This window comes from Paenibacillus koleovorans NBRC 103111, from assembly GCF_004000845.1.
GTDB lineage: Bacteria > Bacillota > Bacilli > Paenibacillales > NBRC-103111 > Paenibacillus_AA > Paenibacillus_AA koleovorans.
This window is the reverse complement of record NZ_BIMA01000006.1, coordinates 1-57,671: the sequence shown is the minus strand read 5'-3', so window position 1 is coordinate 57,671 and position 57,671 is coordinate 1. Positions and strand designations below refer to the sequence as shown.

Sequence of the window (57,671 nt, the reverse complement as noted above, 5' to 3'; positions counted from 1 at the left end):
CTCAAAGCGCGAATCGACCGTACCGGAACCGCCAGTGCCGCCTGAGCCTGAACCAGCCCCTGAGCCGCCGCTACCGGAAGAGGCCGGCTCGTTCACCACGAGCTCCAGCTTGTCCACGGCCACACCGACCGGAATGCTGACGGACAGCTCCACATTCTTGCTGCTGCGAGGCAAGATGGACAAATTGTTCATGCCCGCAGACGAGGCCGGATAGACGAGCCCTTCGCTCGTCCGCACATTGAAGGAATACCCCGGTACACGAACGAGCCCATTGCCCCTGTTCTCCAGATGCAAGTAAACCGTGGCATTGTAGTTGACGTCGTTTTTGCTCATCGAAACTCGTCCTACCGACAACGCCAGCGGAATATCGCCGACCTCCACTACTTTGGTTCCGCCGGCAGGAACGGTCACATCATCGGTTGTGCTGGCCGGCAGCAAATAAAACGCGACCGGCAACTGGATCTTCGCCGTCGGCTCCGTCTCCGTCACGACCAGCTCCCAGCCGTCCTGCGGCACGGACAACGGGATCGTCCCCGTCAGCTTAACAACTTTTTTTGCCCGGGGATTCACGGTGAGTTCCTTCCCCCCCGACCCGTCGAGCGGATACATTAGCCCTTCCGGCGTCCGGATGGAGTATGTATATCCCGGCAGCGTAGCGCTTTTGCTTCCGATATTTTCGAGGGAATACGTAAGGCTGACGTAATGCTCCTCATCCCCCGAATTGACCGTCATCTGTGACACAGATGTCTTCAACTGCGTCCCGCCTACGGCGACGATCCGGCGCTCATCCACCTGGGTCAGCAAGCTGTAGTCCCAAGGAACGGTTATTTGACCGAGCTTGCGCTCGAAATTCGCCACGGAGAAATCCCAGCGAATAAAGTTGAAGACTAGATCCTGCAGCGTGACCGTCGGCCCCACTTTGGCATAAAAACTGATTTCCTCTTCCCCGCCGGCCGGCACCCGATTTTTGTCCTTGTCCTTCGGAAGCAGGTTGATGCTGAATTGTGTGCCCGCCGTCGTCTGGAGCCGCACCCAATAGTCGATCAACGACAGGTCGGAGCTCTCGCCGTTATGCAGCTTGACCTTGAACGTCACGATTTTCCCGTCGTCACCTGGCAATAGACTCGCCTGCACCAGCTCGAAATAGCTGTTCGCGCTAATGTAGACGGCACCGATAGAAGCGGCTTGCGCGATTTTCTCCTGCACGACGACTGCTTCCCCGCTATCCGCGAATACCGGTACGACGGTTCCCATCCCAAGCGACCAGACAATCGCTGCGGTACAAATTCGTTTTAAGAACAGTCGCTTCATTCCGAATGTTCTCTCCCCTCGTAGTTAGTTCCGACAACAGCCGGGCCGCCTGCCCCCGCGGCATAAACAAACAGGAGCTGGGACAGGCTGGAAATGATCCCATTGTACCGCTCGCATGTTACAGCGGCGTTACATTTTGGCGTACGGCCGGTCAATACATAATCACGCCAGGCCTCGCTCCCATCGGAAACGGCATATTCGGATTGTCCTTCAACTGCTGCAGCGCCGAATTGCCCGCCGTCTGCCATTCCTTAAGCGATTCCCGCACCCCTTTCGTACCGTCCATCGCCTGTTTGAAATATTGCTGGCCAATTCCTTGCACTTGCCCGACGTTCGGATTTTTGCGGTACAGCTCATTCAGCTCGTTAGCAGGCCCCGGCTTCAGCGAGTAGAAAGCTTGCACATTATAGCTCAGCCCGTCTCGCGGTTGAATATATTTTTTGCGGGACACCATCTGGCTCACGCTGCGAGACTTCAGCTTCGCCCAATCTTCGCCGTTCACGAACTTCAGAAACGCCCAAGCGTCCTTCTGGTTTTGCGCCTTCGCGTTGATGCCCATCAGGCCGCTCATATAAAAGTTGCCGCCGACGCCCTTCGCTTCCTCATGCTGAGGCACCGTCACGATATCCCAGTCGATCGGAGTGTATCCCGGATAATTGGCCGCATTTTTGTTCGCAGCAATCATATCGTTGATCTGGTAGCTTTGCGCCAGCACCATCGCCAGCTTGCCGGATTTGAACAAGTCATTCTGGAACGGATTGAATTCGCCTCCACTGGAAGGCATCATCTTCATGTTCATCATTTGGTTCGGATCCATGCCGCCCGGCATAATCTTATCCTTCACGAGCCCTTGCATCGTCTTCCACACTTTTTCCCACTGGTCGGAATCGACCGTCATCTTGTCTCCGGCATCGTTGAACATCCGGACACCCAGCGTATTCGTATAGTAGTTGCCCAACTCGTAGAACAGGCTGTCATTGAACGGATACGGATTGAACGCGAAGCCGTACTTCCGATTCTCCCCTTCGCCCTTCGTCACCCGGCGCGCCAGCTCGAAGATTTCGGTCCAGGTCATATTGTCCTTCGGAAAAGAGACGCCTGCTTCGTTGAACAAAGCCTTGTTGTACATCAGCACGCTGGACGTGAACAGAGGCGAGAGGGCATACAGCTTGCCGTCCCCGGCATCCTTCAGCCCGTCGATAACTGCCGGAACGAAATCGGAGGTGTTGTACTTTTCTTTGGTGATCAGCGGATCAAGCTGCAGCAGCATGTTTTTGGATACAAGCTCCGGCAACTGCTCCAGGTTTTGCAGCATGACAATATCCGGCGGGTTCGGCCCTTCCATCAGCTCCTGCATTTTCACCAAAGGATCCGGCTGCGCCTCTCCTTCTTTTCGCGGCATGCTGTACATGCTGTAATCGATGATCGGGACGAGCTCGATTTTAATATTGGAATGCGTAATTTCGAACGTATCGGAAAATTGCTGGCGGAAATATTCATCGTCCGGGCCGGAATAGGTCGCGATGCGGAGCGTACGCTCGGTCTTATCGTCAGCGCCGGAATCTTTCGTGCATGCTGCCGCCAGTGGCACGGTAAGCGCAAGCGTCAAGACGATGCCGGTCATTTTACGGATCCAAATTTTCTTTCTCATTGCTGCAGCCTTACTGCTCATCGTTTAACACCTCCAAAGATTTGGGAGCCTTGATCATAATTTTCTCGCCGTCGAACTCCATCGAAGCTTTATCGCTGATCTGCAGCGCCTGCAAGTAAGCCTTCGGAATTTGCAGCCGTCCCACTCGGTCCAGCACCACATATTCCTCATGGACCTCCTGGATCGATCGGCGCCGGTCGGTGGAACCGTCGGAGCTGTCAGAAGCATCGAGGATGAGATTCGGGTTTCGTTTAATAAATTCGGTGCTCGTCATGCCATCGCGTATGGCGACGACCCGGTCCACCTTGCTGGCCAGCGACAAGTCGTGCGTGACAATGACGATTGTAATGCCAATCTCCCGATTCAGCCGACGGAAAATGTCCATGATCCGGTCCGAGGTCTGGGAATCGACCGAACCTGTCGGTTCATCCGCGAGGAGCAGCGAAGGCCGATTGGCCAGCGAGATCGCGATAGCGACCCGCTGCTGCTCCCCGCCGGACAGCTGGAACAGCTTGTTGTGCATCCGGTCGGCGAGTCCGACCCAGTCGAGCAGTTGCTTCGCATAGGGACGATCGACTTTGCCGCCCAGCATCATCGGCATCTCTACATTCTCGAGCGCGGTCAGATAGGGCAACAGGTTGCGGGCATTGTTTTGCCAGATGAAGCCGACTGTCCGCCGTTTATATTCGACTAGCTGATCATCGGTCATCTTAAGCAAATCCCATTCCCCGACCTTCACTTGGCCGGCCGACGGGCGATCAAGACCGCCCAGAATGTTGAGCAGCGTCGATTTGCCGCTGCCGCTGTTGCCGATGATCGCCATCATCTCCTGTGGCTCTACATGGATGTTCAAGCCTTGCAGGGCGACGACCTCGAGATCGTCGGTTTTGTAAATTTTGACCAATCCGTCGCAATGGATCATCGTCTCGTTTATCGCTCCTCTCCCAGCTTGACGGCTTGATGGACGCGAAGCCTGCGAATGTGCAGGAACAGCAGCGCGGCGCCGGTCAGCATCATAAACGCCACGACGAGATACAGTTGGTTCGCGTCCTTCGCTTCAAACACGACCCGGAAAGGCGGCACTTGCGTCTTGGCCGACTCGGCGGTCTGCAGGAACGGCAGGAACAGCACGCTCGTCAGCTTGCCGATCAGCACGCCTAATGCGATGGAGAGCCCTGCTGTGAAGCCTTGCTCCAGCAGCAGCATGCCGGTCAATTGGCGGCGCGACAGCCCCATCGCCCGCAGCATCCCGAACTGCACGACTCGGCTAGACAAATTGAAAAACCAATACAATACATAACCAATGAGCGAGATAAAGACGGACACGAGGAAGCCGAGGCTCAATATACCGAATACCCCGCCGCGCGCCGGGTGTTTGGCTTGCGTGATCAGCTCGTTGCGCACATCCTTGTAATCGGCCAGCTGTATATTTTGCGCTTGCAGCGATTCGATGACCGGCGTCAGCTTGGCGCCCGGCTTCATCTTGAGCCATACATCGTAAGGCACGATGGGTGCCTGGTCGTAAATATAGTCCAAATTCGCGATGAAAAACGGCGTCTCATCCGGATATTGGCTCGGCCAGTAAGGCAATGTGCCGACAATGACAAACTCGACCGACTGCTGCTGGATCGCGATGTTGATCAAATCTCCCGGTTTGAGCTGATTTTTCTCCGCGAAGCCGGACGGCACGATGACCGCTTGCTCATAGGAGCCCAGCAGGTTCAAGTACTCCCTCGGCTCGGCAGGGAACAAGTCCCGGCGGAACCAACCCACATCGGCGAAGTCGACATTGTCGATACCCATCACCAGGCCCTGCCCTTGGGTACGGCCGGAGACGATGACGCTGCCCTTGGTCTGCAGCACGCGAGCGGCGTGGTCGACCCCTTCGAGCGTGCGGAACACTTCGAACGGCGGCTCAATGTAGCGGATCGTCGAGTTGCCGGGATTTTGACCGGACGGGCCGCCCGGGTTGCCTGTACCAGGCCCCCCCTGGCCTGAGCCTCCTTGACCGGAGCCCTGGCCTCCTTGGCCGCCTTGACCCTGTCCTTGACCGCCCTGACCTTGCCCTTGACCGCCTGGCGTGCCTTGGCCGCTAGTCCCGTCCTCTTCGGCAAATCCTTCCCATACCGTCTGAATAACAACGTCGGTTCCGTATTGATATAGAGTCCGCTCCGTCGAATTGAGATCGATCGTACGCGCAGCGGAGGAATTATAGACCCCTAAGCCGAGCGTAAGAATCAACAGTACCATAAGCGGATAATACGATTTGGCCGAACGCGACAGCTGGGTAAGCGTCAAGAAAATCGACACCGGCATGAACCGCCGTCCGAGCCAGTTGAACAAACGAAGCAGCCAAGGAAACAGCCGCAGGCAAAACAGCCCGATAGCGAAAATCGACAGCGCCGGCACGAAAAACAGCAACGGATGCACCTGAAGCTGATCGTTCGTCATCCCGGTTTTCGCCGAGAGCAATTGATAATTTTGGAATGAATAATAGCCGTATCCGGACAGGGCGATCAGCACGATGTCCAAGTACCACCGCTGCCAGACCGGCGGGCGGTCCGTGCGGGCGAGCGACTGCTTGTAGCCGACGATCGACGAGCGCGCCGACCGGACCGCCGGAATGACGCTGGCGGCTATCGCCAGCACGACGGCGCCGACGCCGTAGAACAGCGATTCGGGCGACACGTCGACCGGCACCGACTTGCGGTCCACGAACGTGAGGAACCCGTTCGACGACCCGATGCTTTTGGCCATGAACCAGCCGAGCAGCGGGCCTAACACCAGCGCCGCGGCGCCTAGCAGCACCCCTTCCAGCAGGAACACGCCGATGATCTGGCGGGTGCTGCCGCCTCGGCTGCGCAGGACGGCGATGTCGCTGCGCTGCCGCTCCAGCGCCTGACGCGCGTTCATGACGATGTAGTAGAACACCATCGCCAGCATCGGAGCAGCAAGCGTGAACAGCAGCATTTGCATCTGCAAGCTTTGCCGTTTGAAATCGGCCAGCATATCCGAGAACGAGATGTCCACTCTCGTATCCTTCAGCTTCTGATAGAGCGTAATGTCCATCCGCTCCAGCGTCCGTCCGAGCGGCGCCAATTGACTCGTTTTGATCTCCGTCAAATCGAACGCATAATACCAGTTGGCCAGGTTGAGCGGTATTTTCCGCTGCTCCAGCAGCTCCTTCTGCATAACCGTCTCGCTGACAAGGAACATGCCGGCCAACCCTTCGAAGCCTTGGAACCAGTAAGGGTCGTCTTCCGCCTTCGGCAGGAAGCTGCCGACGATGCGCACCTTAAGCGGGGCGATCCCTTGACCGCCGCTGATCGGGTACATGAATTCGTCGCCGACCCGAACGTCGTTCTTGGACAGCGCATCCTCCAGCACGACCGCTTCGATCGTACCGGCCGCGCTCTGCTCCGCGAACATCCGTCCGCCATTCAACTCGATCTTCTCCGCCAGGCCCGACAACGAGGCGATGGACATCTGCCTTCGTTTGCTCGGGTCCACCTTGGTCGGATCGACCGGCGTCAGCTGCGCATTGCGGATGGACAGCGCACGAGCGTACACGCTGTGCGGGAAGCCTACATTAAGCGGCACTTCTTCCCGGATATACGTATCCACATCGGCGAATGCCGTGAGATCCGCCCGTTCCGAGCCGACGGCCTGATAGCGGATCAGCGTCGAGCCGGGGGGCATGCCGTCGCTTTTCTCGAGCAGCGACTTCGCCACCACCCGCTTCAGCGAGCCGTCCGCGTACATCGGGATGCTCGTCGTGAACGCCACCGCGACGATAAGGCCGAACAGCGTGCTGATCGTCAGCCAGCGGGTGTTCCACATTTTTCGATACAGAAACCGCAGCATCGGCATAGCTTATTTGCCCACCACTTTCTGCCCGGGCGTCAGCCCCTTCACAATCTCGACATCGGTGGACGTCTGTTGCCCGATCTCTACATCGACCTCCCGCTTCTCGCCCTTCTCGTCCACCAGTTGTACATAATTGCGTCCGGCGTACGTGCGTAACGCGGCGAGCGGGATCGTGACGGCGTTCGGCTTGCGCTGGATCACGACGGCGACGCTGAGCGGCGTACCGCGCTGCAACCCGGCCGGGAAAGCATCCAGCTCGACAAGCAAGTAGTTGTCGATCGTATCCGGCGGCGGGGGCTGCTGCCCGCCTGCGCCGCCGCCAGGGCGGCCGCCATTGTCAGCCGCCTTCGGGTTCGGCAGCTGCTTCACTTTGCCTTTCTGCTGGCCGGCTCCGTTGATATCGACAACCGTCTCCATGCCGACGGCCACCTTCTTCAAATCGTCCGCCGTAATGCTGGCCGCAACCGTCAGTTGGGTCAAGTCGGAAACGATCGCGACTTGCTCGTAGGCCGTGACCGTATCGCCTTTCTTGAGGTACACGGCCACGGCCGTGCCTGCGAACGGCGCCGTCAGCTTCGCCTTGGCGATCGACTGCTCCAGCTTCACGAGCTCCTCGCGCTTCAGCTCGAAGTCGATGCGCGCTTGCTCCATCTGCTCCGGCGTCTTGTCGGTGCTCTGCCGCAGCAGCTCGATCATCCGCAGCTCGTCGCTGCGCGACTGCAGTCGCTTCTGCCGCAGCTGGCTCTCCAGATCGGACACGTCGAGCTCCGCGATCAGTTGGCCCGCGGCTACGGGCTCGCCCGACTTGACGTATACTTCCTTGACCCGCTTGCCGGTCTCCGAGAAGAAGAGCGATTCCTCCTTCGTCGCCATCAGCTTGCCGCTGCCGCGTACACGGGTCTCAAGCGTCTCGGTCTTGACCGTGTACTCCGGCTTCTTGGACAGCTTGGGCGGGCTGATCGAAGGCAGCGCCTCCTCCTCGTCCTCCTTGGGAAGCAAGGAGCAGCCGGTCGCCGCCAGCAGGCTGAGGCAGACGAGCGTGATCGCGCCGGTTTTTAACAAACCTCGCATGGTGCGGTTACGGGAGGACGAACGTTCCGTCCGCCATTTGATAGACATGATCGGCTACCTCCAGAATAGTGGGATCGTGGGTGGTCATGCAGATGGTCACTTGCTCGGTGGCGACGATATCCTGGAAGACGGCCATCACTTGGGCGCCCATCTGCGAATCAAGCTCCGCCGTCGGTTCATCCGCCAGCAGCAGGGTGGGCCGGTGCGCGATCGCCTTGGCGATCGCCACGCGCTGCTGCTCGCCGCCGGACAGCTCGAACGGCCGATGGTGCATCCGCTTGCCAAGACCGACGAGCTCGAGGCAATGCTGGACGCGCGGCTTCCACTCGGCCCGAGGCACACCTGCCATCCGAAGCGCAAGCTCGACGTTTTCCCAAGCGGACAACAGCGGCATCAGCGCATACGATTGAAAAATAAAGCCGATCTGTCTGCGCCTCACCTCCGTCCGACGGTCGTCGTTCCACTCATGGAACGGACAGTCGCGGAACCAAATCTCGCCCCGATCCGGCTGATCCAGGCCGCCCATCAAATTCATGAGCGTCGTTTTGCCCGATCCGGAGCGCCCCCGCAGCATAATAAGCTGCCGGGGCCGCAGCTCCATATCGAGGCCCTTGAGCACATGAATCGTACGCCCTCCCGTCTGGAATGATCGTTCGACCCGGCTAACGGTCAGGATCGGCTTTTCCTGCTCCATCGAACGGCACACCTCCCCTAATAGTAAATTTTTCAAATCATAGACGAGTTGGACTGTTAAAATGTTACATAGTGTAGGAAACTTTTTTGTTTTTTTTAACTCCAAAGGGATAATGCCAGTCTACTAAATGAACTTTAATAGAACCTAAAGGATTGTTAAAGAAATTCATAAGAAAAAAAGCAGCCTCGCAGGACTGCTTCTCCACACATACCAGCTTACCGCTTCTCCGCCTTCCAAGAGTAGAACCGAGAGCCGACGATAAACGCCACCACCGCCCAGCCCGCCAACACCCCGGCGTTCAACCAGAACTGCGAGGTCAGCACCGTCCGGTCATACACCATCGCATCGCGGATCCCGTCCGCGAAGAAGGTCAACGGCAGCGCCGCCGAAACCGGCTTGATCCACTCCGGCAGCGACCCGGTGTCGAAGAAAATGCCGCTCATGAACATCATCAGAAAGCTGAGCAGGTTTGCAATGCCGAAGTACGCATCCATCGATTTGCTGAACGCGGCAATGACGAAACCGATAGCCGCGAAAGCAAGCGTCCCGACTACAAAAATAAGCACAAAATTAAGTAAATCCAGATGCAGGTTCGCCCCATAGAACAGGACGCCGATCAAAGCGAGCAGCACGACCTGGATCGCGGATAGAAACAACCGAACGAGCACCCCGCCTAGACCGAACAGCCCCATGCTAACCGGCGTCATCATCAGACGCTTGAGCAACCCGTTGCGACGCATCTCGATCATGCTCACCATCCCGAACAGGCCAGCCTGCGATATGGCTAACGCGATCATGCCCGTCAGAAGGAAGTCCGTATACTCCAGCCGGTCGTCGCCTTCGGAGATCGATTCGATGCCCAGCTTCAGCTGCGGCGTGATGTTCGCTTGCGCGTAATTCATCTGATGCAGCACTTCGTTCAGAATCCCGTTCAAAGCCTGAACCGTAGTGTTTGCTTGCTTTTCCTTATTCACAAGCAGCGTAATTTGCTTCGCATCCGCCGAGTCCGGCAGTACGATCGCTGCGTCGATGTCCTTTTCCTTCACCCAGTCTTCCGCTTGCTCCCTCGACACCGGGGAATCGGATTTCCACTCCAGTAAATCGATCTGCTTCATAGCGGTCTGCAATTGCGTCGAGACGGCCGTTTCTTTATCCGCCACCACGGCGATTTTCGCCTTGAACGAGCCGTCATCGCCCATGCCGCCGAAGAAGGTAAGAAACACGACCAGCAGCAGCACCGGATAAAAGATCGACCAAAACCAAACCTGCTTTTCCCGGAACGTCATCTTGAATTGCGCCGAAAATAGTTTCGCAAGCTGTTTCATCAGTCTCTCCACTCCTTCCCGGTGAACGCGATGAAGACGTCCTCCAAGCTCATGTCCTTGATCGTCACTTGCTCCACCTCAAGCTGCTGCTCCGTCGTGAACCGGAACAAGCGGTACAAAGTTTCTTCCGGTCGCACCGACCACAGCTGGACTCGCGCGCCTTCCACCGCACTCCGCGAGACGGATGGCTCGTCATCGATATGGTTCGCAGCTCGTTTCGCCGCCTCCGGCCCGCCTGCAAATACCAGCTCAATTTCGCGCTCCTGCGTCAGCTGCTGGATGAGCCGCTTGGACGTATCCAATGCCACGACTCTCCCCTGGTCTACGATACAAACCCGGTCACTCAGCTTCTCGGCTTCTTCCATGTAATGCGTCGTCAGAATTGTCGTTTTCCCCAGCTCCTTCAGCTTCAGCACGACGTCCCAAATATTGCGCCGGGCTTGAGGATCGAGTCCGGTCGTCGGCTCGTCCAGGAACAGGATGTCGGGATCGTTCACCATCGCAAGACCGATCGCGAGACGCTGCTTCTGCCCGCCTGACAATGCTTTCACTTTTTTGTTGCGATGGTCGGTCAGATTGATGAGCTCCATAATTTCGTCGAGCGAACGTGTTTTGTTGTAAAAGCTGGCGAACACATCCAAATTCTCGTACACCGTGAGCAAGTCGAACAAAGCGCTAGACTGCGGCTGCACTCCGATGAACTGCTTGATTTTGTCGCCATGCTGCTTCCAATTCAGCCCCTTCAGCGCAATCGTCCCCGTGTCCGGCTCCTGCAGCCCTTCGATCATCTCCAGCGTCGTCGTCTTGCCCGCTCCGTTCGGACCGATAATCGTGAATACTTCGCCCTGCATCACCTCGAAGCTGATCCGGTCGACCGCCACGATTGAGCCGAACGTCTTCCTCAGGTCTTTGACTTCCAAAATGGACATCCCGCTTGCCTCCTTCAACTCACCTCTGCTTCCATCATAATCGTTTGGCCAGGACGGCATAACAGCCTCCAGCACGTACTCGCCTCAGTCTGCAGACCGATTTCCACAGCACGAATTCCGTGAATCCCTAGTCAATTACTATGCTTTATAGTACAATAAACTGAATAGCTTGTTGAGCACCGAAAGGAATGGATTCGAATGAACCGAAAAGCAGTTTGGATATTCGGCGTTGTCGTTGCCGTAGCGATTGGCGCTTCTGCCATAAGCGATCATCTGGAGAGCCGCGCGCAGGCGAAGGAAGCATATCAGCCGATACCGCTGATGAAATTCGACGGATCGACGATTACGTATAATAAAAATATCGCCGTCTGCCACTGATTCTGTGGAGACTTAAAGGAAACAGGCCGGTTTAGCGATTCCCCTCGCCGGACATACTGCATATCATACTACATCGATAGGCGATGGGAGATATGCTGCGTATGGAAGACGAAAATCGCTTTATGACCGGCCTGATAAACGGCATTTTGCTTGCGTTGCCTCTATGGGGAATCCTATTATCCGTTGTGACATTGTTACTGCATTGAGTAAACCTTCATCCGAGTGCTTCCGTCTGAATAATACAATCGGCCTGCCTGGTCGGCGGCAAGAAACTTGTTTACTTGCTCGAGCTTGCCTCGCGGCTTGCTGCTTTTTCCATCAATAGTCCGTCCGTCTTCTGCGCGAGCTGGTATAGGGCTACGGGCAGCTCCCCGTCCTCTTTCAGCAATAACGACGAGAAACCGCTCAAAAACGGAGATTCGTTCATCAGTAAAGCAAAATCCAAGTTCGCAAACGCGGGGGACTCTACTGCATAATTCATCTCCTCTATGAATACGTTCAAATCCGAATGCTGCGTTTGCTTCGTGGCAGCGGCCATAGATTTGCTCGGCAGGACAAACCATTCCGCCCATTTCGAAGTATACGCATGCTCCGTCATCGTCGCGAACCGCAAGAAGTCCCAGGCTTCTCGGGCATGCTTCGATTGGGCGGAAATGCCGATGCCGACAACGGAGAGCGGATTGGCGCGCCGGCCATCCGCCGTGCCTGGCAGCGGCGCGACGCCCAAGCGATCGCCCAATTGCTTCTTGAAAAACGTATAGCCGTCAGAAGTGGAGATCTTCATTCCGACGCTCCCCAAGTTGAATAATGATCCTGTGGCGATGTCATTCGAGACGCCGGATATTTGATCCAGCTTTAAGGCGCGGAAATAGCGGTTGAACCACTGCAGCGTCTGGACGGAGCCGGGACTGTTCAATGCTCCCTCCGCCTTCGCCCCATCCTTCGACAACAGGCTTTCCCCACGCCCTGCCAGCAGGATCTCCAGGTAGAAAGGGTTATAAGCCATCACAGCCCCGTACTTGCCTGGGTTCGCTTCGGACAGCTTCAAGGCAACGGACAAGTACTCGTCCCATGTCCATTTTCCTTGTGGATATGGAAGGTTGGCCTTATCGAACAGGGATTTATTATAAAGGACCCCTAGCGGCAAAACCACATTCGGAATCGCCCCCCATTTCCCTCCGGATTCCGTCAGCTTCAGAATCGGCTGGTGGAAATCCGACTTGTCCACCCCGTCCGCTTTGGCGAGCGGATTCAAATCCAGCAAAATTGAATCTTTCAGCCAGGATGGGATCAGCGCAGAATTGACGGGAAATACGATGTCCGGGGAGTTCTCCGCCTTCAGCTTACGCGCCATATTCTCGATAGGAAAAGTAGCCGGGAAACTTTCGATTGCAATCGTTCTATTCGGATGCAATTCCGTATATTTTGCCCCGACATCCTTGAAATATTGGGAATAATCGGCCCACATAGGCGCATCCGGATTCGCACCCGGCATATAGAGGCGAAGCTCTATCGGCTGTTCTCCCTCATCGCTTGCGGTGCAGCCAGTCACCAGGACCACCAAAACCATTATGATCGATAAACCCATCCATAGCCCTCTATGTCTGTTCCGCTTCATTTCGCGACCGCCTTTCTCTCTTAGACTCAGCTCTTATTATAGCGATCTTCGTCTTCCTACTTTTAACAATTCGTGCTATATAGTAAAATAATAAAATATCATGACGCACTACTTTCCAAGGATAGGGGTGGGATGCACGAAAGCTTTGAACAGCGACCACATTCAGCGAATGAACACCGTAATGAATTTCATCGCCGATAATTTGGGAGAGATTTTGACGATCCCGGTCTTGGCAGAACAGGGTCATTATGCCCCCTATCATTTTCAGCGCGTGTTCAAGGCGTATGCGGGCGTGACCGTAAATGACTTCATTACCCGAATGCGCATTCAACACGCCAGAAAAATGCTTTTGTTCCAATCCGGGCTCGATATTACCTCAGTCGCGATCGTCTGCGGCTTCAATTCATCGGCCAACTTCTCCCGCAAGTTTAAAAGCTTGGTCGGGCTCAAGCCCACCGAGTATAGGAACAAATACCGGGTCACGTCATCCCTTCCCAAAAAGTTCTCCCCAGAGGTTTATGCTGAGGCAAGCCGTCTTCAAATCCGGATCAAGGAGACGCCTCCCATGCGAGTCGCCTATGTGAGGCATATGCACGGCTTCTTGAAGAGCGGCATGCATCCCGGCATCCAGCAGGCTTATTCCAAGCTGTACCGCTACTTGCTCAAGAACAATGCCCTGAACGAGCGCGAGCGATTAATCGGCATTTCGCTGGACGACCCTTATGTGATCCCGATTCAGAGCTGCCGCTTTGACGCTTGCTTCCCGTGTGACGAGAGGCTGTTTCCCGGGGAAGACGTATGCATTCGGACGATTCCCGGGGGATTGTGCGCCGTTGCCGAGCTGGACGGGCCTCGCGAGCTTGTCTGGGATCTCATGCACTATATGCATGTCGACTGGCTGCCGAAGAGCCGGTATGAACTGGATTATCGACCGTTTATGGAAATGTTCGGCCAATGCGCCGCCCAACCCGGGACACATGTTTACATGCCGGTCCAATTGAAAGCTTGAACCAAAAAGGAGCCTTCCTCCCCGCTGCCGTGCGGAAAGGAAGGCTCCTCTGTTAATTACTTGCCGAACGAAGACGGGTCTTGCCGCCAAGCTTGCAGCAGCGCCATGTCTTCCTGCTTGATCTTGCCTAGCTGAAGCGCCACTTCCGACAGCGCCGTGTAGTTGGACAGCGAGTCGAACTCGAAGCCGGCTTCCTTGAAGTTGGCGACGGCGGAGTCGAACTGGTAGTTGAAAATTGCGATTACGCCGAGCACCTCCGCACCTGCGTCGCGAACGGCTTTGGCGGCCTTGATCGAGCTGCCGCCGGTCGAAATCAAGTCCTCGATCATCACGACCTTCTGGCCCGGCTTCAGGACGCCTTCGATGACGTTCTCCTTGCCATGACCCTTCGCCTTGTCGCGAACGTAGATCATCGGCAGGTTCAGCTTCTGGGAGACGTATGCCCCGTGGGGAATGCCGCCCGTTGCGATGCCGGCTACAACTTCCGCCTCGGGATACAGGTCTCGTACTTTCTCAGAGAAGCCTAGGGAGATCAGGTCACGAATATGCGGGTACGAGATGGTCAGCCGGTTGTCGCAATAAATCGGCGACTTGATGCCGGACGTCCACGTGAACGGATCGTTCGGCCTTAGGGCGACGGCGCCAATCTCCAGCAGCGCCTCGGCAATTTGGTCGGCCAAGTAACGGATTGTCATTTCGGTTCAGGCTCCTTCCTGGGATTAGTTACACGGTGAACGAGGCTACGATCTGCTCTAGCGCTTCGCGCGGATCTGGGGCGGCGGTGATCGGTCGGCCGATCACCATGTAGTCGGTGCCTTGCGCGAGCGCTTCGCTCGGCGTCATGACGCGCGACTGGTCGCCGACCGCGGCGCCGGCGGGGCGGATGCCCGGCGTCACGGTGACGAACGACGAGCCGCAGCGCGCCTTGATGCCGCGCACCTCGAGCGGCGACGCGACGACGCCGTCCAGCCCCGCCTCGCGGGCGAGCCCCGCGTAGCGCAGCACCGCATCCTCGATCGGCCCGGCGATGCCGATCTCGTCATTGAGCACGGCTTGGCTCGTGCTCGTAAGCTGCGTCACGCCGATGAGAATCGGCATAGACGCACCGGAGGCCGCCGCCTCCATGCCTTCGCGGGCGGCTTGCATCATCGCGAGCCCGCCGCCGGCGTGCACGTTGAACATGTCGACGCCGAGCCGCGTGATGCTCGCGGAGCCGCCCTTCACCGTGTTCGGGATGTCGTGCAGCTTCAGATCGAGGAACACTTTGTAGCCCCTCTCCTTGAGCCGCAGCACGAACTGGGGGCCGGCGGCATAGAACAGCTCCATGCCGACCTTCATGTAGCAAGGGATGCCTTCCAGCTGCTGCAGAAGCCTCTCCGCACTCTCCGCGTTCGGGTAATCGAGCGCTACCATGATTCGCTGAACTTCCTTCATCGTCTGTCCGCTCCCTTCGAGCTCACGTTTGGAATGCTGTATTCAAAGCAATGCGCCACTCGGATCACTGGATCCGGGTGACGCACCGCATAAATTATTTGACTGTTGCCACCGGCATAGCCCGCGACGAGAAGTTGATCGTATTCAGCACGTGCAGCAAGGCGCGCACCGTATCGAGCGACGTCATACAGACGACGCCGTTCTCGACCGCCTCACGGCGGATGCGGAACCCGTCGCGCTCCGGCTTCTTGCCCTTCGTCAGCGTGTTCACCACGAAGTGAGCTTCGCCGTTGCGGATCAGGTCGAGAATGTTAGGCGATCCTTCGCTCAGCTTGTTGACGGTCGTCACGCGGATGCCTGCGTTTTGCAGCGCAATGGCCGTCCCGCCCGTAGCGACGATCTTGTAGCCCAGCTCGTAAAAGCCGCGCAGAATTTCGATCGCTTCTTCCTTGTCTTTATCCGCTACGGTCGCGATGATCGCGCCGGTCGGCGGGATTTTCATACCGGAGCCGATAAAGCCTTTATACAGCGCCTTGGCAAAGTTGCGGTCGCGGCCCATCACTTCGCCGGTCGACTTCATCTCAGGCCCGAGCGTCGTGTCGACGCGGCGCAGCTTGGCGAAGGAGAACACCGGCACTTTCACGGACACATGATCGTCTTCCGGCCACAAGCCGTTTTCGTAGCCCATATCCGCCAGCTTCTCGCCCAAGATAGCGCGAGTCGCGACGTTCGCCATCGGCACGTTCGTTACTTTGCTTAGGAAAGGTACCGTCCGCGAGGAACGCGGATTGACTTCGATCACATACACTTGCTCTTTGTAGATGACGAACTGGATATTCACCAGACCGATTACATTCAGGGCCTTGGAAATCTTGATCGTGATGTCGACAATATGCTGCTTGATCTCATCGGAGATCGTCTGCGGCGGATACACCGAGATCGAGTCGCCGGAGTGAACGCCTGCACGCTCGATATGCTCCATGATGCCCGGGATGAGGACGGTGTCGCCGTCGCAGATCGCGTCGACTTCCACTTCCTTGCCGAGCATGTAGCGGTCGATCAGAACCGGATGCTCCGGATTAATTTTCACCGCATATTCCATATAGCTGAGCAGCTCTTGGTCGGAGTAGACGATTTCCATCGCCCGGCCGCCCAGGACGTACGAGGGACGTACGAGCACCGGATAGCCGAATTGCGAAGCCGTTCCAACCGCGTCGTCCACGGAAGTAACCGTGCCGCCCGGAGGCTGAGCAACGCCTAAATCGCGGAGCAGCTTCTCGAATTTCTTGCGGTCCTCGGCGGCGTCGATGCTTTCCAGGTTGCTGCCCAGAATGCGAACGCCTGCGCGAGTGAGCGGTCCGGCCAGGTTGATCGCCGTTTGGCCGCCGAATTGTACGATGACGCCGATCGGCTTCTCATGCTCGATGATGTTCATGACATCTTCGTAGAAAAGCGGCTCGAAGTACAGTCGGTCGGATGTGCTGAAATCGGTCGAGACCGTTTCCGGGTTGTTGTTGACGATGATCGCCTCGTAGCCCGCAGCTTGGATCGCCCACACCGCGTGAACGGTGGAGTAGTCGAATTCGATGCCTTGGCCGATCCGGATCGGGCCGGAGCCGAGCACCATGACCTTCTCCTTGTTCGTCTTCGACACTTCATCTTCCGTCTCGTAAGTCGAGTAGTAGTAAGGTGTCGTCGCTTCGAACTCCGCCGCGCAAGTGTCAACCATCTTGTAGACCGGCTTGATCGAGCGGCCGATCCGGTGAGCGCGAATTTCGGCTTCTTTGGTGAAGCTAGACGCTCCGGCTTCCGTGCGAATCTCGGCGATCGCACGGTCGGTGAAGCCTTTGCGCTTAGCGGCCAGCAGCAGCTCGTCCGTCAGTTCGCCGGCGATCAGCTCCGCTTCGAACTGGATCATGCCTTCGAGCTTGCTCAGGAACCACCAGTCGATCTTGGACAGGTCCTGGATTTGCTGCAGCGTGTAGCCGCGGCGATACGCTTCGGCAATCAGGAACAACCGCTCGTCGTCCGGTTTGGCGAGGCGAAGCTCCAGCGTCTCGGTATCGAGCAGCTCAGCGCCTTTGAGGTACAGACGGTGGACGCCGATCTCCAGCGAGCGGATCGCCTTATGAATCGATTCCTCGAACGTCCGGCCGATCGCCATCACTTCGCCGGTCGCCTTCATTTGCGTACCCAGCTTGCGGTTCGCGCCCGTGAACTTATCGAACGGCCAGCGCGGAATTTTCGATACGATGTAGTCGAGCGTCGGCTCGAAGCAAGCATACGTTTGTCCCGTAACCGGGTTGATGATTTCGTCAAGCGTGTAGCCGATGGCGATCTTGGCGGCCATCTTGGCGATCGGGTAGCCGGTCGCCTTGGAAGCGAGCGCCGAGGAGCGGCTTACGCGCGGATTTACTTCGATGACATAGTATTGGAAGCTGTGCGGATCGAGCGCGAACTGCACGTTGCAGCCGCCTTCGATGTTCAGCGCGCGGATGATCTTGAGCGACGCGGAACGCAGCATTTGATACTCGCGATCGGAGAGCGTCTGGCTAGGCGCTACGACGATGCTATCGCCTGTGTGCACACCTACCGGGTCGAAGTTCTCCATGTTGCAGACGACAATACAGTTGTCGTTCGCATCGCGCATTACTTCGTACTCGACTTCCTTCATGCCTGCGATGCTGCGCTCGACCAGACATTGGCCGATCGGGCTGTAGCGAATGCCGGAGGAGACGGTTTCGATCAGCTCTTCTTGGTTGTTGCAAATGCCGCCGCCCGTACCGCCGAGCGTATAAGCCGGGCGAATGATGATCGGAAATCCGATTTCGTTCGCGAAATCTACGGCTTCCGCTACGGTAGTGACGATCACGCTGGCCGGCACCGGTTGCTCCAGCTCGCGCATCAGGTCACGGAACAAGTCGCGGTCTTCGGCTTTCTCAATGGCTGTCAGCTGCGTACCCAGCAGCCTGACGTTCTCGCGCTCGAGCACGCCTGCGCGCGCCAACTCGACCGCCATGTTCAGGCCGGTCTGGCCGCCGAGCGTCGGCAGCAAGCCGTCCGGCTTCTCTTGGCGGATGATTTGCGAGACGAAGTCGAGTGTGATCGGTTCGATGTATACTTTGTCGGCCATGTTCGTATCGGTCATGATCGTAGCCGGATTGCTGTTGATCAGGACGACTTCCATGCCTTCTTCCTTCAGCGCTTGGCAAGCTTGCGTACCGGCATAGTCGAACTCGGCTGCTTGCCCGATGACAATCGGACCGGAGCCGATCACCAATATTTTTTTGAGTGTATTATTTTTTGGCATATGCGAGTTCCCCTTTCACCTCGACCGCTTGGCGGGAAGGCCGTGCGGCGATAATCTCCGCTTGTCTGGGCAGCGACGGACGGCTGCTCTTGAATTCGCGGATCATATCCAGGAAGTTGTCGAACAAGTAGCTGGAGTCGAACGGACCCGGTGCGGCTTCCGGGTGGTATTGCACGGAGAATGCCGCATGTTTGGCGTGCTTCAAGCCTTCGATCGTCTTGTCGTTGTTGTTGATATGCGTCACGATCAGCTCGGTGCCGGCTATCGACTCTTCCTTCACCGCGTAGCCGTGGTTCTGGGAGGTAATGTAGCAGCGGTTTGACTCGAGATCCTTGACCGGGTGATTGCCGCCGCGATGGCCGAACTTCATCTTGTCGGTGTCTGCACCGCAAGCGAGGGCGAACAGCTGGTGGCCGAGGCAGATGCCGAAGATCGGGAATTCGCCGAGCAGGTCGGAGATCATGCGTACCGCTTGCGGCACATCCTTCGGATCTCCAGGGCCGTTGGACAGCAGGATGCCGTCCGGAGCCAGCCTGCGGATCTGCTCCGCTGTCGCGTCGTGAGGCACGACGACGACGTCGCAGCCGCGCTTCGACAAGTCGCGGATGATGCCGCTCTTCGCGCCGAAGTCGACGAGCACGACGCGTTCTTTGGTCCCTGGGCAGCTGAACAAGCTCTTGGTGGAGACACGGGACACTTGATCGGTCATCAGCACGGTCGCTTTCAACTGCTCCATCAAGTCTTCTACAGGACGGGTCGACGTTGTGAGCATCGCCTTCATAACGCCGTGGTGGCGGATAATGCGAGTGAGCATGCGCGTGTCGATGTCGCTGATGCCTACGATGCCGTATTCCTTCAGCAAGCTGTCGACCGTATATTGAGCGCGCCAGTTGCTCGGCGTCTCCTCGTGATGACGCACGACGAATCCGTGAATGTAAGGTCGAATCGACTCGAAGTCGTCGCGCGCGATCCCGTAGTTGCCGATCAGCGGATACGTCATCGTGACGATTTGACCGCAGTAGGACGGGTCGGACAATACTTCCTGATACCCGGTGATGCCTGTATTGAACACTACTTCCCCAACCGATTCGCCTTCGCTGCCAAAAGCACGGCCGGTGAACAATGTACCGTCTTCCAATAAAAGTCTAGCTTGCATCCCACTCACTCCTTATATCGTTATGCTGTCCAAACTACCTTGCCGGCTACCATCGTAAGTACAGGCCAACCTTTTAACTTCCAGCCTGTGAAAGGAGTGTTGCGCCCTTTGCTCAGGAATGTATCCGGATCGACTGCCAACTCGCTGTTCAAATCGATAATCGTTATGTCCGCTTCCGCTCCTACCGCCAGGCGGCCGCTGTTCAGGCCGAACACTTCCGCCGGCTTGACCGTCATCCGGTCGAGCAAGAACTCGAGCGTCCAGCGGCCGGTCTCGACGAACCTCGTGTAGAGCAGCGGGAACGCCGTCTCGAAGCCAACGATGCCGAATGGCGCCAGCTGCATGCCGCGCGCTTTCTCCTCCACGCTATGCGGCGCATGGTCGGTGACGACGATGTCGATCGTGCCGTCCTCGAGCCCTTCAAGCACCGCTTGCACGTCCCTCGGAGTCCGCAGCGGCGGGTTCATTTTCCAGTTCGCATCCATGCTGTCCGGGATATCCTCGTCCGACAGCAGCAGGTGATGCGGGCAAACCTCGGCAGTGACGCGGAAGCCCAGCTGCTTGGCCAGGCGGATCAGCCGGACCGATTGCTCCGTGCTGACGTGACACACATGGTAGTGCACGCCCGTCGCTTCAGCCAGCAGGATGTCGCGGCCAACGTGAATCGCTTCGGACTCGTTCGGGATGCCCTTCAAGCCGTGCTTGCGAGCGAAGGCGCCTTCCGATACGGCGCGGCCTTCGACCAACGTGTTGTCCTCGCAGTGCGCGATGACCGGCATGTCCATCGAGGCGGCCAGCGCCATCGCGTCCTTCATCATCTGGGCGCTCTGCACGCCTACGCCGTCGTCCGTGAAGCCGATCGCGCCGGCTTCCTTGAGCGCCGCGAAGTCGGTCAGCTCGCGGCCGAGCTGGTTCTTCGTGATGCAGGCGTACGGCAGTACCTTGACGATGCCTTCGGTCTGCGCCTTGTCGAGCACGTAGCCCACCGTATCGACCGTGTCTATGACCGGACGCGTGTTCGGCATGCAGGCGATCGTTGTGAAGCCGCCCCGCGCCGCGGAGGCCGTCCCTGTGGCGATCGTTTCCTTGTGCTCGAAGCCCGGCTGCCGCAGGTGCACGTGCATGTCGATCAGACCGGCCGAGACAAGCTTCCCTGTGGCGTCGACCACTTCGTGGCCGTTCGTATCCGGTGTTGCCCCATTCCCCGCACCGGCGTCGCGAATTTCTTGAATGAGGTTATTTTCAATGTACAAGTGCTTCGGTACCGGCTGTCCGCCTCCCGGTTGGGCGACGAGGCCGTTCAGAATCCAAATTCCCATGAGGCCCTCCCTTTATTGCATCGCGCGCTCTACGACCGCCATCCGAATCGGGACGCCGTGAGCCATCTGCGTGAATATTTTGGATTTGTCGCACTCGACCAGCTCGTCGTCGATCTCGACGTTGCGGTTGATCGGCGCCGGATGCATGATGATCGCATGCGGCTGCATGCGGGCTGCTCGCTCGACCGTCAGGCCGTAGTGCTCGCGGTACTCCTCGGCGGAGCTCAGCATCCCCTTCTCGTGGCGCTCCAGCTGCACTCGCAGCATCATGACGACATCGGCCTGCAGCGCCTGCTCCATCTCGACGTAAGGCGCGTAAGCGGCCAGCTCCGGTGCCTGCATATTCTTCGGCGCGCAGAACTGCACTTTGGCGCCCAGCTTGAGCAGTCCCCATAGATTCGATCGGGCGACCCGGCTGTGTTGTATGTCCCCGATGATGGACACCGTCAAGCCGCGAATGTCGCCGAAGTGCTTGCGCATTGTATAGAAGTCGAGCAGCGCTTGGGTCGGATGCTCGTTGTTGCCGTCGCCTGCGTTGATGAGCGGCACTTGGATTTTGGTCGCCAGTTCGGCCAGCAGGCCGATCGGCTTCATGCGGATGACGCCCGCGTCGATCCCCATCGATTCCAGCGTCCGGACCGTGTCATAGATCGACTCGCCCTTCTCGACGCTCGATGCCGCCGCCGCGAAGTTCAGCACCTCGCAGCCAAGCCGCTTCTCCGCCACCTCGAAGGAAAAGCGGGTGCGCGTGCTGTTCTCGAAAAACATGTTGGCTACGAACTTGCCGTTCAAGAGCGGCGTCACTTTGTTCGGCTGCTGCTCCCAGTAGGCGGCCCGATCCAGGATACTGCGAATTTCATCCGGGCCGAGATCCTTCAGCCCGAGCAGATGCCGGTCCACGCTTACGAATGTTTGCGTCATTTGGACTGTCCCCTTTGCTGTAGTATGATGACTTCGTCCATGCCGTCCACTTCCGTGAGACGAACCTCGATTTCCTCCAGCTTGGAGGTGGGCACGTTCTTGCCGACATAATCCGGCCGGATCGGCAGCTCGCGGTGTCCGCGGTCGACCAGCACCGCCAGTTGAATCATGCGCGGTCGTCCCAGGTCCATGATCGCATCCATCGCCGCCCGTACCGTTCGGCCCGTATAGAGCACGTCGTCGAACAGGATGATCGTCTTGTCGCCGATCTCGAGCGGGCTGCCGGCCGGCGCCATCGCACCGGACTGCACCCGCACGACGTCGTCGCGGTAACCCCGCACGTCCAGCTCGTCGACCGGCACCGGGACGCCTTCGATTTCGTGAATGCGCTCCGCGATCCGCTTGGCCAAGTAGATCCCTCGGGTGCGGATGCCGATCAAGCGGCAGTTTTCCACACCCTTATTTTTTTCCAAGATCTCATGCGCAATCCTCGTCAGCGCCCTACGAATCGCCGTTTCGTCGATAATTACATGCTTGTCGGACATCTGGCAGAGCCACCTCCTTGGAGGAATGAAAAAACTCCTTGCCCTGAAGCAAGGAGTTGGCGTATAGAAGGCTGGGCGTCCGCAGGCGGCGAGCTTGTTCGACACAAACCCGGCCTGACCGCAGACGATCTCCGCGCAGGCATGGCGACGCCCAGCAGAGAAGTGCCTTCTATACTTTCTTGACGACTACCTTGCCAGTCTCACAGGACTGACTTAAAGGTGCTTATTTAGCTGAAAGAAATTATCTCACGTTCGACAAAAGTTGTCAATACTTGAGCCGCCCGCAATCTTCGCTTTCCGCATTGCCTGTCCACGCCTTTTTATGCTATAAAAGAGGGTAGATCACCCAATAAAGGAGACTAGTCCTCATGTCTGAAATGAATACAATGGAAGTTATCAATTACATCAAGAACAGCACCAAGAAAACTCCGGTGAAAGTATACCTGAAGGGCCAATTGAGCGAAATCGACTTCGGTACCGAGCTGCAGACGTTCATTACCGGCGGGACCGGCGTCGTATTCGGCGAATGGAAAATCGTCCAAGCCGTTCTGGAGCAAAATAAAGCGTTGATTGAAGACTACGTCGTCGAGAATGACCGCCGCAACTCTGCGATTCCTATGCTCGATCTGAAGGGCATCAACGCTCGCATCGAGCCGGGCGCCGTCATCCGCGACATGGTATCGATCGGTGACAACGCCGTTATCATGATGGGCGCGCTGATCAACATCGGCGCATCGGTCGGCGACGGCACGATGATCGACATGAATGCCGTGCTCGGCGGCCGCGCCAAAGTCGGCAAAATGTGCCACATCGGCGCAGGCGCTGTAGTTGCGGGCGTCATCGAGCCGCCATCCGCTCAGCCTTGCGTGATCGAAGACGACGTGCTGGTCGGCGCCAATGCCGTGATCCTCGAAGGCGTGCGCGTAGGACAAGGGTCTGTTGTAGCGGCTGGCGCCGTCGTCACGAAAGACGTGCCTCCATTCACGGTAGTTGCAGGCGCTCCCGCCCGCGTAATCAAGGAAGTGGACGACAAGACGAAGTCCAAAACCGAGATTCTGCAAGAGCTTCGCCAGCTGTAAGAGACAATATCGAGAAGGCGTCAGTCGTCAGGCTGGCGCCCTCTTTCTAATCGGGGAGGCCTTTTTGTATGACAAGTTCTGTTGCACCTACCTATAATTACATCGATATCCGCAGACAGCTGCACCGTATCCCCGAGCCCGGCTATCAAGAGTTCAAGACGCAGCGGTTGCTTCTTGACCTGATTGCGACATTGCCGCAGGATCGGCTGGAAGTCCATACATGGCGCACAGGCATTCTCGTGAAGGTACATGGTACAGGGACAAGCAAGGACAAGAAGCGCTGTTATGGCTACCGTGCCGATATGGACGGCTTGCCGATCGCGGAAGACACAGGCTACGCCTTCAAGTCCGAGCATCCCGGGTTCATGCATGCCTGCGGCCACGACCTGCACATGACGATCGGCTTCGGCATCTTGGCTAGCTTCGCTCTGCAGCCGATGGCGGACGATCTCGTCGTCGTGTTCCAGCCGGCTGAGGAAGGGCCAGGCGGCGCGCTGCCGATGCGGGAGAGCGAGGAGTTTCGAGAATGGCTGCCGCAACAGATGGTCGCGCTCCATATCGCGCCGGAATATCCGGTCGGCGTCATCGCCACGAAGCCCGGCATTTTGTTCGCCAACACGTCTGAGCTGTTCATCGACTTGACCGGCAAAGGCGGGCATGCCGCATTCCCGCATCTGGCGAACGACATGGTCGTCGCGGCCGCCCATTTCCTCACCCAGATGCAGACGATTGTCGCGCGCAATATCAACCCGCTCGACTCCGCGGTCGTCACCGTAGGCAAAATCGAGAGCGGCACGCGGCAAAATATTATCGCCGAGCGCGCACGTCTCGAGGGTACGATACGGACCTTCTCCGACACGTCGATGAAGCTGGTCAAATCGCGTATCGAAGCGTTGGCACAGGGGATCGAAACCGCCTTTGCATGCAAAGTGGACATCGACTACGGCTCGAATTACATGCAAGTGTACAACAATGAAGCGTTGACGCTGGAGTTCCGCGAGTGGTTGAAGTCCGATGCAGCTAATGTGGAGCGCATCCAATTCGTCGATTGCAGCGCCGCGATGACAGGTGAAGACTTCGGCTATTTCCTCGAGCAAATCCCAGGCTTCCTGTTCTGGCTCGGCGTCGATACGCCATACGGACTCCACCACGCGAAGATCGAGCCTAGCGAGCAAGCGATCGAGCTGGCCATCGACACCGTGTCTCGCTATTTCCGTTGGAAGTCCGAGCAAGCTTAACTGTATAAAAGGGCTATTCCACCCACTGCAAGCCAATCAGCCTGCTCAGGGGAATAGCCCTTTACTATTTTCACACCTTGCTGACGAATCGCTCTAACCGATCCAGCGCTTGAGTCAGCACATCCATGGAATACGCATACGACAACCGCACATATCCTTCGCCATGCACCGAGAATGCATCCCCCGGCACGACGGCGACCCGCTCCTGCTCGAGCAGCTTCATTGCGAATTCCATCGAGCTTGAGCCGTAAGCTTGAATCGAAGGGAACAAATAAATAGCCCCTTCGGGCTTCTCCACCGGCATTCCCATCGCGACCAGTCGACCGTGCATGTAGTCGCGCCGCTTCACATACTCGGCCTTCATCGGTTCCGCGTCATCTAGCCCGTTCGTCAGCGCCTCGACTGCGGCATATTGCGAAATCGAGGTGGCGCAAGTGACGTTGTACTGATGCACCTTGACCATATGCTGGGTCAAATAGGCAGGCGCGAACGTGAAGCCGATCCGCCAGCCTGTCATGGCATGCGATTTGGACAGGCCATTTATGACGATCGTCTTGTCGCGCATGCCGCCAATTGTAGCGATTGACCGATGCCCCAAGCCGTCATACACGAGCTCGCTGTAGATCTCATCCGAGATTACGAACAGCTGCCGATCCTGCAGCAGCGCTGCAATATCCGCCAGCTCCGAGGCGTCCATCACCCGGCCCGTAGGATTGGAAGGATAGCAGAGCACAACCGCGCGCGTCTTGTCCGTCAGCTTCGACCGGATCAGCTCCGCCGTCAGCTTGAACCCCGTCCCCGTCGTATCGGCGTATACAGGAATTCCTCCGCACAGACGGATGATCGGCTCATACCCCGGGTACAACGGACCGGGCAAGATCACCTCGCTGCCGGGCTCAAGAATCGTCCGCAATGTGATGTCGAGCGCCTGACTCGCCCCAGCCGTTACGATCACTTCCGTATCCGGGTTGTAGTCCTGTCCGTACTTCGTACGCACGAACGCAGCCGCCGCCCGACGCAATTCCGGCATTCCCGCATTCGGCGTGTACACCGTGCGGTTCTCGTCCAGCGCTCGTTTCCCTGCGGCAATTATATGAGCGGGCGTCGGAAAGTCAGGCTGCCCGATCGTCAAAGTGAGCGCATCCTTGTAGGTGGCGACCAAGTTCGATATTTTGCGGATGCCCGAAATCTGAATCCCCTGCACGCTGGCATTGACCAGCTGCTCCAGACCGGCAGTTCCTGCATTGTCTGTTGTGCCCATCGCGACTCCTCCTCGTCCTATCTCCCAGCCTACATCGTACGCAATACTTCCAGCAGCTTGACCATGTCGTCCGGCAGCGGCGCTTCGAACTCCAGCTGCTCGCCGGTACGCGGATGCCCGAATCCGAGCACGCCTGCATGCAGTGCCTGCCCTTGCATCCATTTATCGCTGCGCGAGCGCAGCCCGTACACCGGATCGCCTACGAGCGGATGGCCGATGAATTTCAGATGTACCCGAATCTGATGCGTCCTTCCGGTCTCCAGCTTCAGCTGCAGCACCGTGAAATCGCCGATTCGCTCCAGCACGAGGAAATGCGTTACCGCGTGTTTGCTGTTTTTATTGGTCACCGTGTACATTTTACGATCATAAGCATCCCGACCGAGCGGCGCATCAATCGTGCCGTGATCATGCGACACTTTACCGTGCACGATGGCTGTATACACTCGAGCAACCGAATGAGCTTTCAGTTGATCGGCCAGCGACACATGCGCCATATCGTTTTTGGCCGCCATCAGCAATCCCGACGTGTCTTTATCGATCCGATGGACGATGCCCGGCCTTAATTCCCCGTTAATCCCGCTTAAGTCCCTGCAATGGTGCATCAGTGCGTTTACAAGCGTACCCGAGCTATGCCCCGGCGCCGGATGGACAACCATGCCTCGCGCTTTATTCACGACTATAACATCGCTATCTTCGTAAACGACTTCGATTGGAATCGGCTCCGCCGCCAAGTCCTTCCCTACTGCATCCGGAATGTGCAACACGACCGTTTCGCCAGCGGAGAGCTTGTAATTCGGCTTGACCGCAGCACCGTTCACGGTGACATGGCCGCCTTTAATCCATAGCTGCACCTGCGAGCGGGATACTTCCGTCTCTATCGAGTCCGTCACATATTTGTCTATCCGCTCTCCGTCGTCCTCATCGCCAACCCGCCACTCGAGCAGCTCAGGATTGTCCATTTCCGACGATTCCGTCGTCCAGCTCATGCACTTCGCCTCTTCTTTCCTTCCGCCAATCGAGCAGCGTGTCGAGGAATACCAACCCAAACCCGATCACAACCCCCGAATCCGCCACATTGAAAATCGGAAAAATATAATCTACGTCCCAACCCAATATCGAGAAAACAAAATGGCACTGGATAAAGTCCACCACTTCCCCGAACAAGGCGCGGTCAATGTAATTGCCTAATGCCCCGCCCAACGCGAGGCTGAGCGCTACCGGAAGCAGCTTTCTATTCTCCTTGATTACCTTGCGCAAGTACCACACGATCCCGATGATCACGAATGTAGTAATGACGAGAAAAAACAAGCGCTGGTTTTGCAAAATGCTGAATGCCGCGCCTTTATTCCGATGCGACGTAATGGACAAGAAATTGCCCAGCACCGGAATCGTTTCATAAAGCTCCAAGTTGCGGACGATCAGCCACTTCGTAAACTGGTCCAAGACAAGCACCAAGAACGCGTACAAAAAATAAATCATGCCGTTTCCTCCTTCAAGCTATTCCTTGCCACGCGACCGACTTCCCGTCGGCCATCCTTATACTTCCTTCACTAAAAGCGGCGCTCGGCGTAAACCCTAGTAGCATGCGAATAAGCGTCATGATCAGGAAGGAGCCCGACCAACCATGAACCACTTGAACGATGCTGAGCTGCAAGAGCTGCGCGCTACCCTGCGAAACGATCAAGCGGAGCTGCAGCGCCATTTTGATCTGAACGAGCAATACGGCTTGGACGAGTCGCTTGGCCGATCGACCGGCGAACTATCCGCCTACGACAATCACCCGGCCGATCTGGGCAGCGAGCTGTTCGAACGAGGGAAGGACATCGCCCTGGACGACAAAGCGCGCCACGAGCTAGAGCAAATCGATCAAGCGCTCGATCGAATCGATCGGGAGCAATACGGTGTCTGCTCCGCATGCGGAGAGCCGATTCCATTCGAACGATTGCTTGCCGTTCCGACAACGACGGAATGTGTCGCTCACGCGGCGGAGCATATGCCATTCGCCCATGCCCGTCCTGTCGAAGAGCAGGTAATGGAGCATCCCTTCGGTCGGAACAGCTTCGATGAGCGGGACGAGGAAACCGAGTTCGACGGCGAAGACGCCTGGCAAATCGTCGAAAGCTGGGGAACGTCCAACACGCCTGCTATGTCGGAAGATCCGCACGTATCCGATTATAACGAGATGTACATCGAAGCAAGCGAGCAGGAAGGATATGTGGAATCGCTCGAGAGCTTCCTGGCGACCGACATCTATGGCGGCAACGTAACTATAGTGCGCAACCGGGCGTATCAAGACTACATGGATCATCAGGAGGGCGAACCGCTGCTCGAGCCTTAAAACGCCCGGCCTTCCAGCTGCACCTGAACGATTTTCACAATATCTGCAATAAAATCGCCGATAATCGGCAGGTTGAGCGCTCCCAGTATGCGCAGTATGTACAAAATGGTCGCCGCAAATACCGTAAACCCGATCGCGATGCCTACTCCGCGTGCGATACCGGTTACCATATTGATGATAATCAACCGCTTCGGTTTGTTCAACATCATCACGTAGTCGGCGATCTGGGTTTTCTCCATCTGGTCGGCGATTTTCACCAACCGTTCGTTCAAGCTGGACAGCTGCTCGTTGTCCAGCTTTTCCTCGTGCCGTCCGATTGTTTGCTCCACGGTACCCGCTCCTTAGGAAAGTCTCCACTTAGTTATAACCGTCCGGGACGAGGATCATACGATTGGGTTTACATGGCAAGTCCTGTTCGGGAAGAAAGAAAGCTCCCCGCCCGCTATGGACGAGAAGCCTCTAGGCCGTTATTTGCTCTCTCGATGCGAACTTGGGCCGGCTATTCGAGCACGGTTTCTTTCTCTTTCGGGCTGAGCGTATCCCAGGAATCGCCCCGCAGCATCTCGAGCTGAGCCTCAACGAGCGTCCGGAATCGAGTTCGATAGATGGAAGCCTGCTTCTTCAGCTCCTCGATCTCCATCGACACCTTACGCGACTTGGCCAGCGATTCGTTGATGATCCGATCCGCGTTTTTCTCCGCTTCCTTCACGATCAGCTGCGCTTCTTTCTTGGAGTTGCTGCGCACCTCATCGGCCGCTTCCTGGGCGACAATAATGGTTTTGCTCAGCGTCTCTTCGATATTCGAGAAATGGTTCAAGCGCTCTTGAAGCCCTTGCAATTGATTTTGCAATTCTTTATTTTCTCGGAGCATCGACTCATAATCCTTAATCACTTGATCGAGGAATTCGTTGACCTCGTCTACGTCATAGCCGCGTACTCGTTTGCTGAATTCCTTATTATGTATGTCCAATGGCGTTAAAGGCATTGGTGCACCTCCTGAAATTTGAGAGACTTCTCTTGCTGCCGAACGCTCTCCTCATCTTGTACCATTCGACGCCATGGAGCAAAATCCTGCACGCCCTCTACACGTATTTCCCAATTTTCAACCGGATTCGACCTTTCTTCGTCTCGCCTTCGACATCCAATACTCGGAATCGTCCGAACCCTTGAAACGAAACGACGTCGCCTGCCTTAAGCGATTTGCTCGGATCTTCTTCGACCTTCCAATTGATCCGGCAACGGCCGTTCTTGATCGGCGGCAGCACCTTGGCTCTACTGAGCCGGTATACGTCGCTTACTATGCCGTCCATTCGCATCGAGGCAACCGAAAGACCCATCTCCTCATACGACTGCACGACCGGCTCCAACGCCGAGATCGGCAGCAATTCCGTGCGAACGTGAGCCCTGCCCACTTGCTGCAGCTGCATGCGGAAAAAATCGGACACTTCCGTCGCCAGCACTACATGACATTGCCGTTCTTTAACATGCAGGTCGCCGATTCGGTCGCGCTTGAGACCGACCCCAAGCAGAGCGCCCAGGAAGTCGCCATGCTCCAGTGAGCCGAATTGCGGATCCTCCGAGGTGATCGCCAGCAGCGACAGTTGGAAGTCGGCTTCTTGCGGTGCCTTGTATTCCGGAGCGATCCACGCGCGTTTGCGCTCTGCCCCAACGTAGCCCCCGAACAGCTGCACTTGCGCGTCGGAATGCCGATTGGCGAGCATGGTCAGGATGTGAGCTTGCCGCGGATCAAGGAAATCCGATAGCTTCACCGTATGGCGCTCGCCTGCTCGCTCCAGCCAATCCAACGCTTTATCGACGAAATGATGCTCGTCGGAATGAAAATGACTATAGAAATCGCGGTCCGTCATATCGTCTCAGCCAGCCGCTACACGAATACGCCGAGCAGCCAGCCGACAATGGTATTGATCCCCATTACAACGAATCGAAGCGCAATCAAGGCAACGATTGGGGAGATGTCGATCATGCCGGCAATCGGCGGGATCAGTCTCCGGAACGGGCTCAAGTACGGATCGACCAGCTTGCCGAGCATTTCGCCGATGAAGCTTTCCCGAGCGCTAGGCAGCCAAGAGAGCAGGACGTAAGCGATAATTAGATATTGGTAAATAACACCCAGTTGGGAGATATAGCCTTGAATCGATGCAATGGTAAATTCGTCCAACACGGTCACCTCGATTTTCTGTATTCTTCCTCTTGTTCAAGCATTTCCGAAATGGCGCCTTGAATTTCAACGGAATCCGGCGTACACAGAAAAATATTCGGACCGAGCTTGGAAATGCTGCCATTCAGCGCATATACCGTACCGCTCAAGAAATCTACGATGCGGATCGCTTGATCGGGTCTGACGCGTTGCAGATTGACGACGGTCGGACGGCGCGAACGCAGGTGATCGGCTATTTCTTGCGTTTCTTCGTACGAACGCGGCTCGCACAGGACTACCCGGGTGTTACGCTGGGAATGAATGCTCACAATGTTCCCTTTTGTTTTACGCGAATCGGACGCAACGGTTTCATGCTCATCCGTGGTATCCTCCACAACTCGCTCCCGCTCGACTACTTCTTCTTCATCCTGCAAACCGACAAAGTTTAAAAATCGATTCATTACGCCCATCGTTATTCCTCCTCGGTTATCTCTTTGCCTACCAGAACGGTGCCCAATCGCACCATCGTCGCCCCCTCCTCGATCGCCACCTCGAAATCATTCGACATGCCCATCGACAGGTGGGGCGCTGCTTCCTTCAAAATCCCGCTCGCATTCAGCTTATCTCTCCATTCGCGGAGCGCTCGAAACACAGGGCGGGTATGCTCCGCTTCCATCTCGTACGGGGCCATCGTCATCAAGCCCGCAACATGCAGTCTCGGCATCTCGCGGAGCTGTTCCGCAAATTCGAGCAGCCGATCCGGCGCCATGCCGTACTTCGTCTCCTCGCCGGAGACGTTCAGTTGGATCAGGCATTGGACGCGGTCGATGCCCCGTTTTGCCGCCTGACGCTCGAGCTCCGTCGCTAGCGACAGCCTGTCCAGCGAGTGGATGTACTCGAACTTGCCGATGACATCCTTCACTTTGTTCGTCTGCAAGTGGCCGATAAAATGCCAGACGCCGGAAGCGCCAAGCGCCTCCCACTTCGGCTGCACATCCTGCCAGCGATTCTCGCCGATATGTAAAAGTCCTAGCTGCATGGCCAAACGGGTCGTCTCCAGCGAGACGTATTTCGTAACGGCGATCGCTTGCACGTCACTGCGACTGCGACCGCTGCGCCGGCAAGCCGCGGCGATGTGCTCTTCCACGTTCTGAATCCGCACTTCCATCGGGGTCAAACTCATCGTTGTTCTATCCTCTCTCCTGGGCCTTCACACGCTTGTCAGGTCTATGCCAATCCATGCAGCCATCCGCCCGGTACGGCCATGCTCCTTCCGATGGGAATAGAACGCGTCCGTCCGACAGCTGGTACACAAACCACATATTTCGATATGGATCGGCATAATTCCTGCTTTTATCATAATTTGTCCATTTAATTGTTGCAAGTTCAGCCGATATTTGCCCGCCCGTTCGCGATCCGGGACGAGGAACCGGATTTCCTGCTCCGCCATTTCCATTCGTTCTAACGCTTCGCGCACCGGCTTGGCGACCGCATCGTCCACCTCATAGCAGCAGGCGCCGATGGAGGGGCCGACTGCAGCCAACATCCGCTCGGGGCGGCTGCCGAAAGCGGAGGTCATCGCTTCAACCGTTTCTTCGGCAATTTGCAGCACCGTGCCTTTCCAGCCGGCATGGGCCAGACCTACCGCTTTATGTTCAGGGTCGAAGAAATATAGCGGCACGCAATCCGCGAAAAAAGCGGTCAACCAGATGCCCGGCTCCTGCGTGATCAGCGCATCGGTCGCTTGCAGCGCATCCTCGCGCGTCAGCCGGCCGCGGCCGCGTTGCTGCGCTGTCACGAGCGCCACCCGGTTGCCGTGCACCTGCTCGGCGCATGTCCAAGCCTCGACCGGGATCCCGAGCGTGTCGGCGAAAGCCGCACGGTTGGCGATCACATGCTGCGGCTCGTCCTGGACGTGAAGCGCACAATTCATCGAAGCCAGCGGTCCGGTGCTGATTCCGCCGTGACGGGACGTGATGCCTGCGCTTATATAGGGAAACCGTTGTTGCCAATCCGCGATCTGATAACCGGCGGGTTTGCCGGCGATTGAGGTTTCTGCGAATGCCTCTTGTTGATTTCTACTCGTATTGTTGGCGCTGTTGCTGCTGCTCATTGGCTTGTCCACTCCTCAGATAGTACGTACTATGTATAGGTTGATGGCCGGTCAGGCAAGCGAACCTCCTGCTCCCGGGAGCCGCCTGCCTTGCCCTGACACCATGTTTATCGATAGGATCGATTGTACTCCTGCTGCGGTTCTCCTTCTTCTACTGCCCGATACGACCTGGCATCGTCCAACTTCACGAGCACGACGTCCATGCCGATCTTCACAATGTTGCGCCAGGGGATGACGACATCCGTCCCGTTGCCGAAAAATCCGAAAAACTTGCCGCTGTTCGGAACGACGATCGAATCGATGCGTCCTTGCCGGAGATCAAGCTCCAGGTCGCTGATTTGGCCCAGCTTTTTCCCATCCACGATATTGATGACGTCCTTGGACTGAAAATCTGAAATTTTCACGAAGCATCACCCGAGATCGCCAGAAGTTAGGCCAAGCAAGCCTGCGTTAGCGCCCATGCCTACAGTTCCCATTATATGACGGGGGCGCAGGAAATGTCCTGCCGCAGGGACGAAGATTCACTTTTTTTGTTGAAAATAAAAAGGCTTGACCGAATATCGGCCAAGCCCATCTGTTGTTCTACTGTTGGACTAAGTCTTGACATGCTTCTGCATTTGGGAGATCGCCGATTTCTCCAGCCGCGACACTTGCGCTTGCGAGATGCCGATTTCGTCGGCTACCTCCATCTGCGTTTTGCCCTCGAAGAAGCGCATCGACAATATCATTTTCTCCCGGTCGTTCAGCTTCCGCATCGCTTCCCGCAGCGCAATCCCTTCGATCCAGGAAATGTCCTTGTTCCGCTCGTCGCTAATCTGGTCCATCACGTAGATCGGATCGCCGCCATCGTGATAGATCGGTTCGAACAACGATACCGGATCCTGGATCGCATCGAGCGCGAACACGACGTCTTCCTTGGGCACGTTGAGCGCTTCGGATATTTCGTAAATCGACGGCTCTCGAGAGTTCGAGTTCGTCAGACTGTCCCGTACCTGCAGCGCCTTATAGGCGATATCCCGCAGCGAACGCGACACCCGGATCGGGTTGTTGTCCCGCAAGTAGCGGCGTATTTCTCCGATAATCATCGGGACCGCATACGTGGAAAATTTGACATTCTGGCTCAGGTCGAAGTTGTCGATCGCCTTCATGAGGCCGATGCAGCCGACCTGGAACAGATCGTCCACGAATTCGCCCCGATTGTTGAACCGTTGGATGACGCTCAGCACCAGCCTCAGGTTCCCGTTCACCAATTTCTCTCTTGCCGTTCGCTCCTTGTTATTTTGAAGCCGTACGAACAGCTCGCGCATTTCGGCGTTCGTCAGTACGGGAAGTTTCGAAGTATCAACACCACAGATCTCCACTTTATTTCGGGTCATCGTGCAACTACCTCCCAAGGAGCAACATTATTGTACATTATCTCCTTGGAAAGTTTTTTTATGCGCTTGTCGAGGCCCGCACGAGGTGTCCGAGGCGTTATGAAAACGGTGTCTTAGGCGCGCCGCAAAGCTTACACCATCTTGTTAAATTCCTTGCGAAGCCGCTTGATGATGCGTTTCTCGAGCCGCGATATGTACGATTGGGAGATGCCGAGCATGTCGGCGACATCCTTCTGCGTCTTCTCTTCCCCGTCCTGCAAGCCGAATCGCAGCTCCATGATGATGCGTTCCCGTTCGGAAAGCTTGTCAAGCGCCTTGTGCAGCAGCTTGCGGTCGACTTGCTCCTCAATGTTGCGATAGATCGTATCGTTCTCGGTGCCGAGCACATCGGAGAGCAGCAGCTCATTGCCGTCCCAATCGATATTAAGCGGTTCGTCGAACGAGACCTCGGTCCGCAACTTGCTGTTGCGGCGCAGGTACATCAGAATCTCATTCTCGATGCAGCGCGAGGCGTATGTAGCGAGCTTGATTTTTTTCTCCGGATCGAACGTATTGACCGCCTTGATGAGGCCGATCGCGCCGATAGAGACCAGATCCTCGATATTGATGCCCGTGTTCTCGAACTTGCGCGCAATGTAGACGACCAAACGCAGGTTGCGCTCGATGAGCATCGCCCGGATCGCCGAATCGCCGGAGGGCAGCTTCTCGAGCAAATACTCCTCTTCCTCTCGCGTAAGCGGCGGCGGTAGCGCTTCACTGCCTCCGATATAGTAGATTTCCTCGCTCTTCAGCCCCAGCAGGAACATGAAGCGATAGTAATACAGATTCATCATCAGTTTCCATTTGACCAGCATCGGGTACCCTCCTGATTACGGCCAGCGCAAGGTTGGCATTCTCATAAAATTGTGGTGAAGCGGCTTCGGTCTGTCAAACGTCCATTTGTACGAGCGTCGGATGCAGGATCGCTTGATACGACCCGTCCGCACTCAGCTTGCCCCCGTCCAATCCGACCAGCACTTTGCTGTTCACGATCTCGTTGTCGGAATAGGAGACGACGACTTTGTCGGGCTTCACCGCGAGCATGAATTGCGTGCCCCGGTTCACCCCTCGGTACGGCACGAGCCGCAGCCGGTCCTGCCACTCCCATTCGCCCTCGTCGATCGACGCGATCAACTGGTCGACCTCCGACTGCCGGATGCGCTTCATCCATTCCGGCGGGAGCAGCTCCCGCCACTGGTCGGCCTCCAGCACCATAACCGGCGTCCGAGTAAGCGGGTCGTATAGTTGGTTGCCCGTATCCAAGAGTCCGGTGCATTGCGACTCGAACTCCCCGATCTGGATGCGGACCTGGGCCAAATATTGCGTCATCGCCTGCCGCCGGCGCATAGAAGTGAATACCGTCCGGTAAAACCAGATCATGAAGGTCAGCCCGATCGCCGTGAACCAGAATCCGATCTGCATCGTGTAGCCGATGCCCCCGGTCCGCGTGACGAGAATGCCGTTCATCACCTCGCTGGACGTCTGCGTGAAGTAGTAGAGCGCAAAGATGCCGCCGGCCACCGCGAAATTGATCAAATAGAACGTGCCGATATTGCGAAGAAACGCTTGCATGCTTCCGAATCCGAAAGCTAGGACGAGCATGACTACAGAAAGTAAGCATTTCGCCGCAATCGTGAACATAAAGGATAAGGAAGGGATCCACATCAACAGGACGTAGGACGCACCCAAGGCGGCGGATAGTCCCAAGCGCCACAGCTTGACAGGCAGCTTGCGGGTCCAGGCCGTCATATACAGGATGACGCCGTCCACGAACAGGTTGATGAGGAAGATGAGATCCAAGTAAACGACCAAGATCGGTTCCTCCGCTTCCTGCTACTCCATCGTAAATGTGCAGCGCTGTCCGACACCGGCGTATGTTGGTCGTCCCGACAAGGCAAGATGTCTATCGGGGCGACGAATGAGTTTAGTATATAGTAAGCCTATTCCAAAGTCTGTCTAAACTTGTCAGTGCTTTGCATCTAATTTTGGCGAATTTTCCGTATGTTTGCGGGGGACAAGCAGCGGGTTTGAGAGGCTCGATAGAAACAAAAAAAGCCGCAGGGTGGCCCCTACAGCATCTTGGTAGACTCTATTATCGTCCGCCCGGATTGTTCTTGCCGCGGTTGCGCAGGAACGTCGGGATGTCCAGCTGGTCACCGGATGGAGGAGCGCCGAACGGCTTGAGCGGATTCGCGTACTTCTCCGCCGGCTCCTGGTGGCTGACGCCGCTTGGACGGCGCGTTTGTTGAATAGGCGCAGCGGCACGGTGCTCAAAGCCTGTCGCGATAACCGTCACGACAATCTCGTCGGTGAGGTTCTCATCAATGCCGGCACCGAAGATCATGTTCACTTCCGGATCGGATGCGGAGAATACGATGTCGGCCGCCTCGTTCACTTCGTAGAGGCTCAGGTTCACGCCGCCGGTGATGTTCATCAACACGCCGCGCGCGCCGTCAATCGAAGTCTCAAGCAGCGGGCTCATGATCGCCATCTTGGCCGCTTCGGCCGCACGGTTCTCGCCTTTCGCCGTGCCGATGCCCATCAAAGCCGAGCCGCGCTCGGTCATGATCGTCTTCACGTCGGCGAAGTCGAGGTTGATCAATCCAGGCACGGCAATAAGGTCGGAGATGCCTTTTACACCCTGACGCAAAATATTGTCTGCATGACTAAACGCTTCTAGCATCGGCGTCTTCTTGTCGATAATCTCAAGCAAACGATCGTTCGGAATGACGATCAGCGTATCCACTTTTTCCTTCAGCGCTTGGATGCCGGCATCGGCTTGTCCTGCACGTTTGCGCCCTTCGAACGTAAATGGACGCGTCACGACGCCAACCGTAAGGGCGCCGCATTCCTTCGCAATCTCGGCAATGACTGGCGCTGCTCCGGTACCGGTACCGCCGCCCATACCCGCGGTCACAAACACCATGTCGGTGCCTTTAAGCGCATCAATAATTTGTTGCCGGGACTCCTCCGCCGCCTTCTTGCCTACTTCCGGATTCGCTCCGGCGCCAAGACCGCGGGTCAGCTTGTCGCCTAGCTGCAGCTTCTGCGTCGATTTGGCGGCATTCAAAGCTTGCGCGTCGGTATTCGCCGTGATGAAGTCGACTCCCTTCACCCCGAACTCTATCATACGGTTGACCGCGTTACTGCCACCTCCGCCCACGCCGATCACCTTAATTTTGGCCAATTGATCCGTGTCCATGTCGAATTCAAACATAAATCCCAAATCCCCCTAACAAGTCCGTAATCATTACGTTGCACACGCGCGGTATTAAATAAATTCGCTGATCCAATTTTTGAACTTTTCCATAAATCCGCCTTTAGACTTCTCCTGAGCGGCCTTCTTCGATGAAGCGGTTTTGCGGACGGCCGATGTGCTGCGCTGCCGGGCGTACTTGTAGACGTATTGGATAATGCCGACGCCGTTCACGTAAGACGGATCGCGGACTCCGATGAAGTCGGGGATGGCCACGCGGACCGAATTTTCCAGCTCCTGCTGGGCGATCTCCAGCACGCCGGGCATAGTGACCGAACCGCCGGCTAACACATACCCTCCGGCTGGCTCCGGATACCCCAGACGCTGCACCTCCGCACGTACGAGATGGAAAATCTCTTGCACGCGCGGTTCGATAATATTCGCCAAATCCACCTGCGTAAATTCCTTGTCGACGTTGCTGCCGATGCGATTCACCTTGAACACCTGATCGCCGGCGGCATGCTCGACGATGGCGCAGCCGAACTTGAGCTTGATCTTCTCCGCTATATCGAGCTGCGTCCGAATGCCGATGGAGATGTCGTTGGTGACGAAGTCTCCGCCGATCGGCAACGTGGAAGTCGCAGCCAGACTGCCTTCATTGAATACGGCAATCGTAATCGAGCCGGCGCCGATATCGACCAGCACCGTTCCGATCGCCTTCTCGTCCTTGGACAGGCACATCTGGCCTGCGGCAAGCGACATCAGGATCAGGCCCGATACCTTCAAATCCGCCTTCTCTACGACTCGTATCAGATTATGTATGGAAGTTTTGGCGCCGGTGACGATGGATGCCTCGACTTCCAACCGAACCCCGATCATGCCGCGCGGATCTTGAATGCCCTCGAGTCCGTCGACCAAATATTGCTTCGGCACAACGCCGATAATCTCGCGTTCCGGCGGAAGCGCCACGACCTTGGACGCTTGGAGGACGCGCTCGATGTCCAATTCGCCGATCTCCCGGTCCTCATCCGATACGGCAACGACGCCGTGGCTCGATTGAAGGCCGATATGATTGCCGGAAATGCCAACATATACTTCGGAGATCTGTATGCCAACCATCCGTTCGGCATGGTCGATCGCATTGCGGATCGATTGAACGGTTTGGTCAATATCGACGATGGCGCCTTTGCGGATTCCTAGCGAGTCGGCTGAGCCGACTCCAATTATATGAATGGCTCCGTTGTTCAACTCACCTATGATCGCTCGAACCTTGGATGTACCGATGTCCAAACTCACAATGATGTCATTGCTGCTCAACCCGTGGCACCTCCTGTTTCCCTGGAAATAAACCTGGCATGGCTAACTTTGCCTTTGTACATATTCCACACGGTTTATAGTTTCCCTCTTTTTTTAACGATTTTTATTGCGCGTACGGATGTTCCAAATTTTACCCGTAAGGTCAACATTGGTTAAATGTGCCTACGAAAAGTTTTGACCATAACTACAATTCTATCATTTCTACCATTAAAAGAGTAGAGTCTTTTTACATAGTTATCCGGCTTTCTTCGCATCTTTGCCAGGACTCGGAGAGGGGGTGGGGGTAACGTTGTAATATTGCTCAAATGGTACATGGCGATCCGCTTCAAGCAGCTCGAAAACGCCGGATTCGACATCCTTCTCTTTCATCATCCCGATGATTTGTTCCAAATAAGGCAGCTTGTCCGGCAAATACGTCACCGTCGTATACACTTCGTATTGCGAGCGGGTGTAGAGCTTGATTTTGTCTTCATATGTGGCGGATGGAGACGGCGTGATCTCGGAAATCTCCAGCAGCAGCTCCTGCGGAATCGCAGCAAGCGCTTGGCACAGCTTCAACTTCCAGGCGTTGTCCTGGCCCCAACCGGTCAGAATCGGCTTGTCGGGCTGGAACGCTTGCGAGGCGGAAGGAACAACCAAGCCGTTCGCCAGCAGGGCGGTCAGCTTGCCTTCGGACGAAAACTCGTAAGCGACCCGACCGTACTCTTGCACCTGAATCCGCACGAGTCCTGGAAATCGCTTCGTCACGTGAGCCTCCTGCACGATCGGCAGTCGCTCGATCCGGTTCTCCAGCGCGGCCGAACGGAAGCCGAAGAAATGGTCGCCCGGCGCAACGCCGAGCGCTTGTCGAATCGCGTCCTCCTGGAGCAACTCTTCCCCGGTAATGTCTATCGTCTCTACTTTGCTGATCGAAGAGCGAAAAAACAGAACGGCGAGCAGCACGATGAAGAGCAGGAACAAAAACCACAGCAGCTTGCGGCTGCTGCGCTTCCGCGGCGGCTTCTGTTCCCGCAAGACGGGCATTTTCTCCTGAACGGGAACGGGCAGGGACACGAGCTTGTACCTCCTGAATACGGCGCAATGCGTGCGCGGGCATCGTCTTGCATGTTCAACAAAGCCGCCGGTCTCCTCCTCGCCATAGCAAGAGGGACGCCGACGGCATGTCATATCCAATCCTGATAGTCCAATGAAATCGATAAGGGCTGCTTAGTTGTTGTTCGGAACAGGAGCGGGGGTGAATCGTTCGATCCGGGCGCCGAGGCGGCTGAACATCCGCTCGATCCGGTCGTACCCGCGGTCGATATGGTGAATCTGCTCGACGATCGTCGTGCCCGCCGCCGCCAAGCCGGCGATGACCAGCGCAGCGCCCGCCCGCAGATCGGTCGCCTCCACGGTAGCCCCATACAGGCGGGGCACGCCGCGCACGAACGCGGAATTCATATCGACCCAAATATCCGCTCCCATACGGGTCAGTTCATCCACATGCTTGAAGCGGCCTTCGAAGATTGTCTCCTTGATGACGCTCAGGCCGTCTGCCAGCGAGAGCAGCACCATCACTTGCGATTGCAAATCCGTAGGGAACGACGGATACGGCGAAGTGACGATGCGCTCAACCGCGCGAGGGCGGCCCGGACAGCTTACATTCATTATATCACCGTCGATGTGCACTTGCACCCCTGCCCTGCGGAGCACATGCGTGACGGACGTCAGGTGCGCCGGGCATACGTTCTCAAGCGTGATATTGCCTTTCGTAATCGCCGCCGCCACCATCATCGTACCGGCCACGATACGGTCCGGAATAATGCTGTAAGTGCACGGAACGAGACGATCGACCCCTTCAATCGTAATCGTATCCGTACCGGCGCCGATAATTCTCGCACCCATGGCGTTCAAGAAATGCTGCAAATCTTGAATCTCGGGCTCGCGCGCCGCATTGAAGATCGTCGTCGTTCCTCGCGCCATCGCTGCCGCCATCATGATGTTCTCGGTCGCTCCGACGCTGGGGAAATCCAGGACGATATCCGTCCCCCGGAGTAGCGTTGCCCGGCAAATGATCGTGTTGCCGGCCTCCTCAATCTCCGCTCCGAGCGCCTGCAGCCCTTTCAGATGCAGATCGATCTTGCGTTCGCCGATGGCGCAGCCGCCCGGCTGATACACCTGCACCTCGCCGAAGCGAGTGAGCAGCGGCCCCATCAGGAAGATGGAGGATCGCATCTGCTTCATCAGCTCTTCCGGAATGTGCGACGAATGGGCGGGAAGCGTATCCAGCACGACCGTCTCGTCGCGGAGCTCCGCCTTGCAGCCGAGGCTGCGCAAAATATCGAGCATCACATGAATGTCAAGCAAATCCGGCACGTTCTCGATTCTGTGGGTTCCTTCCGCCATCATGCTTGCCGCCAGAATGGGAAGCGCCGCGTTTTTCGCTCCGTGAATGCGGATCGTCCCCGACAAGGGCCGCCCGCCTTCGATTACTAACTTTTCCAATGTGTCACCCTCCCGAAAGCTTGCGTTGCAAGCCGAAACCGGAGGCGTCAACCGTCATTTTTCTCCGACCATCAGCACTTCGGGCACCAGGCTGATTCCCGTGCGTTCATAGACAGCCGTCTGCATGACGTCCATAAGCCGCATGACATCATCAGCCGTCGCATCGCCCGTGTTGATGATAAAGTTCGCATGGAGCGTGGACACTTCGGCTCCTCCCACGCGTCTGCCTTTCAGACCCGCCTCTTCAATCAGCTTCGCAGCAAAAGTATGGTCGGGATTGCGGAACGTACTGCCTGCGCATGGCAATGACAACGGCTGGGTACGCAGACGACGTTCCCTATTAGACGCCAGCGTGGCCGCCATCTCTTTGCGGTCCCCGACGGCGAGCTCGAGCACGGCCTCGGTTACAATACCCGGCAGCGCATGCAGAACGGAATGACGGTAAGCGAACTGCAGGTCCTCTCTTCCGAGCCGGACCATTTCTCCGGTTTCAAGCACAATTTCAGCCTCTCTGAGTATATGCGACATATCCGAACCGTGAGCGCCCGCGTTCATGTAAACGGCTCCGCCTACCGTGCCGGGTATGCCCCCGGCGAATTCCAATCCGGTCAATCCTGCCTTACCGGCCCGCACCGAAAGCGTGATGAGCGAATATCCGCCTCCGACGATGGCCAAATTCCCTTCAAAGCGCAAATCGCATAAGCCGGCACCGAGCTTGACGACGACACCGCGGACGCCTTTATCGGAAACTAGCATATTGGAGCCTCTGCCGATGGGCAGAAACGGGACTCCGTGCCGGTGCAAAATACGAATCGTCTCGACGAGCTCCGCTTTTCCCTCGGGAATCACGAGCAAATCCGCAGGTCCGCCGATTTTCCAGGTTGTGTAAGGCGCGAGCGGCTCATTCGGCAACAACTCGCCTACTTGAGCGGCGCGTAAATCGGATAGTACCGATTGCATAGGTGAAACCTCCTTTACAGAACAGGGACTTTCCCCGCGGCGGCGATGGCAAAAAAACGGCCGTTTTTCCTTGCCGTATCGGCTGCGGGAGGTAGGTCCGGTGTCTGTCACGGCTATAGTGTATAGTATGAAATAGCGGAGCATTTGTGACAAACGCCCATTTTTTGATCGAAGCTGATGGGAGGGTCGGCAACAAGATTGCTATTTTGCCGCTTGTTCGATGAGTCCGATAATCCGGTCGGTGCTGTCTTCCGCAGCGCGCTGCTGCATTCGTTCGACATAGACATCCCGCTCTTCGTAAAGCTGCAAGAGGCGCTCTCGGAGCACGTCCGCCGTGAGCTGCTCTTCCTCCAATACGGAGCAAAAGCCGCTTTTCTCGAACGACTCGGCGTTCAGAATCTGGTCGCCGCGTGACGCCTGCTTCGACAGCGGGATGAGCAGCATCGGCTTGCGCAGGGCGAGAAATTCGAAGATCGAGGTCGAGCCCGAGCGCGAGACGACGACATCCGCCAGCGCCAGCAGATCGGGCAGCTCGCGGGTTACGTACTCGTATTGCTTGTAGCCGCGCACTTGCTCCAGGGCAGGGTCGGCATTGCCTTTCCCGCACAGATGCACGATCTGGAATTGCTGCAGCAGCTCGTGCAGCTGCTCGCGCACCGCGTCGTTGATCCGCCGCGAGCCTTGGCTGCCGCCCATGATGAGCAGCACCGGCTTCTGCCGGTGGAAGTCGCACATCGCCCGGCCGCCGGCCGCGCTGCCTTGCAGCACCTCGTCGCGGATCGGCAGCCCGGTGCAGACGGCTTTGCCGCCCTTCACGTGGCGGAGCGTCTCCGGGAACGTGACGCATACTTGCGTCGCGAACGGCTGCGACAGCTTGTTGGCGAGCCCCGGCGTCATGTCGGACTCGTGGATGAGCACGGGAATGCCGCGCATCCAGGCCGCCATCACGACCGGGACGGACACGAAACCGCCCTTGGAGAACACGGCTTGCGGCCGAATTCGCCCAAGGACGCGGTAAGCATCCCAGATCCCCTTCACGACTTTGAACGGATCCTTGATGTTCTTCAGATCGAAATACCGTCTCAGCTTGCCCGAGGAAATCGCATGGAACGGGATGTCCGCCTCGCGAACGATGCCCCGTTCGATGCCTTCCCCCGAGCCTATATAGTGGATGCTCCAACCGGAGCGCCGCAGCCGGCCGATGAGCGCCAAATTCGGCGTCACATGGCCGGCGGAGCCGCCTCCGGTGAAGACGAGTGTTCGTTGTGTCATAAGGAACTCACCTCGAATAGCGAGATATATTGAGCAGCACCCCGATGGCGGTCAGCATAAGCGTCAGCGACGATCCGCCCGCACTGATCAGCGGCAGCGTAATGCCGGTGACCGGGAACATGCCGATGACGACGCCGATGTTGATGACGACCTGCACGGCGATCATGCCGGTAATGCCGACGGCGAGCAAGCTGCCGAACGTGTCGGGAGCGGTGATAGCGGTCCGCATGCCGCGCCAGACGAGCAGCAGGAAGAGCAGCAGGACGGTGGCGCCGCCAATGAAGCCAAGCTCTTCGGAGATGATTGAGAAGATGAAATCGGTCTGCGGCTCCGGCAAGTAGCTGTACTTCTGCCGGCTCATGCCAAGGCCGAGTCCGACAAGGCCGCCGGGGCCGATCGCATAGAGCGACTGAATCGATTGGTAGCCCGCGCCGAGCGGATCGGACCACGGATCGAGGAAGGCGGTGATGCGCTGCAGCCGGTAAGGCGCCGCCGCGATCAAGCCGACGAAGCCGGCCAGCCCGACGAGGCCGAGCATCGCGAGATGGGCGATCCTGGCGCCGGCCGTGTAGATGACGATCAGCGAAGCGCCGACGAGCACCGCCCCGGTCCCCAGGTCCGGCTGCAGCATGATAAGCCCGAAGGCCGCTCCCATAATACCGAGCGGCGGGAGCAGCCCCTTCGTAAAACGCTGAATGCCGGACTGCTCGTCGGAGAGCAGCTTGGACAAGAACACGATCATGCCGAGCTTCATGAACTCGGAAGGCTGAATGCCGAGCGACCCGATGCCGAGCCAGCTGCGCGCGCCGCCGCGTACGACGCCGAGACCCGGAATCAAGACGATGATCAGCAGCGCGAAGCAGAGGAGCAGCCCGGGCTTCGCATACTTTTTCCATACCCAATAATCTACGTTCATCGTAAAATACATCGCAATAATGCCTAGAACGGCGAAAACGAGCTGCCGCTTGAGATAGTAGCCGTAGTCGCCGAAATCATGAAACGCCAAAACCGCACTCGCACTGTACACCATAACAACGCCGATCGTCAAAATCAGCAGCGTAGACAGCAGGATCCAGGGATCGGGAGCAGATCGAACTTTTGACATCGCCGCACACCTCATTGCACCAAATTGGGGGCTTGTATACCCCCTCTTCTAAAGGTTATGCACCGACTGTTTAAAAATGCTTCCCCGCACCTCGAAGGACGTAAACATGTCCCAGCTGGCGCACGCCGGCGAGAGCAGCACGACATCTCCCGGAGAGGCGAAGCCGTATGCTTGCTCCACCGCCGTCCGCAGCGTGTCGGCCGCGCTGTTAGCAGTATCGACCGATTTCACGCTGGCAATCCCTGCCTGTACGGCGACGTCGGCGATTTTGTCCCGGGTTTCCCCCAGGGTGACGACCGCCTTCACGCGCTCTCGCATATAGGGCAGCAGATCCGTATATTCCGAGCCCCGCTCCTTCCCTCCCGCGATGAGCACGACCGGCCGGTCGAACGATTCGAGCGCTTTGATCGTAGCCAGGGAGTTGGTAGCCTTGGAGTTGTTGTAAAAGGAAATGCCGTTCTTGTCGCCGACATATTCGAGCCGATGCTCTACGCCGCGGAAGCTGCGCAGCGCTTCGGCCACCGCATCGACTGAAGCGCCGGCGCATAGCGCCATCGCGGCGGCCGCCAGCGCATCCTCGACGTTATGCTGTCCCGGGATGCCAAGCGCAAGCGCAGGGATGATCGACACGACACCTTCGCCGCAGCCGAACGATTCGCCATCGCAGACGATCGTATGCGCCTCCGTCAGCCGCTCGCCTTCCGCAAGCGGGGGTTCGAGGTACATGCCATGCGGCACGCGCTCGCGCATTGAGAACGGCCGTAGCTTGGCGCGGATCGTTCCGCCCTCCAGAAGGCTGCGGCATACCGGATCGTCCGCGTTCAGAACGGCGACATCATCCTCCGTCTGGTTGGCGAACAGCTTCGCCTTCGAGGTTATGTAGTCCTCCATCGTCCCGTGGTAATCGAGATGCGCCTCGCTGATGTTGAGCAGACAGGCGATCCGCGGGCGGAAGCGGCTCGTGCCCTTCAGCTGGAAGCTGCTCAGCTCGACGACGAGCCAGTCGTCCGGCGTCGCATCCTCCGCCGCCTCGCAGAGCGCGCGGCCGATGTTGCCGGCGATGATGGGGGACAGCCCGGCTACGCTCAGCATCTCCCCGACCCAAGTCGTCGTCGTCGTTTTGCCGTTCGAGCCGGTAATGCCGATCATAGGCGCTTCGCTAATCCGGTTTGCCACCTCGACCTCGGTGACGATCTCGATGCCTAGCGCAAGCGCCGCCTGAATCGGAGCGATCGTGTAGGGGATGCCGGGGTTTTTCACAAGCAGCGCCACACCCCTATGGATCAGCGTGTCCGGATGCCCCCCGCATAGAACAGAAATACCCAGAGCCTCCAATGGAGCGGCCTCAGGGCATAGGTCTCGCGTTTTCTGATCATTGACGATGACGCGCGCTCCAAGCTCGTGGAACAGCTTCGCCACCGCTACGCCGCTGCGGGCGAGGCCGAGAACGACAACTTCTTTCCCGGCGTATTGACTAGGATGATTCATCTCTTGCACCTCATACTATCCCTCAAAATATGCTTCATAGAGTAATAATCAGGGCCGCTCCCGCCATGACCAGACCGGCTAACCAGAACGTAATGACGATACGCCATTCGGACCAGCCTACAAGCTCATAGTGATGGTGGATCGGACTCATCTTGAACACCCGCTTCTTCCGGGTCTTGAACGAGACGACCTGAATGACGACCGACAGCAGCTCGATTACGAACACCCCGCCGACAAGGAGGATGAGCAGCTCGGACTTCGTCAGGATCGCCGCGGCCGCCAAGCCGCCCCCGATGCCGAGGGACCCGGTATCGCCCATGAACACCTTCGCCGGATGGGCATTGAAGACGAGGAACCCGAGCACCGCGCCGACCATCGCCGCACAGAACACCGCCGTTTCCATATTGGAGTGCATCATGGCAATCACGGCGTACGCGCCGAACGCGATGGCGCTTGTCCCGGCCAGCAAGCCGTCGAGGCCGTCGGTGAAATTGACCGCGTTGGACATGCCAAGCATCATGATGATGACGAAGGGCACATACAACCACCAGCCGACGCTGATCGTCACATCCGTAAACGGCACGCTCAGGTCCGTATTATGACCGGCCCGGTACAGCAGCCAGCAAACGACGCCGGAAATGATCAACTGGCCGAGCAGCTTCTGCCTGGCGGTCAATCCTAGCGAGCGTTTGAACAAAATCTTGATATAATCGTCCAGAAACCCGACCAACCCGTACCCCAGCGAAGCGATCAGCAAAATGACCGCATCCACGGTCTTATCCGAGAAGCGCAGGAACGCCAGAGAGAGGGCTAGCAAAATGATCGTCCCGCCCATCGTCGGCGTACCCGCTTTTTTCAAATGGCCCTGCGGACCGTCGGTACGAATTTGCTGGCCGAACTTGAGCCGCCTCAATAGGGGGATAAATAACGGTCCGGCGATTAAGGCAAGCACAAATGCAGCTCCGAGTGTGAACAATATGACTTTCATTTCCATCCGCTTCTCCCCCTCTCCTCTCTATTGGGACAGCTCCAACAAACCATGGACGACTTCCTCCAGCTTCATCCCGCGCGAGCCTTTCACCAGGACGATGTCCTCGGCTTCGGCGACACGGACGATCTCGCGCACGAGCTCCGATTTCGTTTCGAACCATTTGACTTTTCCCGGGGTGAACCTTTTCTCCGCCGCTTGAGCCAATTGCTTCGACAGCGGGCCGTAAGCGAATACGTAGTCGAGCTCCTCGGAGCTCAGCATACCGCCGATTTCCGCGTGGAATTCATTCTCGCGATCTCCCAGCTCCAGCATATCGCCGAGTACGATTATTTTACGGCGATAGCCCTCTATCTGGCGAAGCAGCTCGATTGCGGCTTTCGTGGACGCCGGACTGGCGTTGTATGCATCGTTCAGCACCGTCAGCCCGGACGGCGCTTTCAACTGCTCGATGCGCATGCCGGTGAGCCGCACCGTATTCAGGCCCTTCACAACATCGGCGTCGCTGACGCCCATATATTTGCACACGGCGATCGCCGCCAGCGCATTGATCACGTTGTGCTGCCCGAGCATCGGGATGTAATAGCTCAAGGCGCCTGTCGTCTCGATCGTAAAATGAGTGCCGCGCTCATCCATCATGATCCCGGTCGGGAACAGATCGTTTTTCTCCGTCGCGCCGAACCGGTACACGAGCAGCCCCGGCGGCTTCTTCATCTCGGGCAGCACCTGCTCGATCAGCGGCTCATCGCCGTTGTACACGAGCAGCGAGCCTTCCTTCATGCCGCTCATCACCTCGAGCTTCGCCCGGGCGATCTCCTCGCGCGAGCCGAGATGCTGCAGATGCGCCTCGCCGATATTCGTGACGATGGCGGCTTCCGGCACGGCGATGTCGGACAGCAGGTCGATCTCGTGACGGGCGCGCATGCCCATCTCGAGCACCGCCATCTCCGTCTCCTCGCTGAGCTCGAGCAGCGTGAGCGGCATCCCGATGTGGCCGTTCAAGTTGCCGGCCGTCTTATGCACCTTGTATGTCGTCTCGAGAATCGAGGCGACGAGATCCTTCGTCGTCGTCTTGCCGTTGCTTCCGGTCACGCCGATAATCCGGACCTGGAGCTCCATCCGGTAGGCATGCGCCAGCCGCTGTAGAGCGCCTAGCGTATCGTCAACCAGGATGACCGGCAGGTCGGCCGGCACCGGCAGTCGATCGGCTTGCCACAGCGTCGCCGCGGCACCGAGCCGGACGGCTTCGGCCGCGAACTCATGGCCGTCGAACCGCTCGCCGATGATCGGAACATAGAGGGTGCCGGGTTGGATCGTCCGCGTATCCTTCGACACGCCTTGAACGACGACCGTTTCGTCCACCCCGTTCGGGTTCGATCCGTTCACCATTTGTTGAATTTGTGCGAATGTGCGTTTAATCACTTGATTGTTCCCCTTATCGCTTCTTGGGCTTCTATCCGATCGTCGAAATGAATCGTCTGGCTGCCGATCGTTTGGGTCGTCTCATGCCCTTTTCCCGCAATTAATACTACATCGCCCGGGCTTGCCATTTCAATAGCCTTTTGGATCGCTTTTCGCCGATCCGGCTCCAGGACGTAGCGGCTGCGGTCCAGTCCTCCGCCCAGCAGGCCGGGCTCGATCTCTTGCAGGATCGCCTCCGGCGGCTCCGAGCGCGGGTTGTCGGACGTCGCGATGACGTACGTGCTATAGCGAGCCGCAATATGGCCCATCTGCGGGCGTTTCCCGCGATCGCGGTCGCCTCCGCAGCCGAACACCGTAATGATCCGTTTCTCAGCCAGCTCGGCGATCGTGGAGAGCGCGTTCTCCAGGCCGTCCGGTGTATGCGCATAATCGAGTACAACCGAGTAGCCGACAGCGCCGTCAACCAGCTCAAGCCGTCCCGGCACGACGCGCACCCGCCCCATACTGCCCTGGATCGCTTCCAGCGAGACCCCTTCGATCAGCAAGGAGGATATAGCCGCAAGCGCATTGTATACGTTGAATTTACCGATCAATTTCATTTTTAAATCGATCTCGCCCGCATAAGACGCAACTCGGAACTCGGTTCCTTGCGAGGAAAATCGTATGTTCGTCGCACGGACGTCACAGCCCTCGGACAATCCGTAAGTGATGACTTCTACCGCTGAAGCAGCTCGATATTGCACTGAAACCGGGTCATCTCCGTTCAGAACGGCGTATTGCCTTTTTGCCGGATCAGCCTGGTAAGAATTGCTCAATCGCGAGAAAAATAACCCCTTTGCGGCTGCGTAGTTTACCATCGTTCCGTGAAAGTCCAGATGGTCCTGCGTCAGATTGGTGAAAATAGCCGTACGAAACGTACAGCCCTTTACCCGTCCGAGAACAAGCGCATGGCTGGACACTTCCATCAAACAGGCGTCAGTGCCCGCATCCGCCATCCGGCGCAAATTGCGCTGCAAATCATGCGCCTCCTGCGTCGTCCGGACGGCCTCGGTCCATTCCGAGCCGACCTTCATCGCGATCGTGCCCATCAGCCCGGTGCGCCAGCCCAAGTCGGCCAGCGCCTGCTCGAGAATGAAGCATGTCGTCGTCTTGCCGTTCGTGCCTGTGACCCCGATCAGCTTCATCGTCTCACTTGGGTAGCCATAGAAATGAGCGGCCAGTACCGCCATCGCATGCCGCGAGTCCTTCACAAGTAAGGTCGGCAGGGCGACCGGCAATTCCCGTTCCGCTACGAGAGCGGCGGCTCCCCGCTCAGCTGCCGCAGCGGCAAAGTCGTGTCCGTCCTGCACGAAGCCCGGGATGCACAGAAACAAATCTCCCGGCTGCACCTTGCGAGAATCCGTCTGAATGCCGTTTATCTCCGAGTCGCCGTTTCCTATCAGTCTGCTTAATTGAAGCAAGCCTGCAAGCTCCTGAAGCTTCATTTCCGGCTCCCCTTCCTTATTCGAATGCCCTATCTATTATAGACAAAAATGCGGCAAGAAAGAATCAATGATTGACACGGTCGGACAAATAGATTCGAATCGTCGAGCCTTTATCGACTCTCTGACCGGCCTTAGGCGCTTGGCTGATTACCTCCGAGCCGGTGCCGAACTTCTCGAGCAGGAAATCCGAATTCATATCTTCATAAATGTCGCTGACCGTCCGCCCTACCAAATCAGGCACCTCTACGATCGGCGTCTCGCCGTAGCGATAGTCCTTGGTCACTTGATCCTTGCGTGGCTCGACCCCCATGTAGCGGAGCGAATCGCCCATGATGTTGCGCACGATCGGGGCGGCGATCAGACCGCCGAATTGAAGCCCTTGCGGGTCGTCCACCGCCACATAGATGACGATCTTCGGATCGTCCGCAGGCGCGAAGCCGATGAACGAGACGATATGCTCATCCGGGGAGTACCTTCCGCCTATGACCTTCTGCGCGGTCCCCGTTTTGCCGCCGACCCGGTAGCCGTCCAGAAACGCATTGCGCCCTGTACCCTTCGCTACGACGCTCTCCAGCGATTCGCGCACCGTCTTCGACGTCGCCTCGGAGATGACTTGCCGCACAAGCTCCGGCTGCACCGCTCCGACCGTTTCGCCTGTCTCGGGGTTGATCCACGCCTTCGCCAGATGCGGCTTGAATAGCTTGCCGCCGTTCACCGCCGCCGACACCGCCGCGATCTGCTGGATCGGCGTCACCGAGACGCCTTGGCCGAACGCCGTCGTCGCCAGCTCGACCGGTCCGACGCGCGAAGGCTTGAACATGATACCGTTCTCTTCGCCGCCGAGGTCGATGCCGGTTTTCCGACCGAAGCCGAACCGGTAAATGTAATCGAACAGCGTTTCTTTTCCGAGCCTCTGGCCGAGAATGACGAAACCCGGGTTGCACGAGTTTTCCACTACGTTCAGGAAAGTCTGGCTGCCGTGGCCGCCGCTTTTCCAGCAGCGCAGCTTGGCTCCGCCGACTTCTATGAAGCCGGGATCGTAGAAATGCTCGTTCTTGAGATCCACCTTCTTTTCCTCTATGGCTGCCGCGAGCGTGATAATCTTGAACGTCGACCCGGGCTCGTAAGTCATCCAGATCGGGAGGTTTCGGTTATACGTTTCCGTAGGATAATCCTTGTAATTGGCGGGTTCGTAAGTCGGACGGCTGGACATGCCGAGAATTTCGCCCGTAGTCGGGTCCATGGCGATGGCGATGATGTGCTTCGCCTGGAATTGCAGCATCGCCTGGTCGAGCTCGCGTTCGATGAACGACTGAATCTGCTTGTCGATCGTCAGCTGCAGCGTCAAGCCGTCCTGCGGCGGCGTATATCGGTCCGACGAATTCGGCATCGTTCCGCCGCGTGCGTCCGCGAGATACGAGACGCTGCCTAGCCGTCCGGTTAGCTCCTTATTGTAGCTTAACTCAATGCCTGTAAGGCCCTGATTGTCGATACCCGTAAAGCCGAGCACATGGGAAGCGAACGAACCGAACGGATAATACCGTTTGTTGTCCTCCGCCGCGACGATGCCGGGCAGTCCCAGCTTGCGCACCTCTTCGGCTTTTTCTTCGGTTATTTTGCGGCCGCCCGGATTGATCTTGACGATCGATTCCCGCTTCGTGATCAACGCGCGAACCGACCCCTCGCTCATCTCGAGAATACGCGCGAGCTCCCGCGCCGCCGTATCCGGGTCTTTCACTTGCGCGGGAATGGCCATGATCGAGGGTGATGTGACGTTATAGGCGAGCCGAGTCCCGTTGCGATCCCACAATTCGCCGCGTTTCGCCGCGAACGGAATGTTGCGGCGCCACGAATCCTCCGCCTTCATGGCAAGCTCGCTGCCGAGCCACAGCTGCACGTAGCCGAGCCGGACGATTAACGCCGCGAATAGAATAGTGCTTATTACGAGTGCCAGGAATAACCTGCGCCGAACCGTTACGTTAGAAACTTTCACGACCGTCGTTCCTCCGCTTCGCCATAGTCTTGTCTCATCAATGGTTCATAACATGACTATTCGGCTGTAAAAACGGATAGAACAAGCTGATCTGTACAAGCTACGGTTTTTTGTCCGGGGTTGGGGTCGGCGTCGGTTTTGATGTATTTTTAGGCGTTGATTTCGGTGTCGGCGTAGGCGTTGCTTTGGCCCCACTCGTCTGCACGCTCCCGCTCGACTTGTTGGTCGACCCGGAGCCGCTGCCGGAGCCGGATCCGGTCGATAAACCTGTTGCGACGCCGCCTTCGAGCCAAGGCTTCAGCTCCAGCACGGCAGTCTTTTTGTCCCCTTCGTCGGAGATTTTCTGGTTGACGACGTACCCTTCGCCTGTCGCTTGGCACTCTACCTTCATGTAGACGCACAGCTCCAAGGCGTCGCGAAGCGATTTGCCCTTCAGATCAGGCAGCTCGGCATCTTCGACCGGCTCCGTCATCATATAGATTCGTTGCGAAGCCGTGATTTGGGTGCCAGGCATCGGATACTGGGCGATGATTTTGGTCCCCTTTCCGACCGTGTCGTAGGCGAATTTTTGCGCACTCAACGTTTTCTTCGCATCGACGAGCGACTGATTGATCAAGTCCGGCACATTTAACTTCAAGTCTTTCGCAACCGAATTGTCGGTTTTCGCCTTGGCGGAGACGCCCATGTAGCGCAAGCTTTGCGAGACGATTTCTTTGAACACCGGTGCGGCTACTTGTCCGCCCAGGTGATAATCCCCTTTGAGGTCTGGCTCATCGGCAATAACCGCTACCAATATTTGTGGATCCTCTACTGGCGCATATCCAATAAACGAAATAAGCCAAGTGTCAACCGAGTATTTCCCATTGATTACAATATTTGCGGTGCCCGTTTTTCCAGCCACTCTGTAGCCGTCAATGAAGGCGTTGCGCCCAGTCCCGATTTCTTGGTCGGAGACAACCTGCTCTAGCAGCTCACTTACTTTTTGAGCGGTTGCAGGGGTTACGACCTGACGAACAAACTGCGGTTCATTTTTTTGCAGAACCTCACCCGTCTTCGTATCGACTAGCGATTTTACGATATAAGGCTTCATCAATTTACCGCCGTTTGCGATCGCCGCATAGGCTGCCGCTTGCTGAATAGCTGTCACGGAAACGCCGCCTTGTCCGTAAGTCGCAGTGGCGTAATCGGGCTGATACTGGAATTTGATCAATCCCTTTGCTTCCCCGGGCAAGTCGATTCCCGTTTTTTCCCCGAAGCCGAACAGATTGATGTAGTTTTTGAGTTTTTCGTTGCCCAGCTTTTCGAAGCCCAGCTTGACGAATGCTACGTTGCTAGACCTTTTCAACCCTTCTAAATATGTAATTTTGCCCCAGCCCACCTGATTGTGATCTCGAACCGGCTCCCGACCAGGGACCGCTATCGAGCCGGATTGATATGTTTCTGTTGGATTGAACAGCCATTCCTCTACCGCACCAGCTAATGTGACCAGTTTAAAAGTAGATCCGGGCTCATATTGAGAGCCGATGGCATGGTTGTAGAAAGCTTTTGTTTCCGTCTTATCGTCCCAATACTTCGCCGGATTAAAGTTCGGGTAGTTGGCCATGGCGAGAATTTCCATCGTCTTCGGATTGACCGCGATCGCGGACATGCTCTTCGGCTTCCATTGCAGGAACGCTTTCTCCATCGCCCTCTCCATATACGACTGAATTTGCTGGTCGATCGTCAGTTGAATCGAAGTTCCGTCCACCGCCGGTTCATAGCTCGCTTTGGCGTCCGGCAAGTCGTACCCGATCGCGTCCCGCTCCGTGATGATCCGTCCGGGCGTCCCGCTGAGCACCTTATTGTACTGGCTCTCGAGCCCGCCCACAGCTTTGCCGTTTTTGTCGAAATAGCCGAGCACGTGTGAAGCCATCTGATTGGACGGATAATAGCGTTTTTGCGATTCCTCTAAATAAATGCCGTGAACGTACAAATTTTTGCGGTTATCAGTAGGCTTGGAAAGCTTGAAATACTCCATAATTTCGTCGGCCAAGTCATTGTCAATTTTCCAGCCTTCGCTGCGCACTTCCACCCATTGAAAATAATTTCCATTTTCTCTTTTTTTCGTTACGAGATCCATCAATTCCGATTCCGGCTTCTGCAGGATGGTGGCGAGCCCTTGGGCGATTTCCCGCTCCCTTTTCAACTCATGGATGACCTTCGGATTAACGATAACCGTGTAAGAAGGACCATCTTCCGCGAGGATATGGTTGTTGCGGTCTAGGATCGAACCCCGCACCGGCTGCAGCACCTTGTCCTGCTCCCACATTTCCTGCGCTTTCTCCATCAGCCCCGCGGCCGAAACGATTTGCATCCAATAAACTTTTCCTATCAATACAACAAAAAATAGGGTGAAAACTCCCCCTATCCATAATGTGCGCAGCTTTGTTTTTTTTGTCATCTGCCGACTCCTCTATTCGGTTTTCATCGCGAGCGCGTCTTTACCGGTGCCGCTTTTGGGATCGGTTTTTTTGGAGGCCGACTGCGTATTTGTGTTGACCTGATTGACTTGATCCTCATGCGGGCCAAGGCCGTATTGGTTGGCCAAATCCTGCAGCCGCTTCGGATCCTGGGCTTTGCTGATCTCCAGCTTCAGCTTGTTGTTCTCCACCTGGAGCATCTTGACTTCTTTCTCTATCATTTGAATGCGCGTATTCATTTCATAGATTTGAGCATAGCGCCAAATGATGACCCCGGCCACCACGACGCAGACCAGCACCGTGAACAAATACAGCAGCTTCTCCTGGACGGGAATGGGCCTCCTGCGGTAAACCGTTTTTTTCGTTTCCTTCACTTGCTGCTTGCGGGTTTCTTTGGGCTCCAGCGCCAAGTTTCCATGGATGTATGCGGACACGATTGCTAACCTCCTTCGTTATGGCCTTGCTAGTTTCTCGGCGACTCTCAGCTTCGAGGATCGCGCTCTTGGGTTCGCTTCCAGCTCGGCGTCGGACGGCACCAGCGGCTTCCGGTTGACGAGCTTGAGCAGCCCATTGGCGTTGTCGCACACGCACATCGGGAAATCCGGCGGGCATGTGCACTTGCCGACATATTTGGCGAATGTCACTTTGCATATACGGTCTTCGAGCGAGTGAAACGTGATGACCGCCGCTCTCCCGCCTGGCGCGAGACAGCGGATCGTCTGCTCGAGCGCTTCCTCGAACGCGCCGAGCTCGTCGTTGACGGCGATGCGCAGCGCCTGGAAGCTGCGCTTGGCGGGATGGCCTCCCGTGCGGCGAGCAGCTGCGGGGATACCGGCCTTCACGAGCTCGGCCAGTTGGCCGGTCGTCTCGATCGGCGCCTGCTTGCGCGCGTTCAGGATCGTCCTCGCGATGCGGCGGGCGAACTTCTCTTCGCCGTATTCGTGCAGGATGCGAGAGATTTGCTGCTCGCTCCACTCGTTCACGATGATCTTCGCGGTGAGCGGCTCGCTGCGGTCCATCCGCATGTCCAGCTCCGCGTCATGGTTATAGCTGAAGCCGCGGTCCGCCTCGTCGAGCTGCGGCGAGGAGACGCCCAAGTCGAACAGCACGCCGTCGACCTGCGGTACGCCTTCCGCATCGCGAGGGACGTCGGGCTGCTTCGCCAGCTCTTGGCGGATATAGCGGAAATTCGAGCGGATCAGTGTGACCCGATCCTTGTATGCGGCTAACGCGGTCTCGGCGTTGCGGAGCGCTGACTCGTCCTGATCGAATGCATACAGCCGGCCTTGCGGGCCTAGCTTCGAGGCGATCAAGGCACTATGTCCAGCTCCGCCAAGCGTACAATCCACGTATATGCCGTCCGGCTTGATGTTTAGCTTCTCTACCGATTCCTCTTTCAAAACCGTTACATGATGGAACACCCGCTGAATCCTCCGCTACAGATCAAAGTTGAAGTCCACCAGCTTCTCGGCTATTTCGTTAAAAGAAGACTCGGACTGATTATAATAGCTTTCCCAAACTTCCTTACTCCAAATCTCCACTCGATTGGACACGCCGATAACGACGCAGTCTTTGGTAAGCTTCGCGTACTCGACGAGCGTGTTCGGGAGATTGACCCGGCTCTGCTTGTCCAGCTCGCACTCCGTTGCCCCGGAGAAGAAAAACCGGGTGAAGGCGCGGGCGTCGGATTTCATCAGCGGCAGCGATTTGAGCTTCTGCTCAAGCACGGCCCATTCTTCCTTGGGGTAGACGAACAAACAGTTATCCAACCCGCGGGTGACGACGAATTCGGATCCTAGAGCATCGCGGAACTTGGCGGGAATGATCATCCGACCTTTTTCATCGATCGTATGTTGATATTCCCCCATGAACATCGCTTAGCCCCCTCTCGTCCTCCACTTTCACCCACTTCACACCACTTTTATAGACAAATTCTCCACTCAAACAAAAAATCCTGCTTTTCAGGGCAGGATTTCGTAAAAAGTTTATGTGGTTAAACGGATGGGTCGCCGTCCGAATAGTCGGTTACCAGGGGCTCGGTATGGGCTGCTTGCCGGCGATTATCCTCGCGCAGCGCTTGAGCGCGCTGTTGCTGGAGCTTCTGTGATTGCCTGCGTTTGCGCAGCCAGAGTGCGATTGGAAGCGCAATGACGGCAAGCACTGTGAGAACCGGCAGCGCCCCTGCCAGGAACAGCAGCAGCCCCTGAAGCACGGTCAGCATGGCCGAAGCGCTTGTTTCAGCCGTATTTCCGATCCTGGCGAAGAACTTCTCCGGCTCTTCCGCCAGCTTCTTCGTTGCCGGAAGCTTCTCGTAAAGTCGAATTTCCACAGTAGAGTAAGCTACATTTTGTTCTAAATACTTCATGCGGCCTTTGATCTTCTCGATCTCTTCCTGCACTCGGCCGATCTCGTTGGAGTAGCTGATCAGGTCGTCCGGTTTAGTGGCCTTGCTCAGAAAGTCGAGCAACCGGGTTTCTACCGCTTGCCTCGCTGTTAGCCGGGAAGCCAGATCGACGAACTCCTCGGTGACGTCCTGGCCTTGAATGCTTTGCTGCATCGATTTCGGCTTCATCTTTTCCAAGTCGGCTACGAAGCCTGTAAACCCAGTCGATGGTACCTTTACAGTAAGCATGCCGCTTTGTTCCGAGGTATTGCGGTTCTCGGAGAACTGTACGATGTACCCGCCAGCTAGCAGCGCCATATTTTTGATCTCCGACTGCGCGTCGCCGTAGCTTGTTACTTCCATCGTGATATTCGCTTTGTAAATAATTTGTCTGTCGAAAGCGCCGGCGCTGTTCGCCAGCGACATGCCAGAAGGAGCCGTTTGCGTCGCTGCGGTTTGTGCCTTCGCAGCCGATGTCGCATTTTTGGAGAGGGCAGTACTACCTCCTGCTGGCGCTACTTCACCCGACTGCGGTTTGGCATCCGCCGTGTTTATCGCATTCTCGCCGAAGTTGCTTAGTGCTGAATCCGACATTGCTCCGATAGGAGCTACGGAAGCCTTGTCCTCACTCCCGCTGCTGCATCCTGCCGTCAGCCCTATACCTACTGCCAGCACAAGCGCGATCCCCCCCACTTTCCACCACTTTCCAGCAATTGCGCGTGCGCTGCTTTTTCTCTCTTCCACTTTTTTTGATCCAACATCCATCTCCCGCTCGCCCCCTTTGCCGCTCCAATCGATCGCCAGAATGGCGTCAACCTAATAGACGCATCACGAATGTAAGGGGTTGCAGATGTTTTGGAAATTTTTTGTAACCGTCGTGAGGGTACTTCCACTTCGGCCTGTCCACCAATCCTGCAAGGGGAGTTGCTCCCTCTAAAGTGCTGTTTTGCTTGTCCACCAATCCTGCAAGGGGAGTTACT

The 57,671-nt window shown here is 56.9% G+C and carries 52 protein-coding genes (1 of these 52 running past the window's edge); 5 read left to right on the top strand and 47 right to left on the bottom strand.

Annotated elements, in window-relative coordinates; all coding sequences use genetic code 11:
* From PKO02S_RS03340 to PKO02S_RS03305, 8 genes are all read right to left on the bottom strand, one after another.
* Nucleotides 1–1,311: the 5' portion of a hypothetical protein gene (locus tag PKO02S_RS03340; RefSeq protein WP_127579675.1), read on the bottom strand. The gene continues 1,260 nt to the left of window position 1, outside the view; only the first 1,311 of its 2,571 coding nucleotides appear in the window; the start codon lies at nt 1,309–1,311; its stop codon lies beyond the left edge, outside the window.
* 151 nt (nt 1,312–1,462) lie between these two features.
* Nucleotides 1,463–2,983 (bottom strand): ABC transporter substrate-binding protein, encoded by a 1,521-nt coding sequence (locus PKO02S_RS03335; RefSeq protein ID WP_246066812.1) that lies wholly within the window; start codon nt 2,981–2,983, stop codon nt 1,463–1,465.
* Nucleotides 2,973–3,884: an ABC transporter ATP-binding protein gene (locus tag PKO02S_RS03330; protein ID WP_127579674.1), complete on the bottom strand. Its 912-nt coding sequence runs from the start codon at nt 3,882–3,884 to the stop codon at nt 2,973–2,975. Before PKO02S_RS03330 ends, PKO02S_RS03335 begins: the two co-directional genes overlap by 11 nt.
* Before the next feature lie 8 nt (nt 3,885–3,892).
* Nucleotides 3,893–6,832 (bottom strand): ABC transporter permease, encoded by a 2,940-nt coding sequence (locus tag PKO02S_RS03325; RefSeq protein ID WP_127579673.1) that lies wholly within the window; start codon nt 6,830–6,832, stop codon nt 3,893–3,895.
* Nucleotides 6,833–6,835: 3 nt separating this feature from the next.
* Nucleotides 6,836–7,948 (bottom strand): efflux RND transporter periplasmic adaptor subunit, encoded by a 1,113-nt coding sequence (locus PKO02S_RS03320; RefSeq protein ID WP_127579672.1) that lies wholly within the window; start codon nt 7,946–7,948, stop codon nt 6,836–6,838.
* Nucleotides 7,908–8,594, bottom strand: coding sequence for an ABC transporter ATP-binding protein (locus PKO02S_RS03315; protein ID WP_127579671.1), 687 nt, complete (start codon nt 8,592–8,594; stop codon nt 7,908–7,910). Before PKO02S_RS03315 ends, PKO02S_RS03320 begins: the two co-directional genes overlap by 41 nt.
* Before the next feature lie 215 nt (nt 8,595–8,809).
* A complete protein-coding gene (locus tag PKO02S_RS03310; protein ID WP_127579670.1) occupies nt 8,810–9,919 on the bottom strand; it encodes an ABC transporter permease in 1,110 nt (369 codons plus the stop codon).
* The gene (locus tag PKO02S_RS03305; protein WP_127579669.1) at nt 9,919–10,848 is read right to left on the bottom strand and encodes an ABC transporter ATP-binding protein; all 930 of its coding nucleotides are present in this window, start codon (nt 10,846–10,848) and stop codon (nt 9,919–9,921) included. Before PKO02S_RS03305 ends, PKO02S_RS03310 begins: the two co-directional genes overlap by 1 nt.
* Before the next feature lie 198 nt (nt 10,849–11,046).
* Here PKO02S_RS03305 and PKO02S_RS03300 point away from each other — a divergent pair, with 198 nt between their 5' ends.
* Nucleotides 11,047–11,226 carry a hypothetical protein gene (locus PKO02S_RS03300; protein ID WP_127579668.1) on the top strand — a complete coding sequence of 60 codons (180 nt, stop codon included), beginning with the start codon at nt 11,047–11,049 and terminating at the stop codon, nt 11,224–11,226.
* A 277-nt stretch (nt 11,227–11,503) separates the two neighbouring features.
* On the opposite strand, the gene PKO02S_RS03295 is transcribed toward PKO02S_RS03300, so the two are convergent.
* Nucleotides 11,504–12,844 (bottom strand): ABC transporter substrate-binding protein, encoded by a 1,341-nt coding sequence (locus PKO02S_RS03295; protein WP_127579667.1) that lies wholly within the window; start codon nt 12,842–12,844, stop codon nt 11,504–11,506.
* Nucleotides 12,845–12,989: 145 nt separating this feature from the next.
* Here PKO02S_RS03295 and PKO02S_RS03290 point away from each other — a divergent pair, with 145 nt between their 5' ends.
* The gene (locus tag PKO02S_RS03290; protein WP_164821271.1) at nt 12,990–13,853 is read left to right on the top strand and encodes an AraC family transcriptional regulator; all 864 of its coding nucleotides are present in this window, start codon (nt 12,990–12,992) and stop codon (nt 13,851–13,853) included.
* Nucleotides 13,854–13,909: 56 nt separating this feature from the next.
* Here PKO02S_RS03290 and pyrE read toward each other — a convergent pair whose 3' ends face one another.
* The 7 genes from pyrE to pyrR form a co-directional block, all read right to left on the bottom strand.
* On the bottom strand, nt 13,910–14,548 hold the full coding sequence (gene pyrE / locus PKO02S_RS03285; RefSeq protein WP_127579665.1) for an orotate phosphoribosyltransferase: 639 nt from the start codon (nt 14,546–14,548) through the stop codon (nt 13,910–13,912).
* Nucleotides 14,549–14,576: 28 nt separating this feature from the next.
* Nucleotides 14,577–15,287, bottom strand: coding sequence for an orotidine-5'-phosphate decarboxylase (gene pyrF, locus PKO02S_RS03280; protein WP_127579664.1), 711 nt, complete (start codon nt 15,285–15,287; stop codon nt 14,577–14,579).
* A gap of 94 nt (nt 15,288–15,381) precedes the next feature.
* On the bottom strand, nt 15,382–18,597 hold the full coding sequence (carB, locus tag PKO02S_RS03275; protein WP_127579663.1) for a carbamoyl-phosphate synthase large subunit: 3,216 nt from the start codon (nt 18,595–18,597) through the stop codon (nt 15,382–15,384).
* A complete protein-coding gene (locus tag PKO02S_RS03270) occupies nt 18,584–19,753 on the bottom strand; it encodes a carbamoyl phosphate synthase small subunit (RefSeq protein ID WP_127579662.1) in 1,170 nt (389 codons plus the stop codon). The genes carB and PKO02S_RS03270 overlap by 14 nt, the downstream gene beginning before the upstream one ends.
* Before the next feature lie 20 nt (nt 19,754–19,773).
* Nucleotides 19,774–21,072, bottom strand: a complete 1,299-nt coding sequence (gene pyrC, locus PKO02S_RS03265; RefSeq protein ID WP_127579661.1) for a dihydroorotase — start codon at nt 21,070–21,072, stop codon at nt 19,774–19,776.
* A gap of 12 nt (nt 21,073–21,084) precedes the next feature.
* Nucleotides 21,085–21,993 carry an aspartate carbamoyltransferase catalytic subunit gene (locus PKO02S_RS03260; RefSeq protein ID WP_127579660.1) on the bottom strand — a complete coding sequence of 303 codons (909 nt, stop codon included), beginning with the start codon at nt 21,991–21,993 and terminating at the stop codon, nt 21,085–21,087.
* Nucleotides 21,990–22,538: a bifunctional pyr operon transcriptional regulator/uracil phosphoribosyltransferase PyrR gene (pyrR, locus tag PKO02S_RS03255; RefSeq protein ID WP_127579659.1), complete on the bottom strand. Its 549-nt coding sequence runs from the start codon at nt 22,536–22,538 to the stop codon at nt 21,990–21,992. The genes PKO02S_RS03260 and pyrR overlap by 4 nt, the downstream gene beginning before the upstream one ends.
* Nucleotides 22,539–22,906: 368 nt before the next feature.
* Between pyrR and dapD the strand changes: the two genes are divergently transcribed.
* Both dapD and PKO02S_RS03245 read left to right on the top strand, forming a co-directional pair.
* A complete protein-coding gene (gene dapD, locus PKO02S_RS03250; protein WP_127579658.1) occupies nt 22,907–23,617 on the top strand; it encodes a 2,3,4,5-tetrahydropyridine-2,6-dicarboxylate N-acetyltransferase in 711 nt (236 codons plus the stop codon).
* 68 nt (nt 23,618–23,685) lie between these two features.
* Entirely contained in the window at nt 23,686–24,855 is a 1,170-nt protein-coding gene (locus PKO02S_RS03245; RefSeq protein ID WP_127579657.1) for an N-acetyldiaminopimelate deacetylase, read from the top strand.
* 70 nt (nt 24,856–24,925) lie between these two features.
* Here PKO02S_RS03245 and PKO02S_RS03240 read toward each other — a convergent pair whose 3' ends face one another.
* From PKO02S_RS03240 to lspA, 3 genes are all read right to left on the bottom strand, one after another.
* Nucleotides 24,926–26,083 carry an aminotransferase A gene (locus PKO02S_RS03240; protein ID WP_174819872.1) on the bottom strand — a complete coding sequence of 386 codons (1,158 nt, stop codon included), beginning with the start codon at nt 26,081–26,083 and terminating at the stop codon, nt 24,926–24,928.
* A gap of 62 nt (nt 26,084–26,145) precedes the next feature.
* Nucleotides 26,146–27,102, bottom strand: a complete 957-nt coding sequence (locus tag PKO02S_RS03235) for an RluA family pseudouridine synthase (RefSeq protein WP_127579655.1) — start codon at nt 27,100–27,102, stop codon at nt 26,146–26,148.
* Nucleotides 27,062–27,595 (bottom strand): signal peptidase II, encoded by a 534-nt coding sequence (gene lspA, locus PKO02S_RS03230; RefSeq protein WP_127579654.1) that lies wholly within the window; start codon nt 27,593–27,595, stop codon nt 27,062–27,064. Before lspA ends, PKO02S_RS03235 begins: the two co-directional genes overlap by 41 nt.
* A gap of 145 nt (nt 27,596–27,740) precedes the next feature.
* Here lspA and PKO02S_RS03225 point away from each other — a divergent pair, with 145 nt between their 5' ends.
* On the top strand, nt 27,741–28,454 hold the full coding sequence (locus tag PKO02S_RS03225) for a TraR/DksA C4-type zinc finger protein (protein ID WP_127579653.1): 714 nt from the start codon (nt 27,741–27,743) through the stop codon (nt 28,452–28,454).
* On the opposite strand, the gene PKO02S_RS03220 is transcribed toward PKO02S_RS03225, so the two are convergent.
* The 28 genes from PKO02S_RS03220 to PKO02S_RS03085 all read right to left on the bottom strand — a co-directional run bounded on the left by PKO02S_RS03220 (nt 28,451) and on the right by PKO02S_RS03085 (nt 57,456).
* Entirely contained in the window at nt 28,451–28,750 is a 300-nt protein-coding gene (locus PKO02S_RS03220; RefSeq protein WP_373865184.1) for a DUF5665 domain-containing protein, read from the bottom strand. The genes PKO02S_RS03225 and PKO02S_RS03220 overlap by 4 nt on opposite strands.
* A gap of 203 nt (nt 28,751–28,953) precedes the next feature.
* Entirely contained in the window at nt 28,954–29,439 is a 486-nt protein-coding gene (locus tag PKO02S_RS03215) for a DivIVA domain-containing protein (RefSeq protein WP_127579652.1), read from the bottom strand.
* Between the two features lie 97 nt (nt 29,440–29,536).
* The gene (locus PKO02S_RS03210; RefSeq protein WP_127579651.1) at nt 29,537–30,322 is read right to left on the bottom strand and encodes a YlmH family RNA-binding protein; all 786 of its coding nucleotides are present in this window, start codon (nt 30,320–30,322) and stop codon (nt 29,537–29,539) included.
* A gap of 17 nt (nt 30,323–30,339) precedes the next feature.
* Nucleotides 30,340–30,633, bottom strand: a complete 294-nt coding sequence (locus PKO02S_RS03205) for a YggT family protein (protein ID WP_127579650.1) — start codon at nt 30,631–30,633, stop codon at nt 30,340–30,342.
* A 5-nt stretch (nt 30,634–30,638) separates the two neighbouring features.
* Nucleotides 30,639–31,082, bottom strand: coding sequence for a cell division protein SepF (locus tag PKO02S_RS03200; RefSeq protein ID WP_127579649.1), 444 nt, complete (start codon nt 31,080–31,082; stop codon nt 30,639–30,641).
* A 2-nt stretch (nt 31,083–31,084) separates the two neighbouring features.
* A complete protein-coding gene (locus PKO02S_RS03195; RefSeq protein WP_127579648.1) occupies nt 31,085–31,795 on the bottom strand; it encodes a YggS family pyridoxal phosphate-dependent enzyme in 711 nt (236 codons plus the stop codon).
* A 27-nt stretch (nt 31,796–31,822) separates the two neighbouring features.
* Nucleotides 31,823–32,725: a peptidoglycan editing factor PgeF gene (pgeF, locus tag PKO02S_RS03190; protein WP_127579647.1), complete on the bottom strand. Its 903-nt coding sequence runs from the start codon at nt 32,723–32,725 to the stop codon at nt 31,823–31,825.
* A 107-nt stretch (nt 32,726–32,832) separates the two neighbouring features.
* Nucleotides 32,833–33,129: a YlmC/YmxH family sporulation protein gene (locus PKO02S_RS03185; protein WP_127579646.1), complete on the bottom strand. Its 297-nt coding sequence runs from the start codon at nt 33,127–33,129 to the stop codon at nt 32,833–32,835.
* Nucleotides 33,130–33,318: 189 nt separating this feature from the next.
* Nucleotides 33,319–34,101: an RNA polymerase sporulation sigma factor SigG gene (gene sigG / locus PKO02S_RS03180; protein WP_127579645.1), complete on the bottom strand. Its 783-nt coding sequence runs from the start codon at nt 34,099–34,101 to the stop codon at nt 33,319–33,321.
* Nucleotides 34,102–34,232: 131 nt separating this feature from the next.
* On the bottom strand, nt 34,233–34,955 hold the full coding sequence (gene sigE / locus PKO02S_RS03175; RefSeq protein WP_127579644.1) for an RNA polymerase sporulation sigma factor SigE: 723 nt from the start codon (nt 34,953–34,955) through the stop codon (nt 34,233–34,235).
* Between the two features lie 73 nt (nt 34,956–35,028).
* Nucleotides 35,029–35,952, bottom strand: coding sequence for a sigma-E processing peptidase SpoIIGA (gene spoIIGA / locus PKO02S_RS03170; RefSeq protein ID WP_127579643.1), 924 nt, complete (start codon nt 35,950–35,952; stop codon nt 35,029–35,031).
* Between the two features lie 280 nt (nt 35,953–36,232).
* A complete protein-coding gene (gene ftsZ, locus PKO02S_RS03165; RefSeq protein WP_127579642.1) occupies nt 36,233–37,357 on the bottom strand; it encodes a cell division protein FtsZ in 1,125 nt (374 codons plus the stop codon).
* A 54-nt stretch (nt 37,358–37,411) separates the two neighbouring features.
* Nucleotides 37,412–38,653: a cell division protein FtsA gene (gene ftsA, locus PKO02S_RS03160; RefSeq protein WP_127579641.1), complete on the bottom strand. Its 1,242-nt coding sequence runs from the start codon at nt 38,651–38,653 to the stop codon at nt 37,412–37,414.
* Nucleotides 38,654–38,887: 234 nt separating this feature from the next.
* Nucleotides 38,888–39,706 carry a cell division protein FtsQ/DivIB gene (locus PKO02S_RS03155; protein ID WP_164821270.1) on the bottom strand — a complete coding sequence of 273 codons (819 nt, stop codon included), beginning with the start codon at nt 39,704–39,706 and terminating at the stop codon, nt 38,888–38,890.
* 153 nt (nt 39,707–39,859) lie between these two features.
* Nucleotides 39,860–41,137, bottom strand: coding sequence for a UDP-N-acetylglucosamine 1-carboxyvinyltransferase (gene murA / locus PKO02S_RS03150; protein ID WP_127579639.1), 1,278 nt, complete (start codon nt 41,135–41,137; stop codon nt 39,860–39,862).
* A 54-nt stretch (nt 41,138–41,191) separates the two neighbouring features.
* Nucleotides 41,192–42,097 (bottom strand): UDP-N-acetylmuramate dehydrogenase, encoded by a 906-nt coding sequence (murB, locus tag PKO02S_RS03145; protein WP_127579638.1) that lies wholly within the window; start codon nt 42,095–42,097, stop codon nt 41,192–41,194.
* A gap of 201 nt (nt 42,098–42,298) precedes the next feature.
* Nucleotides 42,299–43,369 carry an undecaprenyldiphospho-muramoylpentapeptide beta-N-acetylglucosaminyltransferase gene (gene murG / locus PKO02S_RS03140; protein ID WP_127579637.1) on the bottom strand — a complete coding sequence of 357 codons (1,071 nt, stop codon included), beginning with the start codon at nt 43,367–43,369 and terminating at the stop codon, nt 42,299–42,301.
* Nucleotides 43,370–43,376: 7 nt separating this feature from the next.
* The gene (gene spoVE / locus PKO02S_RS03135; RefSeq protein WP_127579636.1) at nt 43,377–44,474 is read right to left on the bottom strand and encodes a stage V sporulation protein E; all 1,098 of its coding nucleotides are present in this window, start codon (nt 44,472–44,474) and stop codon (nt 43,377–43,379) included.
* A gap of 48 nt (nt 44,475–44,522) precedes the next feature.
* Nucleotides 44,523–45,962, bottom strand: coding sequence for a UDP-N-acetylmuramoyl-L-alanine--D-glutamate ligase (gene murD, locus PKO02S_RS03130; protein WP_127579635.1), 1,440 nt, complete (start codon nt 45,960–45,962; stop codon nt 44,523–44,525).
* Nucleotides 45,963–45,996: 34 nt separating this feature from the next.
* A complete protein-coding gene (gene mraY, locus PKO02S_RS03125; protein WP_127579634.1) occupies nt 45,997–46,956 on the bottom strand; it encodes a phospho-N-acetylmuramoyl-pentapeptide-transferase in 960 nt (319 codons plus the stop codon).
* 21 nt (nt 46,957–46,977) lie between these two features.
* Nucleotides 46,978–48,372 carry a UDP-N-acetylmuramoyl-tripeptide--D-alanyl-D-alanine ligase gene (locus tag PKO02S_RS03120; protein WP_127579633.1) on the bottom strand — a complete coding sequence of 465 codons (1,395 nt, stop codon included), beginning with the start codon at nt 48,370–48,372 and terminating at the stop codon, nt 46,978–46,980.
* On the bottom strand, nt 48,369–49,856 hold the full coding sequence (locus PKO02S_RS03115; RefSeq protein ID WP_127579632.1) for a UDP-N-acetylmuramoyl-L-alanyl-D-glutamate--2,6-diaminopimelate ligase: 1,488 nt from the start codon (nt 49,854–49,856) through the stop codon (nt 48,369–48,371). Before PKO02S_RS03115 ends, PKO02S_RS03120 begins: the two co-directional genes overlap by 4 nt.
* 64 nt (nt 49,857–49,920) lie before the next feature.
* Nucleotides 49,921–51,849, bottom strand: coding sequence for a stage V sporulation protein D (locus tag PKO02S_RS03110; protein ID WP_127579631.1), 1,929 nt, complete (start codon nt 51,847–51,849; stop codon nt 49,921–49,923).
* A gap of 100 nt (nt 51,850–51,949) precedes the next feature.
* Nucleotides 51,950–54,202 (bottom strand): penicillin-binding transpeptidase domain-containing protein, encoded by a 2,253-nt coding sequence (locus PKO02S_RS03105; protein ID WP_246066811.1) that lies wholly within the window; start codon nt 54,200–54,202, stop codon nt 51,950–51,952.
* Between the two features lie 99 nt (nt 54,203–54,301).
* Entirely contained in the window at nt 54,302–54,742 is a 441-nt protein-coding gene (gene ftsL, locus PKO02S_RS03100; RefSeq protein WP_127579629.1) for a cell division protein FtsL, read from the bottom strand.
* A gap of 18 nt (nt 54,743–54,760) precedes the next feature.
* Complete coding sequence (rsmH, locus tag PKO02S_RS03095) at nt 54,761–55,729, bottom strand: 16S rRNA (cytosine(1402)-N(4))-methyltransferase RsmH (protein WP_127579628.1); 969 nt, start codon at nt 55,727–55,729, stop codon at nt 54,761–54,763.
* 15 nt (nt 55,730–55,744) lie between these two features.
* Nucleotides 55,745–56,182 (bottom strand): division/cell wall cluster transcriptional repressor MraZ, encoded by a 438-nt coding sequence (mraZ, locus tag PKO02S_RS03090; RefSeq protein WP_127579627.1) that lies wholly within the window; start codon nt 56,180–56,182, stop codon nt 55,745–55,747.
* Between the two features lie 119 nt (nt 56,183–56,301).
* On the bottom strand, nt 56,302–57,456 hold the full coding sequence (locus PKO02S_RS03085) for a DUF4349 domain-containing protein (RefSeq protein WP_127579626.1): 1,155 nt from the start codon (nt 57,454–57,456) through the stop codon (nt 56,302–56,304).
* Between the last annotated feature and the right edge of the window lie 215 nt (nt 57,457–57,671).

Excerpts from the sequence above, each read along its gene's own strand:
- PKO02S_RS03105 (WP_246066811.1), bottom strand. The coding sequence starts at position 54,202 with ATGCAAATCGTTTCGGCCGCGGGGCTGATGGAGAAAGCGCAGGAAATG.
- PKO02S_RS03225 (WP_127579653.1), top strand. The coding sequence starts at position 27,741 with ATGAACCACTTGAACGATGCTGAGCTGCAAGAGCTGCGCGCTACCCTG.
- pgeF (WP_127579647.1), bottom strand. The coding sequence starts at position 32,725 with ATGAGCAGCAGCAACAGCGCCAACAATACGAGTAGAAATCAACAAGAG.
- sigG (WP_127579645.1), bottom strand. The coding sequence starts at position 34,101 with ATGACCCGAAATAAAGTGGAGATCTGTGGTGTTGATACTTCGAAACTT.
- PKO02S_RS03295 (WP_127579667.1), bottom strand. The coding sequence starts at position 12,844 with ATGAAGCGGAACAGACATAGAGGGCTATGGATGGGTTTATCGATCATA.
- murG (WP_127579637.1), bottom strand. The coding sequence starts at position 43,369 with ATGACACAACGAACACTCGTCTTCACCGGAGGCGGCTCCGCCGGCCAT.
- mraY (WP_127579634.1), bottom strand. The coding sequence starts at position 46,956 with ATGGAAATGAAAGTCATATTGTTCACACTCGGAGCTGCATTTGTGCTT.
- PKO02S_RS03245 (WP_127579657.1), top strand. The coding sequence starts at position 23,686 with ATGACAAGTTCTGTTGCACCTACCTATAATTACATCGATATCCGCAGA.
- PKO02S_RS03200 (WP_127579649.1), bottom strand. The coding sequence starts at position 31,082 with ATGGGCGTAATGAATCGATTTTTAAACTTTGTCGGTTTGCAGGATGAA.
- PKO02S_RS03315 (WP_127579671.1), bottom strand. The coding sequence starts at position 8,594 with ATGGAGCAGGAAAAGCCGATCCTGACCGTTAGCCGGGTCGAACGATCA.
- dapD (WP_127579658.1), top strand. The coding sequence starts at position 22,907 with ATGTCTGAAATGAATACAATGGAAGTTATCAATTACATCAAGAACAGC.
- PKO02S_RS03235 (WP_127579655.1), bottom strand. The coding sequence starts at position 27,102 with ATGAGCTGGACGACGGAATCGTCGGAAATGGACAATCCTGAGCTGCTC.
- PKO02S_RS03305 (WP_127579669.1), bottom strand. The coding sequence starts at position 10,848 with ATGTCCATTTTGGAAGTCAAAGACCTGAGGAAGACGTTCGGCTCAATC.
- PKO02S_RS03330 (WP_127579674.1), bottom strand. The coding sequence starts at position 3,884 with ATGATCCATTGCGACGGATTGGTCAAAATTTACAAAACCGACGATCTC.
- PKO02S_RS03325 (WP_127579673.1), bottom strand. The coding sequence starts at position 6,832 with ATGCCGATGCTGCGGTTTCTGTATCGAAAAATGTGGAACACCCGCTGG.
- murD (WP_127579635.1), bottom strand. The coding sequence starts at position 45,962 with ATGAATCATCCTAGTCAATACGCCGGGAAAGAAGTTGTCGTTCTCGGC.
- pyrF (WP_127579664.1), bottom strand. The coding sequence starts at position 15,287 with ATGAAGGAAGTTCAGCGAATCATGGTAGCGCTCGATTACCCGAACGCG.
- PKO02S_RS03320 (WP_127579672.1), bottom strand. The coding sequence starts at position 7,948 with ATGTCTATCAAATGGCGGACGGAACGTTCGTCCTCCCGTAACCGCACC.
- PKO02S_RS03085 (WP_127579626.1), bottom strand. The coding sequence starts at position 57,456 with ATGGATGTTGGATCAAAAAAAGTGGAAGAGAGAAAAAGCAGCGCACGC.
- murB (WP_127579638.1), bottom strand. The coding sequence starts at position 42,097 with ATGCAATCGGTACTATCCGATTTACGCGCCGCTCAAGTAGGCGAGTTG.
- pyrC (WP_127579661.1), bottom strand. The coding sequence starts at position 21,072 with ATGGGAATTTGGATTCTGAACGGCCTCGTCGCCCAACCGGGAGGCGGA.
- PKO02S_RS03310 (WP_127579670.1), bottom strand. The coding sequence starts at position 9,919 with ATGAAACAGCTTGCGAAACTATTTTCGGCGCAATTCAAGATGACGTTC.
- PKO02S_RS03260 (WP_127579660.1), bottom strand. The coding sequence starts at position 21,993 with ATGACGCAAACATTCGTAAGCGTGGACCGGCATCTGCTCGGGCTGAAG.
- sigE (WP_127579644.1), bottom strand. The coding sequence starts at position 34,955 with ATGCTGGTCAAATGGAAACTGATGATGAATCTGTATTACTATCGCTTC.
- PKO02S_RS03270 (WP_127579662.1), bottom strand. The coding sequence starts at position 19,753 with ATGCAAGCTAGACTTTTATTGGAAGACGGTACATTGTTCACCGGCCGT.
- pyrR (WP_127579659.1), bottom strand. The coding sequence starts at position 22,538 with ATGTCCGACAAGCATGTAATTATCGACGAAACGGCGATTCGTAGGGCG.
- PKO02S_RS03215 (WP_127579652.1), bottom strand. The coding sequence starts at position 29,439 with ATGCCTTTAACGCCATTGGACATACATAATAAGGAATTCAGCAAACGA.
- mraZ (WP_127579627.1), bottom strand. The coding sequence starts at position 56,182 with ATGTTCATGGGGGAATATCAACATACGATCGATGAAAAAGGTCGGATG.
- lspA (WP_127579654.1), bottom strand. The coding sequence starts at position 27,595 with ATGATTTATTTTTTGTACGCGTTCTTGGTGCTTGTCTTGGACCAGTTT.
- PKO02S_RS03195 (WP_127579648.1), bottom strand. The coding sequence starts at position 31,795 with ATGAGTTTGACCCCGATGGAAGTGCGGATTCAGAACGTGGAAGAGCAC.
- carB (WP_127579663.1), bottom strand. The coding sequence starts at position 18,597 with ATGCCAAAAAATAATACACTCAAAAAAATATTGGTGATCGGCTCCGGT.
- PKO02S_RS03210 (WP_127579651.1), bottom strand. The coding sequence starts at position 30,322 with ATGACGGACCGCGATTTCTATAGTCATTTTCATTCCGACGAGCATCAT.
- PKO02S_RS03335 (WP_246066812.1), bottom strand. The coding sequence starts at position 2,983 with ATGAGCAGTAAGGCTGCAGCAATGAGAAAGAAAATTTGGATCCGTAAA.
- PKO02S_RS03115 (WP_127579632.1), bottom strand. The coding sequence starts at position 49,856 with ATGAAGCTTCAGGAGCTTGCAGGCTTGCTTCAATTAAGCAGACTGATA.
- PKO02S_RS03300 (WP_127579668.1), top strand. The coding sequence starts at position 11,047 with ATGAACCGAAAAGCAGTTTGGATATTCGGCGTTGTCGTTGCCGTAGCG.
- ftsZ (WP_127579642.1), bottom strand. The coding sequence starts at position 37,357 with ATGTTTGAATTCGACATGGACACGGATCAATTGGCCAAAATTAAGGTG.
- pyrE (WP_127579665.1), bottom strand. The coding sequence starts at position 14,548 with ATGACAATCCGTTACTTGGCCGACCAAATTGCCGAGGCGCTGCTGGAG.
- spoVE (WP_127579636.1), bottom strand. The coding sequence starts at position 44,474 with ATGTCAAAAGTTCGATCTGCTCCCGATCCCTGGATCCTGCTGTCTACG.